Here is a 55,375-nt window from a genome sequence, read left to right on the forward strand (position 1 = left end):
CCGGGCGCGGGGGGGGGGGGGGGGGGGGGGGGGGGGGGGGGGGGGGGGGGGGGCCGCGCGGGGGGGGGGGGGGGGGGGGGGGGGGGGGGGGCCCCCCCCCCCCCCCCCCCCGGGACGGGAAGGGAAGGGGCGGCGGGGGCGAGGAACCCACCCCCCCCCGCCGCCGAGGCCGCCTCAGGCGCCCGGCGTCTCCCCCTGCCGTGCCTGCTGCTCGGCGATCTGCTTGCGGACGTCGTCCATGTCCAGCTCGCGGGCCTGCCCGATGACGTCCGTCAGGGCGGCCTCGGGCAGCGCGCCCGGCTGGGCGAACACGGCGACCTGGTCACGCACGATCATCAGCGTCGGGATCGACTGGATGCCGAAGGCCGCGGCCAGCTCCGGCTGCGCCTCGGTGTCCACCTTGCCGAACACCAGGTCCGGGTTCTCCTCCGCCGCCTTCTCGTACACCGGCGCGAACTGGCGGCACGGACCGCACCAGGCCGCCCAGAAGTCGATCAGTACGAACTCGTTGTCCGTGACCGTCTGGTCGAAGTTCTCCTTGGTGAGCTCCACGGTGCTGCTCATCGCGCGTTCCCTCTTCCTGGGGTCGGGTCGGGCCGTCGGCACAACACGGCCGGCCGGTCACGTATTCCGCGCCCCTACCCATGTGGCCACAGCGCACACCACCCACCAGACTGACGCCATGACGGAAACGCAATCGACGCAACCGGAATCAACCGCCTACGACGTCGTGGTGCTCGGCGCCGGACCCGTGGGCGAGAACGTAGCCGACCGCACCCGCGCCGCCGGGCTCACCACCGCGGTGGTGGAGAGCGAACTGGTCGGTGGCGAGTGCTCCTACTGGGCGTGCATGCCCAGCAAGGCCCTGCTGCGCCCGGTCATCGCCCGGGCCGACGCCCTGCGCCTCCCCGGCCTGAGCCGGTCCGTCCAGGGGCCGCTGGACGCCGACGCCGTACTCGCCCGCCGGAACTCCTTCACCTCCGACTGGAAGGACGACGGCCAGGTCAGGTGGCTGGAGGGTATCGGAGCCGACCTGTACCGCGGCCAGGGACGGCTCACCGGTCCGCGCACCGTCACCGTCACGGACGCCGACGGCGGCAGGCGGGTCCTCACCGCCCGGCACGCCGTCGCCGTCTGCACCGGCAGCCGCGCCCGGCTGCCCGACCTGCCCGGACTCGACGAGGTCCGGCCCTGGACCAGCCGCGAGGCCACCGGCGCGCAGTCCGTGCCCGGCCGGCTGGTCGTGGTCGGCGGCGGGGTCGTCGCCACCGAGATGGCCTGCGCCTGGCAGGCCCTCGGCTCGCGGGTCACCGTCCTCGTCCGCGGCGAGAGCCTGCTGAACCGCATGGAGCCGTTCGCCGGCGAGCTGGTCGCCGAGGCGCTCACCGAGGCCGGCGCCGAGATCCGCACCGGCACCTCCGTGAAGTCGGTGACCAGGGAGAACGGCACGGTCCTGGTCGTCACCGACGACGGTGACCGGATCGAGGCCGACGAGATCCTCTTCGCCACCGGACGCGCCCCGCGCACCGACGACATCGGCCTGGAGACGATCGGCCTGGAGCCCGGCTCCTGGCTCACCGTGGACGACAGCCTCCGCGTCACCGGCCACGACTGGCTGTACGCCGTCGGCGACGTCAACCACCGGGCCCTCCTCACCCACCAGGGCAAGTACCAGGCCCGGATCGCGGGCGCCGCCATCGTCACCCGGGCCGCCGGGGAGCCCGTACGGGCGGAGGACTGGGGCGCGCACGCCGCCACCGCCGACCACGCCGCCGTCCCCCAGGTCGTCTTCACCGACCCGGAGGCGGCCTCCGTCGGCCTCACCCTGGCCGAGGCGCAGCGGGCGGGCCACCGCGTCCGCGCCGTCGACGTCGACCTGTCCTCGGTCGCCGGCGCCGCCCTGTACGGCGACGGCTACAAGGGCCGCGCCCGCATGATCGTCGACCTCGAGGAGGAGATCCTGCGCGGCCTCACCCTCGTCGGCCCCGGCGTCGGCGAACTCGTCCACTCCGCGACCATCGCCGTAGCCGCCCGCGTCCCGATCGCCCGCCTGTGGCACGCGGTCCCGTCCTACCCGACGATCAGCGAGATCTGGCTCCGCCTCCTGGAGGCGTACCGGGACGCCTGAGCCCGGATGAGCCCGTCCGGCGTTTGAGGACGAGGCCCGAAGGGCCGATGGGGGCCTGGGGGCGCAGCCCCCAGGGACGGGAAGGGAAGGGGCGGCGGGGGCGAACCACCCCCGGAACGACGGCCGGCGGCCCGATCCGACGGAGGACGACGGCCAAGACGTCCGACCCCGAGCACCCCGGTCCTCCGGCAGGCGGCCTCCGCCCGCCGGAGGACCGGGCCGGGTCACGGCAGCTCGAAACCCAGCTCCCGGGCCGCCCCCTCCGGCGTCGGCTGCGACCAGCGTTCCAGCGCGGCCCGGTTGGACGACAGCGAGCGCGGCTCGGCCCGGTCCAGGTACAGCGTGCCGTCGAGGTGGTCCGTCTCGTGCTGCACGATCCGCGCGGGCCAGCCGGTGAACACCTCGTCCAGCGCCCGCCCGTGCTCGTCCTGCCCCCGCAGCCGTACCTCGGCGGGCCGCGCCACCACCGCCTGGTACCCCGGCACGCTCAGGCACCCCTCGAAGAACCCGACCCGCCGGGTGCCGACCGGCTCGTACACCGGATTGACCAGCACCCGGAACGGCTGCGGCACCCGCCCGCGCGCGAGGCGCACCTCCTCCGGGACCGGTGCCGGATCCTCGATCACCGCGATCCGCAGCCCCACCCCGACCTGCGGCGCGGCCAGCCCGACCCCCGGCGCCGCGCGCATGGTGACCCGCAGCGCCGCCACGAACCGGGCCAGCAGCTCGGGCCCCAACTGCCCGTCGTACGGCTCGGTACCACCGCGCAGCACCGGGTCACCGGCCGTGACTATGGACAACGGCCCTTTCACGGCGAGCAGTTGCTCGACCCGCTCGGCCAAGGGTGCACGATCGTCCGGAGTTCCCATGCCGCCAGGATCGCACGCCTTCCGCGTGTGGCGCAGGTCACACGCAACTCCCGGGAACCGGAAGCCCCGCCGCCCCGACTACTGCACCACCACCCCGCCCGCCGACACGTCCCCGGGAGAACCCCACCGATGACCACCGCTCCCTCGACCCCCACGGACGAGGCACCGAAACCCCTCGCCCCCGAGCCCGCACCCGCGAAGAGCGCCCGGACCGGTCTGCGCCCCCTCGTCCTGCGCCTGCACTTCTACGCGGGCGTCCTGGTCGCGCCGTTCCTCCTCGTCGCCGCCCTCACCGGCCTGCTGTACGCCGCCTCGTTCCAGGCCGAGAAGATCGTCTACGACCATGAGCTGACCGTCCCCGTCGGCGACCGCAAGCTGCCCGTGTCCGAGCAGGTGGCCGCCGCCCGCGAGGCCCACCCCGAGGGCACGATCTCCGCCGTGCGCCCCTCACCCGAGGCCGACGCCACCACGAGGGTGATGCTGTCCGGCATACCGGGTGTGGACCCCGGCCACACCCTGGCCGTGTTCGTCGACCCGTACACCGCGAAGGTGCGCGGCGCACTGGAACAGTACGGCTCCTCGGGCGCGCTGCCCCTGCGCACCTGGATCGACGAGTTCCACCGCGATCTGCACCTGGGCGAATCGGGCCGTCTCTACAGCGAGTTCGCCGCGAGCTGGCTGTGGGTGATCGCGGGCGGGGGACTGGTGCTGTGGTTCTCCCGGCGCCGCGCCCTGCGCAAGCTGCGCGGCACCAGCGGGCGGCGCCGCACGCTGGCCCTGCACGGCGGGGTGGGCGCGTGGGCCGCGGCCGGCTTCATCTTCCTCTCGGCGACCGGCCTGACCTGGTCCACCTACGCCGGCGCGAACATCGGCGAGTTGCGCACCTCCCTCAGCCAGGAGACCCCCTCGGTGTCGGCCGAGGCGGCCGGCGAACACGCGGGCCACGACGCGGCCGGCGACGCGGCCGGCGGCACGGCGGGCGACGCGGCGCACGGCGTCGGCCTGGACAAGGTCCTCGGGGCGGCACGGGCCGAGGGCCTGGGCGACCCGGTGGAGATCGTGCCGCCCGCCGACGAGAAGTCCGCGTACGTCGTACGGCAGATCCAGCGCAGCTGGCCCGAGAAGCAGGACTCGGTCGCCGTCGACCCCGCCTCCGGCGAGGTCACCGACGTCCTGCGGTTCGACGACTATCCGGTCCTCGCGAAACTCACCCGCTGGGGCATCGACCTGCACACCGGTAGCCTGTTCGGCCTGGTGAACCAGATCGTCCTGATGGCCCTGGCCCTCACCCTGATCCTGCTGATCCTGTGGGGCTACCGCATGTGGTGGCAGCGGGGCCGCGGCTCCGCCTTCGGCCGGCCGATCCCGCGCGGGGCCTGGCAGCAGGTGCCGCCGTACGTACTCGTCCCCCTGCTGGCGGCGATCGCCGTCCTGGGCTACTTCGTCCCGCTCCTCGGCATCCCCCTGGCGGTGTTCCTCGTCGTCGACATCGTGCTCGGGGAGGTGGCCCACCGCCGGGGCCGGCGGACGTACACGAGCGGCACGGCGGCGCGCTGACGCGCGGTGCCCGGCTCCCCGTCGCGGGGAACCAGGCACCGGCCCGCCCTCACTCCTCGTCCCTCACTCCTCGTCGAAGGAGCCGCCCAGCGCGGCGGCGATCCGCAGGTGCGGCCGGGCCTCGTCGTCCCGCCCCTGCCGCTGGAGGGTGCGCCCCAGCATCAGCCGGGCGTAGTGCTCCACCGGGTCACGCTCCACGATGACCCTCAACTCCGCCTCCGCGCGCCGCAGTTGCGCCGAGTGGTAGTAGGCGCGCGCCAGCAGCAGCCGCGGTCCGGTCTGCTCCGGCACCTCCTCGACCAGCCCGCCGAGAACGCGCGCGGCGGCGGCGTAGTCCTTGGCGTCGAAGAACATCCCGGCGCGCTCCCAGCGCTCGGCCGGCGTCCCGTGGTCGTAGTACGTGGTGTCCACTTCTGGCCTCCTTCGAGGCCGACAACGGGCCCGGGGGCCACGGTATTCCGCTGCCCCGCGGTGCCGTCAGAGGACGCTCCCGGCGGGATCGAGGGGCGGGAGCCAGCGTCGGTGGCTGCTCTCGGTGTGCAGGAGAGTGCCCACGCGTACTGTCTCCCGGACCATGTCCGGCCACGTGCTGCTATCGGCGATCGTGAGCAGATACGCCCCCGGAGCGTCGGCGCGCTTGCGGATGCCGGCCCGGATCAGCACGCGCAGGATCTCCTTGGGGCCCTCCCAGCAGCCTTCGAGGAGTTCACGCCACTGCTGGGACGTGGTGCGTTCGGCGAGCCGGGAGAGCGGGCGGTACCAGCGCTGGGCCAAGGACATCACCTTTCCCCTGGACAGCGCGCGCAGCGTGGCGCAGACCGCGCCGACCAGCTCCACGGCGTCCTGGGGCGACACATCGGTGAGCCGTTCGACGAACCGCCCCAGGACCGTCACCTCGTCCACCTCGGTGGCCCTCGCCAAGTGGCTCCGCGCGCTCGCGCACGCCTGAGCGATGTGCCGCGGTGTGTCCAGGGAGTGGTGGCGGCACACCAGGCCCGTCAGACACCGGCGGGCCACCGTCTGGACGTCCTCGTGTCTGCCCGGCCCGGTGCCGCCGTCCGCACGAGCGGGCTGCGCGAAACCACGCAGGGTGTTCTCCAGCCGCCGCCATTCCGCCGTGTCGAGCGAGCCGTTCGGACTGTGCTCGATGACGGTCGAGACCAGGAACAGCGCGGCCTTGACGAGATGCGGATGGCCGCCCAGGGAGAGGATGCCGTCGAGATCCGCCGCGCTCGGAGGGCTCAGAACGCCCCGGACGACAAGTTTGCCGCGCAGATGGAAGGAGCTCTTGGCGTTGGCCGAGCCGTAGTCGCCGGTCCATGTGACGTCGCACAGCCGCTCCAACGTGTCGGAGTGCCGGTGCAACGCGGCGGTCAGCCGCCGGTCGATGTCCGCTCCGGGACTTCGCAGGGCCTCGTTCAGCCAGACCGGGTCCAGACGCGGGTCGATGGTCCCCTGCGCGAGCAACTCGTCGAGCAGTTCGGGATGTTCCGGCACCAGCCGCTGCAGGTTGAGCGTGATCTTCTGGTCCTCCTGCGTCACTCCCTGATTGCGGACGGGACCCTTGACGCGACCCCTGCCCGCCCGGTCGGCGCGCCACAGCCGCAGGGCCTCGACCGCGTGCGGGTGTCCGGCCGCCGCGGCGGCCACCAGCAGGTGGGTCGCGCCCTGCTCGGAGAGCCAGACCCGGCGCAGTCGGTCCTCGGCCTCCGGTCTGCCGCGGTCGTGGTCCCGGTGGGCGGTCTCCCGTGGCCACGCCTCGTCGACCAGCCGGGCCGCGGTGGCCACGTCGAGGCCGCGCCCCCACGTGTGTTCCGCCAGCCGGTGGGCGAAGTCGGCGGGGGCAGGACGATCCAGTGCGCGCAGGCTCCGGGCCAGCCAGGTGCGGACCGCAGCCGTGGCAACGGGTTCCGCACCGGCGGTGCGGCTCGTCGACGTGTCACCGCCGATCGTGTCGGCGGCGCCCCGCGCGGCGGTGAGCAGGGGCAGCAGCAGATGCTCGGTGAGCAGGGGCAGGGCCGCGGGATCCGCGGCGTCCGTCGCCACGGCGAGCAGGCGGCGGACCTCTTCGGACGACGCTCGGACCGCCATCTCGCCCACGGCGCGTACCTGAGGGTACGACATCGGGTCCTCCGGGCGCCGGACGGCCGCTGCCAGTACGGCTTCCAGCGAGGGCCGCTCACCGCGGGTCAGCCACGTGGCCGCCGTCAGCCGGCCCAGCGCCTCCTGGAGCACGACTCCCTCCTTGTTGCGGGGGCGCTCACGGCCCCAGCGATGCCGGACCACCGGCCGGACCGCCGCGTAGGGGCGCTCCGGCCAGTCCTGTTGCCGCGCCGCGAGCCGCAGACAACGGGCCATCGGGATCAGGTCGCTGTGCGGGTCCGTCATCAGCGTGCGCAGCCGGGGCCACACCCAGTCGGGCCGCTTGGGCGCCAGTGCCTCCAGTACGCCCAGGAACTTGAAGATCTCCGACCTCTCCCGGGTCAGCAACCAGGCCCATAGGCACTCCCGGGGAATGCAACGGGTGCCGCGGCAGCGGCCGTTGCCGCGTGCCGCGGACGGGCAGGCCTCGTCGATGACCGAGATCACGCTCTCGGGCAGGCTTTCCGCGAGCCAGATCAGGGCGACGAGCAGGGGCTGTCTCAGTTCCTCGTGCCCGCCGCGCCAGATGCCGAGGAGTTCCTCGACGATCCGGTCGCGGTCCTGGTGGCAGGTCGTGGGCAGTGCTTCCAGATAGACCCTGCCCAGGATCGACGGCAGGGCGGCGACGGCCGGTCCGAAGTGCCGCCGCAGTTCGGCGTCGGGGGAGGGCAGTTGCGCGTAGACGCGCATCAGCATGGCCCGTAGTCCGTGCAGCGTGGGCGGGCCGTCACGGGTCTCGGCGAGCAGCGCCGTCAGCAGTGCCGTTCCCGCCGCGACGGCCCTGCCTCCTGCCCGTCCCGCCTGGACGAGGGCCTGCTCGGCGACCGCCAGCCGGAAATGGTCGTCGGGATACTTTTTCAGCCAGTCGAGCAGCAGACTCAGATGGGACGGTTCCCCGGGCACGGCCGTCCGGCAGAGCCGACGGCCGGCGGCGTACTCGAACAGGGTCTGGTGGAAATAGGAGTACCGTTCCCCGGAGCCCGTGAGCTGGCGCTCGATCACTCCACGGGTCACGAGCACCTGGAAGTCGTCCACCGGACCGGCGTCCCGCTGCCCGGTGCGCAGGGCCGTTCTCACCTCCGCGTGCGTCAGGTCCAGGCGGCCTTCCGTGAGCATCAGCCGGGCCACTCTCTCACCGGCTTCCGAGAGGTCGGCCGGTGCCTCCGTGCCCGGCACCTCCCCGGCCCGCCGGTCCTGGCCGACGCGGTGTTCCCAGTACAGGTCGTACAGGGTGGTGACGTCGATCTCCTTCACCAAGGGCATCTTGGGCGCGAAGGTCTCGAACAGCATGCGCAGGGTGAGCGGGGCCCGGCACACCTCCTGCATCGGCAGGCCCCGCACGGCCGCGTGGGAGACCGTGCGGCAGACATGGTCCACGGAGACCTCGGAGTGGCCCTCGTAGAAGTACCGGGCGTGGGAGCGGATGGCAGCTTCCCGCTCCCGCTCGCTGTACGGGCCGAGCGTCTTCCACTCGAGCGTGAAGTCGTTCACGAACGGCCGCAGGGAGCGTGCTTCCTCCTCGCGGCAGGTCATCACCACGCGTACGGAGTGCTCGGCGGCGACGGTGAGCAGTTCCTGGACCAGGACGAGACCGGAGACGTGGGAGACCAGCAGGTCGGCGGTGTCGAGGAGGAAGACCGCCGGGCCCGGCAGATGACGGCACGCGGCACGCACCGCGTCCAGGGTGAGTCCGGTGCCGGGAGGGGCGCTCCAGAGGTCGCCGGCCCGCAGGAAGTACGGCCGCGGCCCGTGGGGATCCGCGGCGAGCTCGCGGTGGAGCCTCCACAGCAGTGTGGTCTTCCCGGTGCCGGGCCGGCCGGTCACACACACCGAACGGCCCTCGCCCAGCGAACGCAGGAGCGACCACTCCAGTTCCCTGGGGACGGCGAGCGCGGTCAGGTCGAGAAGGCGCGCACCGACGCCGGAGGCACCCTGGTGGCCCGCGGCGGCGACGGCGGTACGGCTGTACGACTGGAGACGGAGCAGTTCGGGGGGCGGGGCCGCGACGGTGGTGTGCCCGGGCGCCGTACGGTCCGTGACGGGAGCGGACCGCGGGGGCCGCCGGTCCAGGGGCCCAGGGGCGGCGGACACGGCTGGCGGGCTGGCCACCGGCGGCGCGGCGACCGGCAGCCCGGTGCGGTCCGGGCCCTCCCCGAACCGCTTCAGCAGTTCGCCGCCGGCGTGCGCCGCCAGCCGGAAGCACCACCACCGGCCGGTGTGCCCCTGGCTCTCGTACGTACTGGACCGCAGCCCCGTGGCGACGAGCGAGAGCAGGAACTGCAAGGACCACACGTCACCCAGGCCACCCGTGGTGGCCTGGGCGCAGGTGTCCCTCACCGCCCGCACCAGACGGCTGGACGCGGGCGGGATCCGGTCCAGCAGGTCCTCGTGCGGGCGCACCAGATAGCGGAGCAGCGCGTCACCGCCCCCGGCCGACTCGGCGGAGATCTCCGGGGCCAGGGCGGACAGGAGCAGCATCGTCACGTCACGGGAGAGCGGCGCGTCGTCCGAGAAGGTGGCCAGATCGATGAGGCGGAAGTCCTCGTACCGGGGCCTGCCCTCCCGGTGCGGCACCATGATGTTGTGCAGGTGGAGGTCGCCGTGCGCCCGTCCACGTACGGTGTAGAGGGCCGGATCGGGCAGTCCGGCACGGCCCGTGGCCATCGCCAGGGGGTTCGGCAGGTCCCGGCCGTCGATCCGGATCCAGGGGGTGTCCGCCTCCAGCCCTCCGATCCGGGAGCCGTACGCGAGTGCCGAGCCGCCTCGGGAGACGAGCGCACCGAGTTCGCCGCCCAAGAAGGCCGAGAGGTTCGTGAGGACGGTTTCCCGCCCTCCTGGGCCGCCGTTCCACTCCGTCAGCAGCCACCTTGTTACGAAGGCGCAGGCGTCCGGGAGTTCACGAGGCCCCAGACGGGCCATCGTGTCCACGTCGTACAGGCTGTCGCCCGCCGGGGACTGGAAGGTCAGCATGCGCCCGTCCCCCACGGGCCACACCCAGAGCAGCGGGGCCACACGGTCCGGTGCTGTCCGCAGGGCCCGGGCGTGGACGTGCCCCTCGTCGTCCTGGCCGGTGGCGGACACCTTGACCACCACGGTGCCCGGACCAGGGGTGACCAGGACCGCGGACAGCAGGGCTCCACTGGCGCTCACCCCGGACGGTCGCCATGGAGGGACGAGCGGCCGGACCGTGCCACCGTGTGCTCCGCTCCGGGCCCACCGGATCAGGGCGTCGGAGGCCGGCACGTCGTCGAACAGGTCTCTCAGGCCGTCCTCGTTCTCCACCAAGCCTTCCCCCCGTCCAGGACCCGACCCGCGCCCGGTACCGGCCGCGGAGGCGCTCGGACGCCGCGGCGACGCGGGTAAGCGCTGACGGTACATCACTTCACCGGACCGGTGTCACCGTGGTTCCGGGGCCGCCCCGGCCGTACCGCTGCACGAAACCGCCGCGGTCAGCCGGGTTGTGGCGTCGTACGCGAGACGACCTCCCGCAGGTCGTGCAACGCGGCCTGGAAGTCGGCCCGGTCCGAGCTCTTGAAGCGGCGGAAGAACCAGCCGGGCACACGGGTGTGCCGCAGCCGGGACTGGAAGATCACGTCCTGGACCTGCCGGGCGAAGGCCGGCAGATCGGCCGGGTCACCGCCCTCGGCGACCCTGGCCTCCAGCAGTTCCAGCACCCGCTCCCGGTCCGCGACCACCTGCCGTTGCGCACGGCACACCTCCACGCTCATCATCACCGCGCCGAGCGAGGGCACGTACCACAGCAGCAGCAGGTCGAGCACGCTCATACGGGCCGAAAGACCGATGACGAACCCCAGGCACAGCCAGACCAGAACGGCCGTCAGCACGGCCTGGGCATAACGCCGTCGCACCCGGGCACCCCACCCGAGATTCTGTTGCTGGCAGGCCAGCACGTCGTAGGGGTGCGGCAGTTCGACGATCTCGTAGTAGTCGCGCAGCTCGGCCTCGTCCCCCCTGAAGCGTCGGCTGAGGCTGCTGATCAGCTGAGGGGCGGGCGGCGAACCCGCCATCACGGTGTTCCACTCCAGACGGAACAGCCTGACGTCGAACGACTCCTGCAGCAGCGCCGCACGTTTGGCCTCGTTGCTTTCCCACGAGGTGAGGCCGACGGAGTGCGCCACGGCCCAGAGCCCGCCCAGCACCGTCACGGCGACGGTGAGCCCGGGGAGGAAAACGGTGACGAGTCCGGCGACGGCCAGCAGCACCGACACGCCCATGCGGGCGTTGGCCAGCCGCTGGGCCCTGCGGTGGGAGACCAGCATGGCCCGCAGCCGGTGCCGGGCCGCCTCGGCGTTCTGCTCCGACAGGATGCGGGAGCCCCCGACCGGATCACTGCCCATGACATCCCCCTCGTCCCAGCGCGTGGCTCACCCTTACTGTGCCTACTGGTCCGCCCGGTGTACACAGGGCCTTCGGCCCTCACCGGGCGGCCACGAACGCCGGGTCCCGGACCGGGCCTGTGCCAGGAGGGGCCCAGGTGCTGCCCCGGGCGGTGCCACAATGGCTCCGATCGGCTCGGGGGAGCCGTGTCCGGTGTGCCGACGCCTTCGCGCGGCGGAGACGATGACCGAGCTTGCCGAGCTGACCGCGTGCCTGGGGGACGAGGCCGCGGCACGGGCCCTGCTTCGGTGGGTCGGCGACCTGGGGTCGGGCGTCATGCCGGTCAGCCCTCGCTGGAAGCCGTCGGGGAAGGGCTACACGGGCGCGGCGCTCGCGGCCGTGACGGTCACCCCGGGGCCGGGAACCGTAGTGGTCAAACTGTGTCCCCCGGTCAGCGCTCGGAACACGCCGCCCACCAGCGCGCACTGCGTGCTTCCCGGGACTTCGCCGGACGTCACCTGACCGAGCAGGCCTATCCGCCGTACCCCGTGGGCGACGGGCGGACGCTGACGTTCCAGAGCCCTGCCGGCGGAAGCCTGCGGGGTGTGGAGACGATGGCACGCCTGGACGGCGAGGAGCTGATGTCCGCCTTCCGCGCCGTGGTCACGGGACTGGTGACCGACTGGAGCCCGGACGGCTGCTGGGCGGCTGCCGGGGACAACGGCGACGTGCTGCTGTGGGAGACGGCGGAGTGGCGGCGGGCCGGCGTGGTCTCGGTGGGCGCCGGTGTCAACGACCTGGCGTTCGCGCCCGGCGGATCACAACTGACCGCCGCGACCACGTCCATGGAACTGCGCGTAGTCCGTCTCGACCCGGCGGGCCGGCCCACGGGGACGGTGGACGAGCGGAACGGCCACGCCGGTTCGGTCGGCGCGGTGTCCTGGTCACCCGACGGCCGGCACCTGGCCACCGCCGGGTACGACGGGCGCGTGCTGCTGTGGAACCCGGTGGCCGGACGGCCCCGCCGCGTACTCCCGGGCGACGGAACGGCCGTGTGGTCCGTGACCATGTCACGGGACGGAAGCCGTCTGATCGCCGTCACGATGGGAGGCTCCGCCTTCCTGTGGGACACCGGAACGGGGACCGAGGTGTGCCGGCTGCGCGTGGACGACCGTCTGCCCTCCTGTTCGTTCCACCTGCACGACGACCGCGTCGTCCTCGGCGGCTCGGCCGGCCTCTACCTGTGCGCGGTCCCCCGGTAGCGGTTCAGGTCGCCAGGCCCTGGCGGTAGGCGTAGACCACCGCCTGGACGCGGTCGCGCAGGCCGAGTTTGGCGAGGATGCGGGAGACGAAGGTCTTCACGGTCTCCTGGCTGATCAGCAGGGCCGCGGCGATCTCGCTGTTGGACAGGCCGTCCGCGATGAGGCGGAGGACCTCCAGTTCGCGGGGGGTCAGTGGGAGGTCCCGCGGCGCCCCGTCCTCGGCGGGGCGGATCCGGGCGGCGTACCGGCCCACGAGTTGGCGGGTCACCTCCGGGTCCAGCAGCGCCGCGCCCATGGCCACGGTCCGGATGCCGTGGAGCAGCCGGTCCGGCGGCGCGTCCTTGAGCAGGAACCCGCTCGCCCCCGCGCGCAGCGCCTCGTAGACGTACTCGTCCAGGTTGAACGTCGTCACCACGAGCACCTTCACCGGATGCGGCACCCCCGCGCCGGCCAGCAGGCGGGTGGCCTCGATGCCGTCGAGCACCGGCATGCGCACGTCCATCACCACGACGTCCGGACGGAGCCGGCCGGCGAGGTCGACGGCGGTCTGCCCGTCGCCGCACTCGCCGGCCACCTCCAGGTCGGGCTGGGCGTCGATGATGGTCGTCAGGCCGGTGCGGATCAGCATCTGGTCGTCGCAGACCAGGACCCGGATCGGTGCGGTCATGCCGTGTTCCCCGTCGGTACCGTGTTCTCCGTCGTCGCCGGGTCCCCCGCCGGCGCCGTGCCCCCCGCCTGCACCGTGCTCCCCGTCGGTATGCGGGCCCGTACGACGAAGCCGCCGCCCGTCTCCGGTCCCGCGCTGAAGTCGCCGCCCAGGACGTCGACCCGCTCCCGCAGGCCCGCCAGGCCCCGGCCGCTCCCGCCGGGGGAGGAGGATACCGGGGTGCCGGAACCGTCCGTGCCGACCTCCACGGTGATCTGCCGTTCGCTGTGCCGTACCACGACCCGGGTGGCGCCGCCGTGGGCGTACTTGAGGGCGTTCGTCAGGGCCTCCTGCACGACCCGGTAGGCGACGAGGTCGGCGCTGCCGGTCGACGGCGCCGGCGTGCCCTCCTCGGTGAACTCCACCGGCTGCCCGGCCCGGCGGGTCTGCTCCACCAGCGTGAGGAGCCGGCCGACGGGCGGTGTCCTGGCCTCGGGGCCGTGGTCGGGGTTGAGCAGGTCGAGCAGGTGCCGCAGGTCGGTGATGGCCCGTCGGCCGGTGTCGCTGACGGCGGTCAGCGTCCGGTCCAGCCGGTCGGGCGCGGCGGTCAGATAGCGGGCCGCCTCGGCCTGTACGACCATCGCCGTCACATGATGGGTCACCACGTCGTGCAACTCGCGGGCGATCCGGGCGCGTTCGGCGGTCCGGGAGTCCTCGGCGACGCGGTGCCGGCGCTCGGCCTCCGCGATCCGGGTGGCGCGCAGCCACGCCCCGATGCCCCAGGCGAGGGCCACCGCCAGGTAGAACGTCACGAACTCGCTCACCGGCTCACCCGGACCCAGCCGGTGGAACGCGACCGTCAGTGCCACGTAGGCGACGGTGCACAGGGCCGCGGTGGTGCGCCGGTACCGCTCCAGGTACGCCCCGGTGCTCAGCAGCGCGACGGGCAGCGCGATGCCCGCGGGGGAGTGGTAGCCGCGGAGCTGGTCGAGGGCGAACCCGGCCATCACCAGAGCGAGGCAGACGGCCGGCCACCGCCGGCGCACCGCGAGCGGAAGGGCCTGGAGGCCCACCGCCACGAAGGCGAGGGAGTCGAAGGGACGCTCCGGCACGCCTCCGAGGAGCGTTCCGTGGTTCTGGAAGTCCGGCCACAGCGACAGGGAGAGGACGAGCAGCCCGAGCAGAAGGTCCCTGACGGTGACGTCCAGCCGGTGCCACGTCTCCCGGAGCCGGTGAGGAGCGATCACCGGGGCAGTCTAGCGGTGGCGTCGACCCGCTCCGCACGCCGGCGGCGGGGCACCAGATTGCCGCGCCGGTGGGCCAGCCACAGGAACCCGATCGTCAGCAGCACGCCGAACAGCACCGAGTACACGCTTCCCTCCGGGCCGAAGTCACCGCCGGTGATCCACTTGTTGCCCGACATCGTGGAGTCCAGCAGCCCCTGCTCGGTGTCGTTGCCCGAGACCACGGTGCTGAAGATGCCGCCCGCGGCGAAGTTCCAGCCGAAGTGCACGCCGATCGGCACCCACAGGTTGCGGGTGGCGACGTACGCGGCGGCGAGCATGCCGCCGGCCTCGATCGCGATGGCGAAGGCGCCCCACGCCGTGGCGTCCGGGTTGGGCAGGTGCGCCAGGCCGAACAGCAGCGCGGTCAGCGTCAGCGCGATCCAGGTGCCCAGGTACTCCTCGACGATCCGGAACAGCACCCCGCGGAAGAGCAGTTCCTCGGTGACGGCGGCGGCGGCCATGAAGCCGAACAGTCCGGCCGTGCCGCTCAGCGAACCCAGGCCGTGCACCTCGTAGTTCCCGGAGGTGAAGAGGTTCGTGATGACCATGCCGAACATCACGACGCCGATCAGCGTTCCCCGGCCGAGCGCCGGCGCGGCGCCGTTCGGGTCCAGCTCCGTGACCGGCCGGCGCTCGGTCCGCCCCACCACCCACCGGTAGACCGGCACCGAGAGCACGGCGGTCAGCGTCCCGAGGACGAGCGTGAGCCACGGGTTGTCCCGCACCGCGCTCACGCTCTGACCGCCTATGGCGGAGATCGCCGCCACGGCCAGGAGCTGCCAGACCACTCTCATCGATGACTCCTTCGTCGGATCCGCGGCCCGGTGCCGCGTGTCGCAATGGACGCTACGGATCCGGCGGCCGGGAATCGTCACCGCACAGTGGACACTTGCCCGTAGCTCGCTCGGGGGACGGACGTGGTCACGGGCCGACTCCGGTGCCCGGCAAAGGTGTTCTGGATCACATGCCGGGGAATGAGTTGCGTGCGTGGGAGGAACCGTATCCACGGGCGACCGCTTGGGGCCCGGATGCGACGATGAGGGGCCATGACTGCTGGGTGGGTTGCTCGCACGGTACGGGCCGCGGTGTTCGCGGGCGTCTGTGTCGTGCTCGCCGCCCTGGGACACGTCATGATGTCCGGCGACCACCTCCCCCTCCGGACGCTGGCGGCAGGCTGGGCCGCCACCGGCGCCGTGGGCTGGGGACTCGCGGGGCGTGAGCGCGGACTGCCGCTGATCACCGCCGTCGCCGTCGTCGCCCAGACGGTTCTGCACACGGCCTTCTCCCTGACGGAGCCCGCCCACGCCGACCCCATGGACGGGATGGACAGGAGCGTGATGCCGCACGGCATGCACTCCACGCCCATGCCCATGCCCATGGGGGCGGGTACGGGCACGGAAGGACACATGGCGCCCTCCGGTGACTCCTCCGCCGGCATGCTCGCCGCCCACCTGCTGGCCGCAATGCTGTGCGGCCTGTGGCTCGGGTACGGCGAGCGGGCCGTCTTCCGGGTGCTCCGGGCCGTCGTCGGCCGGCTGGCCGCCCCGCTGCGACTGCTGTTCCTCACGCCGGTGCCGACGGTCCGCCCGCCGCTCCGCGTCCGCCGGCGCCGCCGCTCGGACCGGGTGCCACGGCTCCTTGCCCTCGTCCACGCGATCACCTTGCGCGGTCCGCCCGCCGGGACCGCTGCCGCCTGACGGCAGCCGGTGACACCCCGGGCCGCCCCTGCGCGCCCCGGGCTCCGGCCGTGTGCCGGTACAGCCCTGTTCCGCGTACCGCCCGCGGCCGTATCCCCGCCGACCGGGTCCGCGCACGCCCGTGGTTCCCGGTTCCCCCGCGAAGGAACTCAGGTGATCACTTCCACCCTGCCCACCCCTGCCGGAAGACCCACCGACGACGCGGCGACCGCCTGGGCGCTGGCCGCGCGCGGCGGTGACTCCGACGCCGTCGACCGCTTCGTCCGCGCCCTGCACCGTGACGTCATCCGCTACGTCGCCCATCTGTGCGCCGACCCGCAGGCGGTGGACGATCTGACCCAGGACACGTTCCTGAGGGCGCTCGGCAGCCTGCACCGGTTCGAGGGCCGTTCCTCGGCACGCACCTGGCTGCTGGCGATCGCCCGCCGCGCCGTCGCCGACAGCCACCGGTACACGGCCGTACGGCCCCGGAAGGCCGAGGTGCCCGACTGGCAGCTGACCGTCGAACGGGCCCAGCCGCGCGGGCTGCCCGGATTCGACGACGGCATCGTGCTGCTCGACCTGCTGGACCGCCTCCCGGAGGAGCGCCGCGAGGCGTTCGTCCTCACCCAACTCCTCGGCCTGCCGTACACCGAGGCGGCGGCCCTCGGCGACTGCCCGGTCGGCACGGTCCGCTCCCGCGTGGCCCGCGCACGGACGACGCTCGCCGCCCTCGTCGTCGAGGCCGAGGAGGCGGGCACGGCCGCACCCGACACGCGATTGGACTGACAGTCCAACATCTGGACGTGTAGTCTGAGGAAGGAGGGTGACGCCGACAGGAGGTGGGCTCATGGCGGCCACGGAAGACCGGGACGCCGAACGGGAGGCGATCCTCGCCGCGCTGGCACCGGTCGTCGACGGGATCGCCGCGACGTTCGGTCCGGTCTGCGAGGTGGTGCTGCACGACTACCGGCGCCCGGAGGAATCGGTGGTCGCCGTGGCCGGCTCCGTGACCGGGCGGACGGTCGGCGGAGCGATGAGCGAGATCGGCATGCGGGTGCTCGCCCGCGGCGACGAGGCCGCCGACGAGCTCAACTACCTCACCCGGACCGCGACCGGCACCCTCGTGAAATCCTCCACCATGGTGCTGCGGGACTCCACGGGAGCGGTGTTCGGCGCCCTGTGCGTCAACGTCGACGTCACCGCCGTGAGCCAGGCGCACACCCTGCTCAGTGCGCTCGCCGGCCTCGCCGGCGGCCCGGCCGAACCGCCGACGACCACCTTCGGCAACGACATCGACTCCGTGGTCGAGGCCATCGTCGACGACCACCGGACGCTGCGGCACCGGGGCTGGGCCCAGCTGGACCGCGAGGAACGGCTGCGGCTGTTCCGGGACCTGGACGCCCGGGGTGTCTTCGCCGTGCGGCGCGCGGTCGAGCAGGTCGCCGGCCGGCTCGGCATCTCCCGCGCCTCCGCGTACAGCTACCTCTCCCAGTCCCGGACGACGACCGACCCGACCCCCGCCGGAGGCACCCCGTGACGACCACCACCCCGCCGGTCACCCTCGACGACGTCCTCTCCGCCGCCGAACGCCTCAAGGGCGTCGCCCACCGCACGCCCGTGCTGCGCTCCCGCACCCTGGACGCGCTCGTCGGCGCCGAGGTCCACCTCAAGTGCGAGAACTTCCAGCGCGTGGGCGCCTTCAAGTTCCGCGGCGCCTACCACGCGGCCTCCCGGCTCACCCCCGACCAGCTCTCCCGGGGTATCGCCGCCTACTCCTCCGGCAACCACGCCCAGGCCGTCGCCCTGGCCGCCCGGGAGCTGGGCACCACCGCCGTCATCGTCATGCCCGAGGACGCCCCGCCGTCGAAGCGGGCGGCCACCGAGGGGTACGGCGCCGAGATCGTCACCTACGACCGCTACAGCGGCGACCGGGTCGCCGTCGCCGAGGCCCTCGCCGCCGAGCGGGGCCTGACCCTCGTCCCGCCCTACGAGCACCCGCACGTCATCGCGGGACAGGGCACGGCCGCCCTCGAACTCGTCGAGGAAGCAGGAGAGTTGGGGGCGCTGCTCGCGCCGGTCGGCGGCGGCGGACTGATCGCCGGAAGCGCCACCGCCGTCAAGGGCCTGCACCCCGCGACCCGGGTGATCGGCGTGGAGCCGGAGGCCGGCGACGACACCAAGAGGTCCCTGGAGGCGGGCCGGCGCGTCAGCATCCCGGTCCCACGCACCATCGCCGACGGTCAGGCCCTGCACACCCCGGGCGAGCTGACGTTCTCCCTCAACCGGCGGCTCCTGGACGGGATCGTGCTGGTCGGCGACGACGAGATCAGGGACGCGATGCGGTTCGCCTTCGAACGCCTGAAGATCGTCCTCGAGCCGAGCGGCGCCACCCCGCTCGCCGCACTGCTCACCGGCCGCGCGGGCCCCCTCCCGCCCCGCGTCGGCCTGATCCTCTCCGGCGGCAACATCGACGCCGAACGCTTCGCCCGGCTCTGCGGTCCGGACGCCTGACGCACCGGCCTCACCCGAATGGCGGCCCCGAGTGGACAGGCGGACGATGGAGTGGTGGGGCCCGGCCCCCGCCGGTGCCGTGCGAGGCGGACGGAGACCGGACCCGGCCGTGCAGGGAGACGGTCGGAAGGGAACAGGGTCATGCTCGAGATCAAGACGCTGGACAAGCCGGACGAGCGGCGCGACTTCCCCAGGGGACACCTGGAAGCCGTCCACATGACAGGGCTGGACTTCGCCGTGGCCACCTTCGAGCCCGGGTGGCGCTGGTCCGAGTCCGTCGGTCCCATCGCCGGGACGGAGAGCTGCCGGATCCACCACAACGGCTATGTCGTCCAGGGCCGCATGCACATCCGCATGGACGACGGCGCGGAGCAGGAGGTCGGCCCTGGGGACGTCTTCGTCTGCCCACCGGGCCACGACGCGTGGGTCGTCGGCGACGACCAGGTCGTGGTGCACGACTTCGCGGGCGGCATGGCCCAGGAGTACGCCAAGGCCGACTAGCCGGCACACCACCCGAGTCGGCGAACCACCCGGGCCGGCCGTTTCCCGCTCCTCCGGCCGCGGGAAACGGCCGAGGGGCGCCCGCCGCGGCGGACGCCCCCGTGCCGACCGGGCAGGACGTCAGGCGGCCTGCGCCACCGCCCGCACCGCCGGAGTGCGCAGCACCCGCCAGGCCGTGCCCAGGCTCGTCCCGAGGGTCACCGCGGCCGCCACCGCCGCCATGGCGAGCCACGTCCCGAGGAACTGGTCCGGCAGCACCCCGTCGGTACGCACGATCGTGAACGGTACGACCCCCGCCAGCGCGGCCGACGTGCCGAGCAGCACCCCCGTGACCGTGAGGATCACCCCCTCGGTACCCACCACACGGAGCACCTGCCCCGGAGTCGCCCCCGCCAGGCGCTGCTGTCCGAACTCACGGGAGCGGTAGGTCGTCGCCGCGTACAGCGAGTTGACCAGCATGACGCAGACGAAGACGGCGATGATGCCGACGACCGTGAGGTTGAGCGTCTCCAGGTTCTTCGCGTCGACCGACTTCACCAGGCCCGAGGCCGCGACGGCGTCGCTCTCCACCGCCTGCATGGTGATCGTCGCCGTGGACACCGCCGTGAACATGATCAGCGACACCAGGATCCCGGCGAGCTCACCGGACCGCTGCCGCAGGTTCCGCACGGCCAGCCACCCGCCGGCCCCGCCGAGCGCCAGCCGGTCGAGCAGGCCCTTCAACAGGCGCGGCGCCAGCAGCGCGAACCCCACCGAGAGCATGATCGCGCCTTGGGCGGGCGGCGCCATCAGCGCCTCGTCCGTCGCGGAGAGGAAGAAGGTGGCGCAGGCCCCCGCGGCGCCGGTGGCCAGCGCGGCGTACGTCAGGAACCGCCGTGCCCCGGCCCGCTCCCTCCTGCTGCGCCGCGTCACCCGCCGCACGGCCAGGAACGCGGCGCCCGCCGCCGCGAGCAGCGTGATGTGCACGCCGCTCATCAGCGCGATCGGCCCGAAGGAGTACTCGACCGACCGCGCGACCTGGCCGCCGTCCTGGAACATGTCCAGCAGCGCCCGCCCGCCGAGCATCGCCGGGCCGATCGCCAGCGCCGCGCCCACCAGGGCCACGGCCGCCGCCTCACCCACGACCATCCGCTTGATCTGCGCCGGGGTCGCCCCCGAGCAGCGCAGCAGTTCCAGCTCGGCCACCCGCTGCCGCACGTTCACCGTCAGCGTCGAGGCGACGGCGAAGAACACCAGCAGCGTGCCGTACCCGCCGACCACCCCCGCCGCCGTGCCCAGGGTGTCGGAGCTCACCGGGTCCACGCCCGGCTGCCCGGCCGTGTCGTGCATCGAGTGGAACATCATGATGATCGCCGCGCCCAGGAAGGCGGACAGCAGCGTCGCGAGGAACCGTCCGGGACGGTGCCGGATCGACCGCATGGCCAGTACGAACACGGCTCACACCCCCGCCGTCGTGTCGTCGCCCAGGTGTGCCAGCCGCTCGGCCACCGCGTCCGCCGTCGGCGCGTCCAGCCGGCCGGCGAGCCGGCCGTCCGCGAGGAACAGCACGCTGTCGGCGTAGGAGGCGGCGACCGGGTCGTGCGTCACCATCACCACGGTCCGCCCGTGCACCCGCACCGCCTGTTGGAGCAGCGCCAGCACCTCCCGCGCGCTGCGCGTGTCCAGGGCGCCGGTCGGCTCGTCCGCGAAGATCACCCGGGGCTCGGTGACCAGCGCCCGCGCGATCGCGACGCGCTGCCGCTGGCCGCCGGAGAGCTGGCCGGGCCGGTGCCCGAGCCGGTCGCCGAGGCCGACGGCGGTGAGGATCTCCCGGGCCCGCCTCCGGTCCACGCGCTGTCCGGCCAGCTTCAGCGGCAGCACCGTGTTCTGCGCGACGGTCAGCGTCTCCAACAGGTTGTACTGCTGGAACACGAACCCGATCCGCCCGCGCCGGAACCTCGTCAGCTCCGCCTCGCCGCCGCCCGTCAGCTCGGTCCCGTCGACCCGCACGATCCCGCTGTCGGGCCGGTCCAGACCCGCCGCGCACTGCAGCAGCGTCGACTTGCCCGAGCCCGACGGCCCCATCACCGCGGTGAACGTCCCCCGCGCAAGGCCCAGCGTCACCCCGTCGAGGGCGGTCACGGCGCTGTCCGCCGTCCCGTAGGACTTGCTGACCTTCACCAGCCGCAGCGCCTCGGGGGCGGGTCCCGTGTCGTGGTCGCGTCGTGACCCGTTGCGAAACATCGTCATCTCCTCCGTCCGGCACGTCCTGTGCCATGCCGACGACGCTACGGAGGAGACGGCCGCACCACATTGGGCGCAGAACCCGTATCGGGGGGTGTAGTCAGGACCACCCCCCGAGGGGGTTTCACCCGACCAGTACGACCTCCAGCGTGCGCGGCCCGTGCACGCCCTCCACCCGGTCGAGCTCGATGTCGCTGGTCGCCGACGGGCCGGAGATCCAGGTGAGCGGCCGGGCCGGGTCGAGACGCCCGAGGGCCTGGGGGACGGAGGAGACGACCTGGTCGGGGACGCGGACCACGCAGATGTGGTGGTCGGGGACCAGGGTGATGCGGCGCCGGCCCTGGTCGGGGGAGCCGTCCAGCACGATCGTGCCGGTCTCCGCGACGGCGACCGCGCAGGCGGTGACCACACTGTCGACCCGGTCCAGTTCGTGCGGGGTGCTCTCCGCCCGGTCCGCCACCCGCGTCACGTCCGTCGCCGCGAGCCAGCCCTCGTCGAGACCGGGCGGAACCAGCACCGACGACGCGCCGCGCGCCGCGAGCAGCCCGGCGACGACACCGGCCAGCCCGGCCGCGTCCGTACGGTGCACGACGGCCCGGTAGTCGGCCAGGTTCTCCGCGAGGAGGTCCACCGTCTCCTCGACGGTGCGCTCACCGTGCTCGCGCAGATAGTCACGGACGACGGCCCGCTCGTACGGGGTGTCGTCCTCCGGTACGTCGGCGAGGGCCCGCCGCACCCGGCCCAGGATCCGTTCCCTGCTGCTCACTTCGCCGCTCCCTTCCCGCCCCGCGTACGCTGCCACCAGTCCCGGAACGGTTCCGCCGGCACCGGCGGCAGGTCCCGGGTCCCGCTCCACGCCCGGCCGGGGCCCGGCAGGGTGCGCGGATGGAGGCGGCGGGTGCGCGAGGCGAGGCGCTGGCCGGTGCGCAGGGCCCCGGGGTGCGCGAACGCCCAGCGGGCGGCGCGCATCGCGGCACGCTCGGCGGCGTGCCCCTTGGCCGGCTTGAGCACCACCTTGTTGCCGCCCCGGATCACCTCCCCGCCCTGCGCCACCCGCTCCCGCAGGTGCACCAGCACCTCGGGGATGTCGATGGCGACCGGGCACACCTCGTAGCAGGCCCCGCACAGCGACGAGGCGTACGGCAGGGAGGCGTCGATCTCGCTCCCCGTTCCCCGGAGTTGAGGGCTGAGGATGGCGCCGATCGGACCCGGGTAGACCGAGCCGTAGGCGTGGCCGCCGGCCCGCTCGTACACCGGGCACACGTTGAGGCAGGCGGAGCAGCGGATGCAGCGCAGCGCCTGCCGGCCCACCTCGTCGGCGAGGGTGTCGGTGCGGCCGTTGTCCAGCAGGACCAGGTGGAAGGCGCGCGGGCCGTCCTCGTCGGTGGTGCCGGTCCACGTCGAGGTGTACGGGTTCATCCGCTCGGCGGTCGAGGAACGCGGCAGGGTCTGCAGGAACACCTCCAGGTCCTGCCAGGTCGGCACGATCTTCTCGATGCCGACGACCGAGATCAGCGTCTCGGGCAGGGTCAGGCACATCCGCCCGTTGCCCTCGGACTCCACCACCACCAGGGTGCCGGTCTCGGCGACCATGAAGTTGGCGCCGGAGATGCCCACCTTGGCGCGCAGGAACTTCTCCCGCAGGTGCAGCCGGGCCGCCTCGGCGAGTTCGGCGGGTGTGTCCGTCAGCCCCTCGGGGGCGGGGCGGCCCCACTCGCTCATCTCGCGGGCGAAGATCTCCCGGATCTCCCCGCGGTTGCGGTGGATCGCCGGCACCAGGATGTGCGAGGGCCGGTCCTTGCCCAACTGCACGATCAGCTCGGCGAGATCGGTCTCGTAGGCGGCGATGCCCTCCGCCTCCAGGGCCTCGTTGAGGCCGATCTCCTGCGTGGCCATCGACTTGACCTTGACGACCTCCGACTCACCGGTCTCCTTGACCAGCCGCGCCACGATCCGGTTGGCCTCGTCGGCGTCGACGGCCCAGTGCACGGTGCCGCCCGCCGCCGTCACCGACTCCTCCAACCGCTCGAGGTAGTGGTCGAGGTGACGGAGTGTGTGGTCCTTGATCCGTTTGCCGGCCTCCCGCAGCTCGGCCCAGTCGGAGACCTCCGCGACGGCGTTGGCCCGCTTGGCGCGGATGGTGTGCGTGGCGTGCCGCAGATTGCCGCGCAGCGTCGCGTTGCCGACCGCCTCGTGGGCGGCCTCGGGAAACGCCGGCATGCCGAGATACGTCCCGCTCATACGGCCGGTTCCTCCTCCGTGCTCGCCAGGATCTCCGCGATGTGCACCGGCCGCATGCCGGTCCGCAGCCTGGTCATCGTTCCGCCGATGTGCATCAGGCAGGAGTTGTCCGCCGCGCACAGCACCTCGGCGCCCGTCGACTCGGCGTTGCGCACCTTGTCGGTGCCCATCGCCGCCGAGACGTCGGAGTTCTTCAGCGCGAAGGTGCCGCCGAAGCCGCAGCACTCCTCGGCGCCCGGCAGCTCGGCCAACTCCAGCCCCTTCACCGCCCGCAGCAGCCGCAGGGGCCGCTCGCCGAGACCGAGACCGCGCAGCCCGTGACAGGTGGGGTGGTAGGTCACCTTGTGCGGGTAGTACGCCCCGACGTCGGTCACCCCCAGCACGTCCACCAGGAACTCCGTCAGCTCGTACGTCTTCGGCACCACCGGCGCCAGCGTCGCCGCGAGGGTGTCCCCGCGTCCCTCCGCCCGGGCCCGCTCACCCATCCGCGGATACAGCTCCCGCACCATCGCCCCGCACGACCCGGACGGCGTCACGATCGCCTCGTAGTCCTTGAAGACGTCGGAGAAGTGCCGGGCGAGCGGCTCGGCCTCGTGCCGGTAGCCCGTGTTGTAGTGCGCCTGGCCGCAACAGGTCTGCGCCATCGGGAAGTCGACGTCGACGCCCAGCCTGGTCAGGAGTTTCACCACGGCGCGCCCGGTGTCCGGATAGAGCGTGTCGTTGACACAGGTCAGGAACAGTGCGACACGCATCGCGGCTCCTAGTGAATCGATCATCGGGTGAATGCAGGGTAGTGGGGGAGCGGAGGGACGGGGGAGACCGCGTCAGCCCCGGGCGAGCCGGGCCTGCGCCTCCTGCCACCGCCGCGTACCGCCCCGCGGCTCGTACCGCGTCAGCGGCTGCGTACGGGTGAGCAGCCGCCGCATCCCGGCCAGGTCGCCGACCAGTCCGTGGGCGCGGGCCTGCACCAGTACGTTGCCCAGGGCCGCCGCCTCCGCCGGCCCGGACACCACCGGCAGCCCGCAGGCGTCGGCGGTGAGCTGGCACAGCAGGGCGTTGCGGGTGCCGCCGCCCACGATGTGCACGACGTCGGCGAACCGCCCGGAGAGCCGCTGTGCGTCCTCGACGGCCTTGCGGTGGGCCAGGGCCAGCGAGTCGAGGATGCACCGGGTGGTCTCGGCGGGCGTGGCCGGCACGGGCTGGCCCGACTCCCGGCAGGCCTCGGCGATCCGCTCCGGCATCCGCCCCGGCGCGAGGAACGCCGCGTCCCCGGCGTCCACCACCGACCGCAGCGCCGGCACCTTGGCCGCGTCGAGCAGCAGCGCGCCCAGATCCGGCTGCCCCCAGGCCCGCAGGCACTCCTGGAGCAGCCACAGGCCCATGATGTTGCGCAGGTAGCGGACCGTGCCGTCCAGCCCCAGCTCGTTGGTGAAGTTGGCGGCCCGGCTCTCCTCGGTGAGTACCGGCGCGTCCAGCTCCAGGCCGGCCAGCGACCAGGTGCCGGTGCAGATGTACGCGAACCGCTCTCCGTCCGCCGGGACGGCGGCCACCGCGGACGCGGTGTCGTGCGAGCCGACCGCCGTCACCGGGACCGGCCCGGTCAGCCCGGTCTCCTCCAGCACCTCGGGCCGCAGCACCCCGGCCGCGTCCCCGGGCCGGCGCAGCGGCGCGAACAGCGAGAGGTCGATGCCGAGGCGCTCCGCGACCCCGTGCGCCCAGTCGCGGGTGCGCGGGTCGATCAGCTGGGTGGTCGAGGCGTTGGTCAGCTCCGTGCCCTGCTCGCCGGTCAGCCAGTACGTCAGCAGATCCGGAATCAGCAACAGCCTTTTAGCCGCGGCCAGTTGGGCCGAGTCACGGGCCGCCGTCAGCTGGTACAGCGTGTTGAACGGCGCGTACTGCAGACCGGTCGCCGCGTACAGCTCCCCGGCGGGCACGGTCGCCCACACCTTCTCCGCGATTCCGTCGGTGCGGCCGTCGCGGTAGTGCACCGGGTTGCCGAGCAGCGCCCCGTCCGCGTCCAGCAGCCCGTAGTCCACGGCCCAGCTGTCGATGCCGACGGAGTCCACCCGGCCTGCCGCCCTCAGCCCGTCCAGCACCCCGGAGTACAGCGCCAGGACGTCCCAGCGCAGCCCTTCGGGCACGCGCACCGGCCGGTTGGGGAAGCGGTTGACCTCGGTCAGCTCCAGGCTGTCGGGGCCGACGCGGCCGACCATGACGCGTCCGCTGGACGCGCCGAGGTCGACCGCGGCGTAGGACTTCACGGTGCTCATCGCAGGAACGCGGCGGCGACGCCGGCGTCGACCGGGACGTGCAGTCCGGTGGTGTGGGTGAGGTCGCCGCCGGTCAGCGCGAACACGGCGTTCGCCACGTGCTCGGGCAGCACCTCGCGCTTCAGCAGCGTCCGCTGGGCGTAGAACTCGCCCAGCTTCTCCTCCGGCACCCCGTACACGGCGGCGCGCTTGGCGCCCCAGCCGCCCGCGAAGATCCCGGAGCCGCGCACCACACCGTCCGGGTTGACGCCGTTGACGCGGATGCCGTGCTCACCCAGCTCGGCGGCGAGCAGCCGCACCTGGTGCGCCTGGTCGGCCTTGGTGGCCGAGTAGGCGATGTTGTTCGGGCCGGCGAACACCGCGTTCTTCGACGCGATGTAGACGATGTCGCCGCCCAGCTCCTGCGCGGTCATCACCCGGGCCGCCTCGCGCGAGACGAGGAAGGAACCGCGGGCCATGATGTCGTGCTGGAGGTCCCAGTCCTTCGCGGTCGTCTCCAGCAGCGGCTTGGAGATCGAGATCCCGGCGTTGTTCACCACCAGGTCGACCCCGCCGAAGGCGAGCACGGCGGCCTTGAAGGCGTCCGCGATCTGCTCCTCGGACGTCACGTCGACGGTCACGGCGACGGCCTTGTCGGACCCGCCCAGCTCCTCGGCGACCTGCTCGGCGTTCTCCCCGTTCAGGTCGGCCACGACGACGCACGCGCCCTCGGCGACCAGCCGCTGGGCGATCGCCTTGCCGATCCCGCTGCCCGCACCCGTCACCAGTGCCACCCGGGTGGCGAGCGGCTTGGGCTTCGGCATCCGCTGGAGCTTGGCCTCCTCCAGCGCCCAGTACTCGATGCGGAACTTCTCCGACTCCTCGATCGGCGCGTACGTGGAGACCGCCTCGGCCCCGCGCATCACGTTGATCGCGTTGAGGTAGAACTCGCCGGCCACGCGCGCGGTCTGCTTGTCCTTGCCGAAGCTGAACATGCCCACGCCCGGCACCAGCACGATCGCCGGGTCGGCGCCGCGCATCGCGGGGGAGTCGTGCCGCGCGTGCCGCGCGTAGTAGGCGGCGTACTCCTCGCGGTAGGCGGCGTGGAGTTCCTTCAGCCGGGCGACCGCCTCGTCGAGCGGGGCGGACGGCGGCAGGTCCAGGACGAGCGGGCGGACCTTGGTGCGCAGGAAGTGGTCCGGGCAGGAGGTGCCCAGCGCGGCCAGCCGCGGGTGCTCGGCGCGGGCCAGGAAGTCCAGTACGGCGTCGGAGTCGTCGAAGTGCCCGACCTGCGGCCGGTCCTGCGAGGCGACGGCGCGGACGTACGGCGCCAGCGCGGCGGCCCGCTCCCGCCGCTCCTCCTCGGACAGCGCCTCGTACCCCTCGATCACGGGGCCGAACGGCTCCGGCCGGCCGCGCTCGGCGAGGAACTCCTCGGCGGTGCGGATGATGTGCAGCGAGTTGCGCTCGCACTCCTCGGAGGTGTCGCCCCACGCGGTGATGCCGTGCCCGCCGAGCACACAGCCGATGGCCTGCGGGTTGGCCTCCTTCACGGCGGCGATGTCCAGCCCGAGCTGGAAACCGGGCCGCCGCCACGGCACCCACACCACGGTGTCGCCGAAGCACTCGGCGGTCAGCTTCTCCCCGTCGGCCGCGCAGGCCAGCGCGATCCCGGAGTCGGGGTGGAGGTGGTCCACGTGCGCGGCGTCGACGAGCCCGTGCATCGCGGTGTCGATCGACGGGGCCGCACCGCCCTTGCCGTGCAGGCAGTAGTCGAACGCGGCGACCATCTCGTCCTCGCGCTCGACACCCGGGTACACACCGGTCAGCGCCCGCAGCCGGTCCAGCCGCAGCGCGGCCAGCCCCGCCTCGGCCAGCGTCCCGAGGTCGCCCCCGGACCCCTTGACCCACATCAGCTCGACGTCGCCCCCGGTGACGGGGTCGGTCTCGGTGCCCTTGGCGGAGGTGTTGCCGCCGGCGTAGTTGGTGTTGCGGGGATCGGCCCCGAGCCGGTGCGATCGAGCGAGCAGAGCGGCAGCTTCGGGATGGGGTGCCATGAACGTCCAGTCCTTACGTGAAAGAGGGTGAGTGCACATACCTAGGGGCGCGGGGCTGTTCACATGTGCGGCTACCGCCGCGTGGGCGCGGCCGGCCGGCCGTCCGCGACGAACAGCACGGGGCGGACGCTCACGCCCCCCACCCGGCCTGCTCCCCACCGACCCGCTCGGCGACGATCTTCTCCGCCCACCCGGACCGCCGATAGGCGACCAGGGGTTCGGGGTCCAGCCCCATCTCCTCCCGCACCTCACGCAGCAGCGGACGCACGTCCGTGTTGTACGCGTCCATCAGCACGGCGTTGGCCTCGAGCACGTCCCCGGAGGCCTGGGCCTCGCTCAGCGCCGCCCGGTCGACCAGCAGTGCCTTCGCCGTCGCCTCCTGGACGTTCATGACGGAACGGATGATCGCCGGGATCTTCGCCTCGATGTTGTGGCACTGGTCGAGCATGAACGCCACCTCGGGAGCGAACCCGCCCCCGCGGATCACCTCGTACATGATCCGGAACAGCTGGAACGGGTCGGCGGCGCCGACCATCAGGTCGTCGTCGGCGTAGAACCGCGAGTTGAAGTCGAACCCGCCGAGCTTCCCCTCCCGCAGCAGCGTCGCCACGATGAACTCGATGTTGGTGCCCGGAGCGTGGTGACCGGTGTCGACCACGACCTGCGCCTTCTCGCCCAGCTTCAGGCAGTGCGCGTAGGCGGTGCCCCAGTCCGGCACGTCCGTCGTGTAGAACGCCGGCTCGAAGAACTTGTACTCCAGCAGCATCCGCTGGTCGTCCCCGAGCCGCTCGTACACCTCGGCGAGCCCTTCGGCGAGCCGGTCCTGGCGGGCGCGGATGTCGTCCTGCCCGGGGTAGTTCGTCCCGTCGGCGAACCACAGCTTCAGGTCCTTGGAGCCGGTCGCGTCCATGATGTCGACGCACTCCAGCAGGTGGTCGACGGCCTTCCGGCGCACCGCCGCGTCCGGGTGGCAGATGCTGCCGAGCTTGTAGTCGTCGTCCTGGAAGGTGTTGGAGTTGATCGCGCCGAGCCGCACCCCGCGGTCCTCGGCGTGCTTGGCCAGTGCCGCGTAGTCCTCGACCTTGTCCCACGGGATGTGCAGCGCCACGGTCGGCGCGACACCGGTGAACGCGTGCACCTGGGCGGCGTCGTCGAGCTTCTCCTGCGGGGTGCGGGGGACGCCCTGTTGCGCGAACACCTTGAACCGGGTCCCCGAGTTCCCGTACGCCCAGGACGGCGTCTCCACGGCCTGTGTCTTGAGAGCGGCTTTCACCGCGGCGAGCTCGGTCACGTCAGGGCTCCTGTGACATCGGGTCGTAACGACCACTGAGTGAAACGATTCAGAACGGGAAGCTATGGGTCTCCCGAAGGGGTGTCAACCCCTCCGGCGCAGACGGTCCTCCGTGACCAGGCCGAGACCTGAAGGTGTCGAAAGTTTTTCGGCTGGGACCCATTGACGTGACATGCGTCGCGCGCCTAACGTCCCGGCAACCCAGTTGAAACCTTTCACGACGCCGTGGGGCCTCCCGTCGGCGTCGTCGAGGAGCCCTCATGACCCACCCGTCCGACACGGGTCCGGCCCCGGTTCTCGCGCTGAAGGGCATCTCCAAGTCCTTCGGCGCGGTCCGTGCACTGCGGGACGTCTCCCTGGAGCTGTTCCCCGGGGAGGTGCACGCCCTCGCCGGCGAGAACGGAGCCGGCAAGTCGACCCTCATCAAGACGCTCGCCGGAGTGCACCGTCCGGACACCGGCCAGGTGCTGCTCGACGGCGCGCCGGTCGTCTTCCACGGCCCCGGTGACGCCCGCGACGCCGGCATCGCCGTGATCTACCAGGAGCCCACGCTCTTCCCCGACCTGTCGATCGCCGAGAACATCTTCATGGGCCGGCAGCCCCGGAAGGCGCTCGGCCGGATCGACCACCGCGCCACCCACGACGCGACCGCCGCCCTGATGCGGCGGCTCGGCGTCGACCTCGACCCGGACCGTCCGGCCCGCGGCCTGTCCATCGCCGACCAGCAGATCGTCGAGATCGCCAAGGCGCTCTCCTTCGACGCCCGCGTCCTGATCATGGACGAGCCCACCGCCGCCCTCACCGGCAGCGAGGTCGCCCGCCTCTTCGGCGTCGTGCGCACCCTGCGCGAGCAGGGCGCCGCGGTGCTGTTCATCTCCCACCGCCTGGAGGAGATCTTCGAGATCTGCCAGCGGGTCACCACGCTCCGCGACGGCGCCTGGATCTCCAGCGAGCCGCTGGAGGGCATGACCGAGGACGACCTGGTCCGCCGCATGGTCGGCCGCGACCTCGAGGAGCTCTACCCCAAGCAGGACGTGACACCGGGCGAGATCGCCCTGAGCGTGCGCCGGCTGACCCGCGAGGGCGTCTTCACCGACGTCTCCTTCGACGTGCGGCGCGGCGAGATCGTCGGCCTGGCCGGACTCGTCGGCGCCGGACGCACCGAGGTGGCCCGCGCCGTCTTCGGCGTCGACCGCTGGGACGCCGGCGAGGTCGAGGTCGACGGACGCAAACTGACCAACGGCGCCCCGTCCACGGCCATGGCCGCGGGCCTCGCCCTGGTCCCCGAGGACCGGCGCGCCCAGGGCCTGGTGATGGACATGTCCATCGAGCGCAACATCGGCCTCACCGGACTCCGTACGACCGTGAAGGCCGGCCTGATGGACCGCGGCGCCGAACGCAGCCGCTCCCTCGACTGGGCCGTCAAGCTCCAGGTCAAGTACGCCCGGATCGCCGACACGGTGAACACCCTGTCCGGCGGCAACCAGCAGAAGGTCGTCCTCGCCAAGTGGCTCGCCACCGGCCCGAAGGTGCTGATCGTCGACGAGCCCACGCGCGGCATCGACGTCGGCACCAAGGCCGAGGTGCACCGGCTGCTCTCCCAGCTCGCCGCCGACGGCGTCGCCGTCCTGATGATCTCCTCCGACCTGCCCGAGATCCTCGGCATGGCCGACCGCGTGCTGGTGATGCACGAGGGCCGGCTCACCGCCGAGATCCCCCGCACCGACGCCACCGAGGAAACCGTGATGGCCGCAGCCACGGGGAGGGCCGCCGCATGACGGTCGCCGCTCCCGGAGAAGCCCCCGTCGCCGAGGCACCGAAGGCCGGCGCCACCCGGCTGGTGGACCGCGTCTTCAAGATGCGCGAACTCGCCATCCTCGTCGTCTTCCTGGTGATGATCGCCGTCACCCAGGCCGGCAACAGCGAGTTCCTGTCCGAACAGGGCATCAAGGACCTGCTGCTGAACGCGACCATCCTGGTCCTGGTCGCCACCGGCCAGTCCCTGGTCGTCATCACCCGCAACGTCGACCTGTCCGTCGGCTCCACCCTCGGCATCAGCGCCTTCGCCGCCGGCACCTACCTCCAGGGCGGCGGGAACCCGGTCGTCGCCATCGCCCTCGCCGTGCTGCTCGGCATCGGCTTCGGACTGCTCAACGGCCTGCTCGTCAGCCTCGGCCAGGTGCCCGCCCTCGTGGTCACCCTCGGCACGCTCTACATCATCCGCGGCATCGACTCCATCTGGGTCGGCTCCCGCCAGATCACCGCCGCCGACCTGCCCGGCGGGTTCGTCGACTTCGGCTCCGGCGGCATCTCGGCCGTGCCCTACCTGGCGCTCATCGCGCTCGCGGTGCTCGTGGCGACGGCGTACTACCTCAAGCACTTCGGCAGCGGACGCGAGCTGTACGCGCTCGGCTCCAACCCCGAGGCCGCCCGGCTCGCCGGCATCCCCGTACGCAAGCGGATCCTCGCCGCGTACACCTTCTGCGGCGCCCTCGCCGGCCTCGCCGGCGCCCTGTACCTGGCCCGGTTCGGCAACGTCGACTCCAGTACCGGCAACGGCTACGAACTCACCGTCGTCAGCGCGGTCGTGGTCGGCGGCGTGGTCTTCACCGGCGGCTCCGGCAGCGTCTACGGCGCGGCCCTCGGCGCGCTGCTGCTGACCTCCATCAACAGCGTGCTGCCCGCCCTCGGCGTCAGCTCCGTGTGGGTGCTCGCCATCAACGGCATCCTGCTCATCCTCGCCATCGCGGTCGACCGGATCGTCGCGCTGCGCGTGGCCTTGGCCCTGAAGAAGAGGAACGCCCGCCATGCCTGAGTCCCTCACGCGCGCGGTCCGCTGGGACACGGTCGTCGGCGCCCTGCTCGTCGTCGTCCTGCTGCTGTCCTTCACCACCGTCGACGGCTTCGGCAACGCGCTCAACCTGTCGTTCCTCATCGGCAACACCCTGCCGATCGCGCTGATCGCCCTGCCCATGACCCTGCTCGTGGTCTCCGGCGAGATCGACCTGTCCGTGGCCTCCACGGCCGGCCTGTCCGGCGCGGTGATGGGCGCCTTGTGGAACCAGGGCATGACCATCGAGACGATCATCCCGATCTGCCTCGTCATCGGCGTCGTCTGCGGCCTGGTCAACGGCCTGCTGGTGACCCGCCTCGGACTGCCGTCCCTCGCCGTCACCATCGGCACACTGGCCGCCTACCGGGGCATCGCGCAGATCGTGCTCGGCTCCGACGCGGTGACCGACTTCCCCACCGCGTACCTGGACTTCGCCGCCGGACGCATCGGCGACACGTTCATCCCGTACGCCCTCCTGCCCTTCCTGGTGCTGCTCGCCATCGCCGTCGTCACCCTGCACGCCACCCCGTTCGGCCGGTCGCTGTTCGCGGTCGGCGCGAGCGAGGAGGCGGCCCGGTTCGCCGGCATCCGCGTCAAGCGGCAGAAGCTGATCCTGTTCACCCTGACCGGTCTGATGGCCTCCCTCACCGGCGTCTTCTGGGCACTGCACTACGCCAGCGCCCGCTACGACAACGCCACCGGCCTCGAACTCTCCGTCGTGGCGGCCGTGCTGCTCGGCGGCATCGACTTCGACGGCGGCAAGGGGACGCTCGGCGGCGCGATCGCCGGTGTGTTCCTGCTCGGCGCGCTGCAGAACGTGATGAGCCTCCAGGACGTCTCCGCGCAGTCGCAGATCGTCGTCACCGGTGTGCTCCTGGTGCTGTCCGTGCTCGGACCGCGCATCGCCCGGCAGGTCGCCGTCGCGAGGGCCGGACGCCGGGCTACCGCGTCACCACCGGTCTCCAAGGCCCCCACCGCCACCCCCTGATTCCTTCTCGTCCTCTAAGGAACCCACCATGCGCAAGGCATCCATCCGCCGTACCTGCGCGGCCCTCGCCGCCGTCACCTCGCTCGCCCTGGCCGCCACCGCCTGCGGCGGCACCACCAAGGAGGACGTCAAGAACGAGGGCGGCGGCGCGGCGGCCTCGGCCGGCAAGGCCGACCCGAACGCGGCCACCAAGAAGGGCCTGACCGTCGGCTTCCTGCCCAAGCAGGTCAACAACCCCTACTTCACCACCGCCGACAAGGGTGGCGAGAAGGCCGTCGAGGAGCTGGGCTCCACCTACAAGGAGGTCGGCCCCTCCAGCGCCACCGACACCGCCGGCCAGGTCTCCTACGTCAACACCCTGACCCAGCAGCAGGTCGACGCCATGGCCGTCTCCGCGCAGGACCCCGGCGCCCTGTGCACCGCGCTCAAGCAGGCCATGAAGAACGGCATCAAGGTCGTCACCTACGACTCCGACACCACCCCCGACTGCCGCAACGCCTTCGTCTCGCAGGCCAGCGGCGAGGACCTGGGCCGCACCGAGGTGCAGCTGCTCGCCGAGCAGATCGACTACAAGGGCGAGATCGCGATCCTGTCCGCCGCGCAGACCGCGACCAACCAGAACGCCTGGATCGAGTTCATGAAGGACGAGCTCAAGGACCCCAAGTACAAGGACATCAAGCTGGTCAAGGTCGCTTACGGCAACGACGACGCCCAGCAGTCCTTCCAGCAGACCCAGGGCCTGCTCCAGGAGTACCCGGACCTGAAGGGGATCATCTCCCCGACCACCGTCGGCATCAAGGCCGCCGCCCAGTACCTGTCCGGCTCCAAGTACAAGGGCAAGGTCAAGCTGACCGGCCTCGGCACCCCCAACGACATGCGCAAGTACGTCAAGAACGGCACCGTCGAGGCGTTCGAGCTCTGGGACCCGGCCAAGCTCGGCGAGCTGGCCGCCCGCACCGCCGTCGCCCTGTCCTCCGGCCAGATCACCGGCAAGGAGGGCGAGACCTTCACGGCCGGCGCGATGGGCGAGTACACCATCGGCAAGGACGGCGTGATCAACCTCGGCAAGCCCACCGTGTTCAACGCCGAGAACATCGACCAGTTCGACTTCTGATCCCCACTTCCCCCTGAAGGAGCGGTACTTCATGCGACGCGTCTGTTTCCTGCTCAAGGTCCGACAGGACCGGATCGCCGAGTACCGCGAACGCCATGCCGCCGTGTGGCCCGAGATGTGCGAGGCGCTCTCGGCCACCGGCTGGCACAACTACTCCCTCTTCCTGCGCGACGACGGCCTCCTCGTCGGCTACCTGGAGACCGAGGACTTCGAGGCGGCCAAGGCGGGCATGGAGGCCACCGAGGTCAACGCCCGCTGGCAGGCCGAGATGTCCCCCTTCTTCGAGTCCCTCGACGGCTCCCGGCCGGACGAGGCGATGACACCGCTGACCGAGGTCTTCCACCTCGCCTGACGACGAAAGCCCGCGATGGGACGACGTACCCTCCCGGCCGGCGCGCTCCTCGGCACCGCGGCGGCCCCCGCCCCGGCCGCCGTGCCCGGGCCGTCGGTCACCCGCACCGGCGGCACCACGCCCGGCAGCCGGCGGTACACGGCCCGGCACACCGCCGGCCGGGGTGACGCCGTCGCCCGCCGGGTGGCCGCCGACACGCGCGTCGCCCGGGACGGGGTGCCGTCGGCCGTGTACCGGGAGAAGTCCACCGGTACGACACCCTCGCCCCCACACGTAGTCGGCCTCAGGCTGCCCGCCTGACCGTGACCGCTCAGGGGCGGCGCTGCCGGTAGTGTGATGGCCCGCCGCGTCGCCCCGCTCTTTCTGGAGGTCCCTGCCCGATGGCCCAGTCGGTGGGTATCAAGGACGTCGCCCGCGTCGCCGGAGTGTCCGTCGGCACGGTCTCCAACGTGATCAACCGCCCGGACACGGTCGCCGCCGAGACCCGGGCCCGGGTGCTGTCCGCCATAGACCGGCTCGGCTACGTGCGCAGCGAGTCCGCCCGCCAGTTGCGCGCCGGCCGCAGCCGCATCATGGGCCTGCTCGTCCTCGACATGGGCAACCCGTTCTTCGTCGACGTCGCCCGCGGCGCCGAACGCGCCGCCCGCGAGGCCGGACTCGGCGTGATGGTCTGCAACAGCGCCCAGAACCCGGGCGAGGAGGCCGAGTACCTCTCCCTCTTCGCCGAACAGCGGGTGCGGGGCGTGCTGCTCACCCCGGCGGACGCCACCGGCCGCAACATCGAGGCGTTCCGCCGGCACGGCATCCCCTTCGTCCTGGTCGACCGGGTCGCCGAGGGCACCACCGAGTGCTCGGTCTCCGTGGACGACGTGGCGGGCGGCGCGCTGGCCGTGCGGCACCTCGTCGACGCCGGGCACCGCTCCATCGCGTACGTCTGCGGCCCGCCCGGACTGAACCAGGTCCGGGACCGCCGCACCGGCGCCCTGAACGCCCTCGCCGAGGCCGGACTGGGCCCCGACCACCTGCGCGAACTGCCCACCGAGCGGCTCGACGTCGCCGCCGGCCGTGACGCGGGCGCCCGCCTGCTCGGACTCGCCGACCGGCCCACCGCCGTCTTCTGCGCCAACGACCTGCTCGCCCTCGGTGTGCTCCAGGCGATGTACGCGGCCGGCGTCGGCGTCCCCGACGACCTCGCGATCGTCGGCTACGACGACATCGAGTTCGCCGCCGCGGCCGCCGTACCGCTGACCTCGGTGCGGCAGCCCGCGGTCACCATGGGGGCCCTGGCGGCCGAGCTGCTGCTGGAGGAGACCGAGGGCGGGAGCACCGCCGAGCCGCACGAGCACCGCCGGGTCGTGCTCCGTCCGGAACTGGTGGTCCGGCGCTCCAGCCTGGCGGCCCGCTGACGGCCGTTCAGCAAGATTTTCATGATCCCGGGCTCGTTGGCCGGACGAACATGTGTTGAACTGGGTCACGATCCGACAATCCGTTCGTCCCGGGAGCCCCGTTGTCCGTCAGCTACCGCCAGCCCGGAGTGGTCCTCACCGACCGCCGGTTCACCGTGCCCCTCGATCACGACGCCCCCTCGGGGGAGACGATCGAGCTGTACGCGCGTGAGGTCGTCGCCAGTGACAAGGCCGGCCGGGACCTGCCCTGGCTGCTCTACCTCCAGGGCGGCCCCGGCTTCGGGGCGAACCGTTTCGTCGGGAAGGAGGCCTGGCTCGGCCGGGCCCTGGAGGACCACCGGGTCCTCCTCCTCGACCAGCGCGGCACCGGCGCCTCCACCCCCGTCAACCGGCAGACGCTCCCGCTGCGCGGCGGCCCCGCCGCACAGGCCGACCACCTCGCCCTCTTCCGCGGCGACTCGATCGTCCGGGACTGCGAGGCCATCCGCCCCCAGGTGACCGGCGGCGCCCCCTGGACCGTGCTCGGCCAGAGCTTCGGCGGCTTCTGCACCGTCACCTACCTGTCCATCGCGCCCGAGGGCCTGGACACCGCCCTGATCACCGGCGGCCTGCCCTCCCTCGACGCCCACGCCGACGACGTCTACCGGGCCGCCTACCCGCGCGTCGAACGCAAGGTCGCCGCGCACTACGCCCGCTACCCGCAGGACGTCGAACGCGCCCGCCGCATCGCCGACCACCTCCTCACCCACGAGGTCGTCCTCCCGAACGGCTACCGGTTCACCGTCGAGGCCTTCCAGTCCTTCGGCCGGATGCTCGGCGGCGGCGAGGGCAGCCACCGGCTGCACTTCCTCCTGGAGGACGCCTTCGTCCGCACCCCTGGCGGCCACGAACTCTCCGACGCCTTCCAGGAGCAGGCACAGGGCCTGCTGTCGTACGCCGGACACCCGCTGTACGCACTCGTCCACGAGGCGATCTACGGCCAGGACGCCCGGCCCACCGCCTGGTCCGCCGAACGCGTGCGGGCCGAGTTCCCGCGGTTCGACGCGGCCAAGACGCTCGCCGGCGACGAGCCGCTGCTGTTCACCGGCGAGACCATCCACCCCTGGATGTTCGACTGCGACCCCGCGCTGCGCCCGCTGCGCGAGACCGCCGACCTGCTCGCCGCGTGCACCGACTGGACACCCCTGTACGACCCGGCGCGCCTGGCCGCCAACGAGGTCCCGGTCGCGGCGGCCGTCTACCACGACGACATGTACGTCGACACCGCCCACTCCCTGGAGACGGCCCGCGCCATCCGCGGCCTGCGCACCTGGGTCACCGACGAGTTCGAGCACGACGGCGTCCGGGCCGGCGGTCCCCGCGTCCTGGACCGGCTGCTCGCCCTGGCGCACGACGAGGCGTGAGTCCGGGGCCGGGCGCGGGCCCGGCGGGATGTCGGTGCGGCGGGTTAGTCTGCGGGCATGACCGAGCCGACGACCAGTCAACTCCCACCCATGCCCGACGATTGGCGGCGCGCCCTGGCCGTGGTGGCCCACCCGGACGACCTCGAGTACGGCTGCGCGGCGGCGATCGCGTCCTGGACCGACGCCGGCCGCGAGGTCTCCTACGTGCTGGCGACCCGCGGCGAGGCGGGCATCGACACCCTGGAGCCGGCGGAGTGCGGCCCGCTCAGGGAGCGTGAACAGCGGGCGAGCGCGGCCGTGGTCGGCGTGTCGGAGGTCGACTTCCTCGACCACGCGGACGGGGTCGTCGAGTACGGCCCCGCGCTGCGCCGGGACATCGCCGCCGCGATCCGCCGGTACCGGCCCGAGCTGGTGATCACCCTGAACCACCGGGACACCTGGGGCGGCACCTACTGGAACACCCCGGACCACGTGGCCGTCGGGCGGGCCGTGCTCGACGCGGCCGGTGACGCCGGCAACCGGTGGATCTTCCCGGAGCTGACCGAGCGGGGCCTCGAACCCTGGAACGGGGTCCGCTGGGTGGCGGTCGCCGGTTCCGGCAGCCCCACGCACGCGGTGGACGCGACGGACGGACTGGAGCGGGCGATCGCGTCGCTGCTCGAACACCGGACCTACATCGAGGCGCTGACCGACGAGGACCCGGAGGCGTACGCTCGCGGCCTGCTGACCGGTTTCGCCGAGGAGGCGGGGAAGCGGTTCGGGAACCGGCCCGCGGTCACCTTCGAGGTGTTCCCCCGGTGAGCTCCGTGGACGTGGCCGGGGACCTGCTGGCGGAGCGCTTCGAGGAGCACCGCGGGCACCTCGAGGCGGTCGCCTACCGCATGCTCGGCTCGCTGACCGAGGCGGAGGACGCCGTCCAGGAGGCCTGGCTGAGACTGGGCCGCACCGGCGCCGACGGCATCGGCAACCTCGGCGGCTGGCTGACCACCGTGACCGGCCGGATCTGCCTGGACCTGCTGCGCTCGCGCACCGCGCGCCGCGAGCAGCCGATGGACGACACGTTCGTCCCGGACCCGGTGGTCAGACCCCTCTCCCAGGTGGACCCGGAGCAGGAGGCGCTGCGCGCCGACTCGGTGGGCGTGGCGATGCTGGTGGTCCTGGAGACGCTGGAGCCCGACGAGCGGCTGGCGTTCGTCCTGCACGACATGTTCGCCGTGCCGTTCGACGAGATCGCCCCGGTGGTGGAGCGCAGCCCGGCCGCGACCCGGCAGCTCGCCAGCCGGGCCCGCCGCCGGGTACGGGACACGACCCCTCCGTCCGACCCCGACCTCGGCCGGCAGAAGCAGGTCCTCGAGGCGTTCATGGCCGCCGCGCGCGGCGGTGACTTCGAGGCGCTGGTCGCCGTCCTCCACCCGGACGTGGTGCTACGGGCGGACGCGGGCGCCCTGGTCCGCGGCGCGGCCGGGTCCAAGGTCCTCCGGGGCGCGAAGACGGTGGCCGAGTCGGCGATCACGTTCGCCCGCTTCACCGCGGACGGCCGGATGGCCCTGGTCAACGACTCCCTGGGCCTGCTTGGCGTGGCCGACGGCCGCATCCGGTCGGTGATGTCCGTCACCATCACCGACAACCGGATCACAGGCATGTACATCCTGGCCGACCCGGACCGCATCGCTCACGTGCGGTAGTCCCGGCCCGTTCGTGCCGCAGGGCGGTACGAACGGGCCGGGGGCACCTCTCCGGGGAGAGACCCGGCGGGCGCCGGGCCGCGTGCCCCGCCCCCGTCCGGCCCCGGCGTGCCCGGAAAGGTCTCGTGGAGATCACGCGACCCGGTTGGCACGCGCCCCGACCTTCGATAGGTTAGGCAAGGCTTACCTAAGAGGAGGTTCGGGGATGGGTGACGACACGCACGGCTGGACGGCCGCGCCCGGTGCGGCACAACGGGCCCGCTCGGTGCTCGCCGCCGCGTGGTCCTGCACGGTGACCGCGGAGGGCACCCGGGAGGAACTCGTCGGCGCGCACGGCGTGACCGACGACGGACGGGTGCTGCTGCACGTGCCCGAGGACAGCGCCCTGCTCGCCGCCGCGCTCTGCGCGCCCCGCGGCGAGCCGTCCGCCGTGCTGGAGTTCGCCGACGTGGCACCCGTCCCCGTACGCAACCGGATCCGCGCCCGGCTGTGGCTGGCCGGCTGGTTCGCCGTGCGGGACGGGCACCTCGTCTTCCAGCCCACGCGCGTGGTGCTGCGGCAGCCGTCCGGCGCCCTGGTCGTCGACGTCGAGGAGTTCGCCGCCGCCGAGCCCGACCGGCTCGCCACCGCCGAGGCCCGGCTGCTGACCCACCTCGCCGACTGCCACGCCGACGCCGTCGAACGGCTGACCCGGCTGGTCGACCACGGCAGCCTGCACGGTGCGGTCCGCGTCCAGCCGCTCGCCGTCGACCGGCACGGACTGACCCTGCGCATCGAACGCCTCCGCACGGACGGCGACGTGCGCCTGCCGTTCCACGCGCCCGCCGACGACGTCTCCCAGCTCACCGAGCGCATGCACGTGCTGCTCGCCCAGGCGAGCGCCGCCTCCTGCCCTCGTGCGCTGCAGCGACAGCGCACGGACGGCGACGGGTGACGATGACGCGGAGGCCCCGGCGGCACGGGCGGCCCCGGCCGGGTACGTCACGTGGAACGGCGGGAGGCGCCCCCTCGCTTGCGGCGCAGCCGCTCCCGCATCCGGGTGAGCCGCGGCAGCCGCTCGCGCTGCTCCCGCGAGTGCCGGTCCAGCTCCTCGAGCAGCCGGCGCGTGCGGTGCTCGGTGTCCATCTCGTCGAGGATGCGGTTGACCTCGGTCAGCACGGCGCCCAGCAACTGCCACTGGCGGGCGTCGCGCCGGGCCTGCTCGAAGAGCAGCCGGGCCAGCCTGTCGCGGGTGGCGGCCGCCTGCCGCAGCTGGGAGGCGAGCCGTTCCTCCGCCGACTCGGCGTTCGCGCTCACGCTCGTGGTCACCAGCACCGCGAAGCTGACCACGGCGTCCGCGATCTCGGACAGTAGCTCCTCGAAGGCGGCGCCCGTCTCCGGATCGAACAGCCGCTCAGGGTCGCGCTCCTTGGCCAGGTCGGTCAGCGTGCGCGCCAGCACCCGCAGCACCACCGTGCAGATCTCCAGCGTGTCGAGGCCGGTGCGCAGCACCACCCGGTGCAGCAGACCCTCGCGCACCCGGGGATTGAGCCGCAGGCTGTCCTCCGCCTGCCGGAGGTCCGCGTCGACCTCGGTGATGTCGTGGTCCAGGCGGCGGGCCTCGTGCAGCCGGGCCGCCGCGCGGTGCGGGGGCGTCAGGCCCGACGCCTCCTCGCCGATCCGCAGCATCAGCTGCCGCACCCGGCGCGCCAGCTCCTCGATCGACTCGCCGGCCTCCTCCACCCACACGGGCGGGGCGAGCAGGAGGTTGAACCCCATCCCGACGATCGCCCCGATCAGCGTCTCCACGATCCGGGCCCAGGCGGTGTCCCCGTGCGTGGTCACCCCGAGCACCAGCATCGCGCTGATCGCCACCTCGGGCACGAACTCGTCCACCCGCACCAGATGGCCGACGATCAGCGACGCCAGGATGAGCAGACCCAGGCTCCACCAGGTCAGACCCACCAGCAGGCTGAAGAGGATCGCCACGACGACGCCGGTCACCACGGAGTTCACCCGGCGCACCCCGGTGGTGAGCGTGGAGTACAGGGTGACCTGGACGACGAGCAGCGCGGTCAGGGGCGCGGTGAGCGGGGCGGCCTCCGGACTCAGCCGCAGCGCGATGACGTAGGCGACGGTCGCCGCTGCGGCCGACCTCACCATCTGCACGGTCACCGGGTCCCGGTGCCGCTTGACGAACTCGAGGGCCGGCGCTGTCATCTCACGTACCACTTGCATCCTGGGACGGTTCCCCTTCCCCGGACGCGACGAACGTGCTCACCTGCGACAGCAGTCACCCGGAGGACAGCCGGGCCGGACCTACAGCTTGTCGAGGAAGGCGAACAGGTTGCCCGTGGTACGGGCGATCTGCTCCTCCAGGGTGAGGCTCTCCTCGAAGCGGGCACCGGTCTCCGGGACCTTCAGACCGCGCAGGTAGAGGGAACAGGCGAGGTCGGTGCACATGTAGGCACCGACCGAGTTGCCCTCCCGGCCGGCCGGGCCCGCCTTGCGCGCGGTCATCAGGGAGACGCCGCCGCGCGGATGGGTCGTCAGGCACAGGGAGCACATGCTGCGGTGCAGGAAGCCGCGCTGGGCGGGCTGGAAGCGCATGGCCACCCCGACGAGACGGTCCTCCCGCTCGGTGACGAGATAGCTGCGGTCGGGCGCGCCGGGATCGCGCCAGCCCAGGAAGTCGAGGTCGTCCCAGGGGCGCTCGCCCAGGTCGCGCGGTACGGCCAGCCGCTTGGCCTCACCCTTCGAGCAGTTGATGAACGAAGTGCGGATGTCCTGCTCGGTGAGTGCTCTCATGGGGTCGTCTCCTGGCGTGCTCTTTCGAAACCTAGGGGGTCTAGGTTTCTGGTTCAGGGTAGGTATCCGGCCTCCGGGGGAGCCAGCGGTTTTCCGGGGCCGCGCCCGCGTGGGGTCCGTACGCTGTACCCCGGCCGACGAGGGGAAGGGGAGGGACAGTGGGGGATTCCTGGGAGCGGGCCCGCCGGGTGCTCACGGAGGCGGGACTGCCGCCCGACGCGCTCGCCGGGGTGCGCCCGCTGAGCGGAGGCACCTACAACACGGTCGAGGAGCTCCTCCTCACCGACGGCGGCCGCTACGTGCTCAAGGTCCCGCCCGCGCCCGCCACCCCCGGCCTCCGGTACGAGCGGCGCCTGCTCGTCTCCGAGGCGGACTTCTGCGCCGGGGCCGCCGAGGCCGGTGTCCCCGCCCCACGCGCCGTGTCCGTCGGCGGCGACGCCTCCGTACCGTATCTGCTGATGACCGCCTGCCCGGGGGAGCCCTGGACGCGGGCGGAGCCGGCCGGCGAGGAGCGGGAGGGGCTGCGCGCGGAGCTCGGCCGCCAGGTGGCCCGGCTGCACCGGGTGACCGGACCGGGGTTCGGCTACCCGTCCGGCGCCCTCGGCCCGCTCGCCCCCGACTGGCGGACCGCGTTCACCGCGATGACCGACGCCGTGCTCGCCGACGCCCGTGACTACGGCGCCCGGCTGCCGCGCCCCGTCGACGAGGTGGCCGCCGTGATCCGCACCGCCGCCGGGACGCTCGACGAGGTCACGGTGCCGGCCCTCGTCCATTTCGACCTGTGGCCGGGCAACATCCTGGTGGAGCGCACGCCGACGGGGGAGGCGCGGATCGGCGGGATCGTCGACGGGGAGCGCATGTTCTGGGGCGACCCGCTCGCCGATTTCGTCTCCCTCGCCCTGCTCGGCGACATCAGGACGGACGAGGCGTTCCTCGCCGGATACGGACGGGCCGGGGGCCGGGCCGTCCTCGACGGGGCGGCCCGTGTCCGGCTCGCCCTCTACCGCGCCTACCTCTACCTGATCATGCTCACCGAGACGGTTCCGCGGGCGAGCGGGGACGAGTACGAACGATGGCTTCAAGCCACCGTCGCCCCGGAACTGGAGGCCGCGTTGGACGACATCGGCGAAACCTGTTAGTTCACATCATGAAATAAGGGTGCCGAAAAGTCGCGCCAGGCCGGTTCCCGGCGGTATGTTGCAGGTCGGGCAGGGTCTCGGAAGGAGCCAGGGAGCCACATGGCGGGGCGGAGCGGGCGCACGGTGCGCGATCTCAGGCGGGCCAACCGCACGGCCGTGCTGCAGCGGCTGTACTTCGACGGCCCGCTGAGCCGCTTCGAGCTCGGCCCCGCGACCGGGCTCAGCTCCGGATCGGTGAGCAACGTCGTCGCGGACCTGGTCGCCGACGGCCTCGTGGAGGAGGCCGGCAGCGTCGACTCCGACGGCGGCCGTCCGCGCACCCTGCTGCGGGTGGCACCGGCCAGCGGCCACATGATCGGCGTCGACGTGGGCGAGACCCGGGTCCGCGTCGAACTGTTCGACCTCACCCTCACCGAGCTCGCCCGCGCGCAGCGCCCGCTGGAGCAGCAGCGCTACGAGGTCGAGGTCATCGTCGACCACATCCGCTCCGGCATCGCCGAGGTGCTGGCCGGCGCCGGCCTCGCCCCCGAGCGGCTGCTCGGTGTCGGCATCGGCGTCCCCGGCATCGTCGAGCACACCCCCGACCATGGCGCCGTCGTGCACGGCCAGACCATCGGCTGGGACGCCGTCCCCCTGGAGTCCCTGCTACGCGCAGGGTCCCCGCTGCCCGAGACGGTGCCGTACTTCATCGACAACGGCGCCAAGACCCTCGGCCAGGCCGAGATGTGGTTCGGCGCCGGACGCGGCGCCCGCAACGCCCTCGTCGTCCTCTTCGGCTCCGGCGTCGGCGCCTGCCTGGTCACGCCCGAGGTGGAACACGGCCGGGCGGTCGAATGGGGGCACCTGACCGTACGGGTCAGGGGACGCCGCTGCCGCTGCGGCGCGCTCGGCTGCCTGGAGGCGTACGCGGGCGCCGAGTCGCTGCTCGCCCGGTGGCGCGAGGAGGGCGGCCGGGTGCCCGGGGGCACGGACGAGGAGACGGCGCTGACGGCGATGCTCGCCGCCGCCTACCCGGCCGACGACAGCGCCCCCGACCCCGTCGCGCTCGCGGTACTGGAGGAGACCGCCGAGTACCTGGGCGCGGGCCTGTCCGACCTGATCAACCTCTTCCAGCCCGAGCGCATCCTCATGGGCGGCTGGGCCGGCCTCCAGCTCGGCTCCCGCTTCCTGCCGTCCGTCCACCGGCACGCCCTGTCGTACGCGCTGCGCCACCCGGCCGAGAAGGTGACGATCGAACTGGGCCGCCTCGGCCCCGACGCGGTCACCGTCGGCGCCGCGATCCTGCCGCTCGCCGACTTCTTCGCCCGCGGCGGCCGCCGCCCCGACCCTGACCCGCAGGCCCCGCCCCCCGCCTGGCACACGGCCCTGAGGGAACGCGCCCCGCGCTAGCCGCACGGCCTCGCGAGGCCGGCGGGCGGCCGGCCTTCGGCGCGGTGCGCACCGCGGCGTCCGCCCGCGTGAGCCGGCTACGCCGAGGACTCGTCCGGCACCGGCTGTTCCGGGTTGCCGGACGCCGAGTGCGGGGCGCCCTGCCGACCGGTGCCGGCCTCGTCCGTGTCCGGGACGTCGGACTCGGGCTCCCGCTGTCCGTCGGCCTTCTTCCCGCTCTCCCGCTCCGCCGCGGCGGGTGAGACCTCCCAGGGGTCCTCACCGGGGCCGGCCTGCTGGTCGGGCAGGTCGCGGGGGACACCGGCGCCGTTCTCACCGGGTCCTTCGAGGCGGTGGTCGGTCACGGCGCTCTCCCTTCGTTCGTACGCGACCCCCGCGAGTACCTCCGCGCGGACCGGTGAAACCTCGTGCTCAGCCGACCTTGCGGCCCCGCATCGGTGCCGTGTCCTCCCCGGCGCCCTGCTCCATGCCCAGCAGGAACTCCTCCACCACCTGCGTCGCCGTGCGCTCCGGCCGCCAGCCGAGCTCCACGCGCGCACGCGTGCAGTCCATCAGCGGCAGCCTCAGCACCGCGTCGAACAGATGCGGCGAGGCGGGCAGCAGACGCAGCCCCCAGGCGGCGGCGACCGCCGAGCGGGCGGCGGTACGCGGCAGCCGCACCCGGCGCGTCCCGAGCATCTCCCCGAGCAGCTCCGCGTCGACCGCCGGCTCCGCGGCGAGGTTGAAGGCCCCCCGCGCCCCGGCGGACAGCACGGCCAGACGGTAGGCGTGGGCCGCGTCGTCGGTGTGCAGCGCCTGCACTCGCAGCCCCGGGATGTCCGGGAGGACGGGCAGCAGATCGGGCCGTGCGAGCTGACCCGGCAGGAAACGGCCGCCGAAGATACGGCGCTGCTCGCTCCCCGACTCCCGCTTGAAGAGGAACGCGGGCCGCATCCGCACCACCCGCGTTCCCGGATGATCACGCTCGAACGTGTCCAGGGCCCGCTCCAGGTACGCCTTCTCCCGGCAGTACGCGGCGTCCGGCCAGCCGTGCGTCGGCCACGACTCGTCCACCGCGTGGTCCTTCGGCCCCGGTGAGTACGCCCCGACCGACGAGGCGTGCACCAGCGCCGGCACCCCCGCCTCGGCCACCGCGTCGAACACCCGCATGCTGCCGAGCACATTGGTGCGCCAGGTGGTCGCCGGATCGTGCGTCGGCTGGAACGCCCACGCCAGGTGGATCACCGCGTCCGCTCCGGTGAACTCCCCGACGAGATCGGACCGGTCCGAGGCCAGGTCCACCGCCGACCACTCGGTCTTCGGGGGCGACAGGTCGGGGATCCGCCGTGCCAGGCCCCGCACGGAGCCGACCTCCGGCTCCCGCGCGAGGACCCGCACCACGCTGGTCCCGACGTTGCCGGTGGCACCCGTGACGACGACCCTCATGCCCGCTGTGCTGCTCACCTTCCCGCTCCTCTCGGCCGGTTGCTCCGCGGGCCGGCCGAGTACCCCTCGGCCGAAGGCGTGCACGCCCGTCGGACGGGCCGGGAGTTCCCCGGACCGGGTCCTGAGCGATCGCCGGTGACCGGCGCGGGGCGTCCGGTCGGGCCGGTGCCCCCGAGGACGTCGACCGTGGTGCCGCGGGCGCCCGGTCCCGGGCCGGCCCGGTGGCCGCGCGCCGCCGTCGGCGCCCACGTCCGGCACGCCACGCAGGGGAGCGCTCCCGGAGCCGGGCGCCGTCCGGGGCGGGGCAGAAGGAAGCCCCGACCGCGACGGGGGAATCACGGCCGGGGCGGCTCGGTGGTGGGCGCGGACGGCGGTCGCCTCTCGGCGAAGGGCTCCACAGGGCTTCAGCCGGACGATCGTCCCTGTGGGCGGATGGTGAGGCCCGGGGACACTGTCCCGTCCGCACCCACGATCGGTTCAACGGAGAACCACCTCCGGGTGTTCCGCGTCTGGCCGCTTGCCGGCGTGACGTGTGTCACCGGCCTCGGGAACCGCCGTCGAGCTCGGCCCAGAGGTTCTCGGCCTGGAGCACCAGCGTGCCCAGGACGGCCGTCCGCGCGGCACCCCGTCCGGCCTGTTCGCACAGCCCGTCCTGGAGCCTTCCGTGCAGGTCCCGCATCACCGCCTCGGTCCGCTCGTCCAGGAGGGCGTCCGTACGCGGGCCACCGTCCAGCAGCCGGTCGGCCTCCGCGTGGCAGGCGTCGCCGATCAGCTCCAGCAGCTCCGCGTAGCAGCTCAGCACCGCGGCGTCCGGAGCGGCGGGCGTACGGTCCTCGTCGGCGGCCACCGCGAGCGTGCGGGTCAGCGCCGTGACGTGTCCGGTGACGCGGCTGAACCGCTCGTCCTCGTCCTCCGGCGGCAGCGCCGCCGTCGGCGCCCGGTGCAGGGCGCGCAGCACGCCCGAGGTCAGCCGCAGGCTCTCCCTGCTCCAGCCGCGGGCCGAGCGCAGCGCCTCCACACGGTCCTGCAGCCGCGCCGCGGCACCGAGCCGGCCCGCGGCGGTCTGCGCGTCCCACTCGCCCCCGCGCAGGTCCCCGGCGACCGCGTGCAGCACGTCCCCCGCCTCGCGGGCGAGCGCCGCCAGGTTCTCCCGGACGTCCCGCAGATGGACCGGCGGCAGGACCAGGGCGTTGACGGCGACGCCGATGACCGCGCCGAGCGCCGCCTGCCCCAGCCGGTGCCCGACGGCGACCGCGCTCACCGTTCCCGTGGCGATCGTGAAGACGGCCGTGGTGGCGGCGTAGACGCCCTGGTCGCCGAAGCGCGGCCAGTTCGACAGCAGCATCAGCACCGGCACGGACAGCGCCAGGGCACCCGTGGTGTCACCGGTGACCGCCTGCGCCCCCGACGCCACGAGGGCCCCCACGCAGATCGCCGTGAACTGCCGCGCCGCCTGCACCAGCGAGCTGTAGACGGTGGCCTGCACCAGGACCAGCGCCACCCAGGGCGCCATCAGGGCCATCGGGTCACCGAGCCACACCTGCGCCAGCAGCCAGGCCAGCAGCGCCGCCCCGGCGGCCTTCAGCGACTGGACGAGCAGGTCCCGCTCCCGCCCGGGCCCCCGCCACGCGGCCCGCGCCGCCCGGCCGACGGACCGCACGTCCCACCGCACGGCGTCCCGCACCCGCGCCACCGGAGCCGTCCGCCCCACGGCGTCACCCCGCCCGCTCTCTTCCCGCACACACGTCATGCCCCGTGGGTATCCCGGTTCCGGGGGACCTCATGCCAGGGGACTGTCCGACAGCGACGCCAGCAGATGGGCCGGGTCGTCGTAGACCGCGTCCGCGCCGGCCTCCTCCAGGTCGGCGCGCGGAATGCCGCCGCACAGCACGCCCACGCAGCGCACACCGGCACGGCTGCCCGCCCGCATGTCCCACACCGTGTCACCGACGAACACCGCCCGCTCCGCGGGCACCCCGGCCAGCTCCAGGGCGTGCTCGACGGGCTCCGGCGCGGGCTTGCCCTCCGCCACGTCGTCGGCGCTCGCCGTCGCGCCGATCGCCTCGTCCGCGTCGATCGCCCGGCGCAGCGCGCTCAGCTCGGCACCGCCCGCCGAGGTGGCGAGCACCACCGTCCAGCCGTCCCGGTGCAGCCGCTCCAGCAGCCGGCCGGCGTCCGGCAGCGCGGGCAGCCGGTCGAAGTACTGCCCGTACAGCGCCTTGTGCGCCGCGCTCAGCTCGTCGTCGCGGCCGGTGTCCCGGTCCTCGCCCAGCAGATGGGCGACCAGATCGGAGGAGGGCAGCCCCACGGCCCGGTGGACGGCGTGCATCGGCACCCGGTGGCCCGCCTGCCGGAAGGCCTCCCACCAGGCCGTCACATGCAGGTGGTTGGTGTCGACCAGAGTGCCGTCGACGTCGAACACGGCAGCCCGTTCCATATGTGCTCCTTCCTCGGGAGCGGTACGGGTACCACCCCGGCCGTCCGCCACTCCGGAGGGCGCCTTCCGCTCCAGGGCCACGTCGGCGGCTCGCCCACGGGCCGGGTGGTGACCGCCCGGCCCGACGGCACCTGGTGCTCCGGCGCGGTGCCCGAGGGCGTCGGAGCGCGGGTCACGCACCGCGGCCGCCGTCCGGCGGGCCGTCCTCGCTCCGGAGTTCCCCAGGACGCGTACGGCCGTACGGCGGACACCGGGGTTGGCCCCGCGCCTGCCGGGGTACTGCGATGCTCCGCACCCGCCGTCGACGACCAGGAGGCCCGCATGTCCGTCCCCGCCACCCCGAGCGGCAAGGTCGCGGTGATCACCGGCGCGGACTCCGGCATCGGCCGGGCCACCGCCGTACGCCTGGCCGCCGCGGGCATGGACGTGGGCATCACCTGGCACGGTGACCGCGAGGGCGCCGAGGAGACGGCGCGGGAGTGCCGGGCGCACGGGCGGCGGGCCGAGGTGGCGCACCTGGACCTCACGCGGCTGCCCGCCGCCGCGGACACCGTCGACGAGCTGTGCGACCGGCTGGGCCGTGTCGACGTGCTGGTCAACAACGCCGGCACGGGCACCATGACGCCCTTCCTCGACCTGGAGCTCCCGACGGTGCGCGAGGTCCTCGACGTGGACCTGATCGGCCCGTTCCTGTGCGGGCAGAAGGCGGCGCGGCACATGATCCGGCAGGGCGACGGGGGCCGCATCGTCAACGTGACGTCCGTGCACGAGCACCAGCCCCGCGTGGGCGCCGCGCCGTACTGCGCCGCCAAGGGCGGCCTCGGGCTGCTCACCCAGGTGATGGCGCTGGAGCTCGCCGAGCACGGCATCACCGTCAACGCGGTCGCCCCCGGCGAGATCGCCACGCCCATGACCGGCCAGGAGGACACCGACCCGCACACCGAGAGCCGCCCCGGCGTTCCTCTCGGGCGGCCCGGCGACGCCCGTGAGGTCGCCGCGGTCATCGCCTTCCTCGCCGGGCCCGACGCCTCCTACGTCACCGGTGCCTCCTGGAGCGTGGACGGCGGGATGCTCCGGATGGGCCCGCAGGCGGGGTCGCACCTGACGGGCGACGACTGGCGTCGGCCCTGACCGCGGGCACGCCCGCACGCCGCGTTCGCCCCGTTCGCGCTCTACCCTCGATGCATGACCGAAAGCGCGAGCCCGTACATGTCGCATCCGCGGATCATGGTGCTCGGGGTACAGCCCGGGACTCCGCCGTTCCGGATCGTGGAGATCGACGGACAGGTGGTCGGCGAGGCGAAGACCGTCACCGACGTGCTGCACGCCGCCGCCGCGTTCGGGATCACGGTCCACGACCTGGACGACCCGGACGTGGTCCGCTGGGTGGGCGGCGACAAGTTCACCTGGACCCTGCGCGGGGCCCCACGCGCGCACGAGCGGCCCTGACCCCCCGAAGGGACGTCCCTCGGGGATCAGGCCTTCGGGCGGCGCGCGTGCACGGCCCGGCTCAGGCGGCGGCCCACGAGCAGGTATCCGAGCAGCGCCCCGCCGGTGTTCAGGATGACGTCGTCGACGTCGAAGGCGCGTCCGGTCACCAGGGCGCCCTGCGCGAACTCCACCAGCAGCATCACGACGGCCGTCAGCACCAGCACCCGCAGGAACCCGCGCGTGCGCGGTGCGACGACCGGCGTGAGCACGCCGAAGGGCACGCCGAGCAGCACGTTGCCGCCGATCTGACGCACGGCGTCACGCAGCGCGGGCTGGTCCAGATAGGCCCGCAGCGAGCGGCCCGGACGCAGATTGGTGTGGGTCAGCGCCTCCGAGGCGGGGGAGGGGTGCAGGGTGAGCCGGGCCAGGACCGCGGCGAAGGCGACCATGAACACGAAGGCGCACAGCATCGCCAGCAACCGCGGGAACAGCGGCAGCGGGCGCCGCCCCGGACTGTCCTCCGCGGTGCCGCGCCCGGACGGTCGCGGACGCCGGTGGAGCAGGGAACGCGGACGTGGGACGGCGCGGGCCATTCGGTCCTCCAGTGGTCAACTTCCTTGCGTGGTACGCCGGTTACCCCCGGTTGTACGGGTCAGTCGCCGTAGTCGACCCGCACCTTCTCGAACCCCAGGGAGCGCAGCAGCCCTTCGAGCATCTCCGTGGTGTTGGCCTCGGCCCGGGCGATGAGCCCGCTCTCCTCCGCCGCGTCGCCGATGTGCCGCACGGCGAGCTTCTGGACGGCCTGTTCACTGCCCGGGTTGTCCGAGAAGAGGTCGCCGAGCCGGTCGAACAGCCCGCGCTGCTTGGACACGGCGTAGGAGCGCTCGGGGTCCAGGGCCGGCCGGTCCAGGCGGGCGTGGGGCAGCCGCAGCGTGGCGGACGTACGGTCGTCGTCGACCCGTACGTCGTCCTCGTCCAGTTCCCCGAGGTCGACGTAGGCGTCGACGGTGCCCGCGCCCACGTACAGGGTGCGGCTGCCGCGGAGGGCGTCCGGCAGGAACTTCGCGTCCTTCTCCAGGTCCACCACCACCTGGAAGTTGCCCGAGGCGGCGTCGTAGCGACTGATGTCCTGGACGGACTCCAGGAGCGCGGGGCCGGAGTGGTCCTCGGTCTCCGTGCCGAACAGGTCCTTCAGGCCCGGCAGCACGCTCAGCCGGAGCCCGGCGAACAGCACCGCGAGCAGCAGCACCACCGCGCCGAGCGCCTTCACCCATCCGGGCACGCGCGCGATCCGTTCCTTGACGGGAGTCGTCCGAGTCGTCATGGCGACGGCCCTCCTTCCTCCCTGACCGAATGCCCCTCAGCTCCCGGTGCAGACGGGGGAGTCGGGGGACGGAGCACCGCACCGGGGGCACGCGGGGGCGCACGGCGGGCGTTCGGGCCGCGAACCCGGTGGTCAGGCCGGTCCCGAGGGGGCCTCGGGCCGTTCCAGGGCCGCGTCCAGGGTCGGCCACGGCGGCAGCAGACGGGACGTGCCGGTGATCCGCAGCATGCGCAGGGTCAGCGGGTGGGCGCACACCAGGCGCAGCCGGCCGAGGCCGCCCGTGGTCCGCTGCCGGGCCCGGTACAGCAGACGCAGCCCGGAGAGGTCGAAGAACTCGACGTGGGTGAGGTCGATCACGATCCGGGCGTCCGGTTCGGCGGTCGCCATGTCCAGGTGCGGGGCGATCTCCTCGGCCGCGGCGATGTCGATCTCACCGCGGAACTCCAGCACCGTGTGTCCTCGGTCGTGGCGGACGCGCAGGTGCCGGGTCAGCGGTGCAGGTTCGTACCGCACCACGTCATCGCCTCCAGCTTGCTCCGTGCAACGGGGGGTGGACCGGTCCCAACACCGGCCCGCTCCTTGCAAGTTACCTTCGGTCGAGTGCATTTGAGCATGTTCGATTGACATATGTCTTCGAATTGCGACCGAGTTCTTTCGAACCGGCCGATCGGTCCGGGAAGCCCTCGTCGGAGCGTGACGGACCCCTCACTTCGGGCAGCGGCCGGACTTGATCCACAGGGCCGCCGACCCGATAAGCTCCTTGTCAGCGCCGCGAGTTGACCGACATCGCGACGGGTCGCTTCGTGGTGCGTACACATGAGGGCGGTCCCCGTCGCACCCCCCATTGCACACCCCTCATGTTGCTTCGAAGGATGCAGATGGAACTCGCCACTCCGCCACCGGCGGCGCGGGCCCCTGTCGCCTGGCACGGCTGGTGGCTGATGCCGCTCGGCCTCGGCGGCGGGACGGTCGCCGCCGCGTCGATGAGCTCGGACCGGATCACCACGGCCGTCCTCGGCGCCGCCGCGACGGCCGCCTGCTCCGTGTGCGTACGGCTCGTGCTCCGGTACCGGACCCGGCTGCTGCGCGCGGAGGACGCCCACCGCGCCGCACAGGCCGAGCACACCCGGCGGTGGCAGCAGCACATGGCGGACCAGGAGCAAAGGCTCACCGCCGAACGCGCCACCCGGGAACAGGAGTTGGAGGAGCGGCTGGCCGAACAGGCCAGGACCTACGAGGCACGGCTCGCCGAGGAGGCCGAGGCCCGGCGGGAGCAGCTGGCCCACCAGCTGTCCGCGGTCGCCCGCCTCGCCGACGAGCGGCTCCCGGAGGCGATCGGACGGTTGCGCGCCGGTGACGCCATCGACGACCTGCTGCCGGGCGTCGACCGGTCCACGAAGACCGACGCCGCCCTCCAGACCGAACTCCGCAAGCTGTTGCGCACCGCGCTGATCGGCCTGGAGGAGGAGTTCGACCGCTCCACCTCCGCCGAACAGGCCGTCATCAGCATCGGCAACCGCATCCACGTACTGACCAGCAAGCTCCGCGGCCGGCTCCACGAGATGCAGGGCGAACACGGCAGGCTGCCCGCCGTAGCCCGGGGGCTGATGGAACTCGACCAGGAGATCGGCCCCGCCGACTGCCTGGCCGCCAGCATCGGCGTCCTCGGCGGTTCCGACCGGCCCGGCAGGCAGTGGCAGGAGCCGCAGCGGCTGCTGAGCGTGGTACGCGGCGGCATCGGCCGGATCAAGGACTTCCACCGCGTCCAGCTGAGCCGGCTCCCCGAACTCGGCGTGGACGGCGGACTGGTGGACCACCTCACGCTGATCTTCGCCCACCTGCTCGACAACGCGGCCCGCTACTCGCCGCCCTCGGAACCCGTGGTGGTCTCCGGCCGTGAGGTCCCCAACGGTGTCGGCATCGAGATCCAGGACTCCGGCAAGGGCCTGAGCGAGGAGAAGAAGCGCGCGGCCGAACACGCCCTCGCGGGCACCGCGCCCGGGGCGGGCATCGGCGGCATCACCGAGGACGCCAACATCGGCCTGCGGGTCGTCGGCATCCTCGCCCGCCGCTACGGCATCCGCGTCACCTTCGCGGACTCCCCCTGGCTCGGCACCTCCGTGGTGGTCGTCGTACCGCACAAGTACTTCAGTCCGCTGCCCGCGGCCACCGCGGCGGAGCCCCCCGCCGAGCCCGGCCCGGCGGCGTCGGCCACCCCCGTCGGACCGGCCCCGGACGAGTCCGCCGACACCACCCCCGGCGGACTGCCCCGCCGCCGCTCCAGGCGGACCGGCGCGGACGCCCCGAAGCCCGTCGCGCCGGCCGCGCCGACGACGGGCGCCGCCGTGGCCGCCGTACCGCCGGACGCCTCCTTCACCGGCCTCGCCGCCTTCGCCACCGCCGGACGCGCCGGCGACCCGGCGCCCCGGCCGTCCGGCGACCGTGACACCCCCACCGGACGTGAGTCCACCGAGCACCGCACCGAAGAGAGCGACCAGACCACATGACGCAGCAGGGAACCGACGTGAGCTGGGCGCTCCGCGACCTCGTCGAGAGCATCCAGGAGATCCGCTTCGCCCTCGTGGCCTCCAGCGACGGCAAGGCCATCACCTCCTACGGGGCGGACGACCCCGACGACGTCGACCGCTTCGCGGCGGTGGTGGCCGGCCTGCAGGCCCTGGCCCAGCCGGTCGCCGAGCAGTTCCCCGCCTACGCGGGACACCTGCGGCTGGCGATGATCGAGGTCGACGGCGGCCACCTCTTCGTGGTCCGCGCCGGCGTGGAGACCTACCTCGGCGTCCTCGCCCGGGAGGGCCTGGACCAGGGCCTGCTCGGACACCAGATGAGGGACCTCGCCCGCAGAATGGGCGAACTCCTCGGGACCACTCCGCGCCTGGAGGAGCACTCTGGATGAGTGCTCCCCGCCGGCCGGCGGACCCGTCCGGTCTCGAGCGCTACTACGTCCTCACCGGAGGGCGCAGCGGACCGGGCGACTCGGCGGCCGGCCTCGACGTGGCGACCCTCGTCGTCTCCCGCCCGGGCCCCGTCCCGGGCCTGCAGCACGAGCACGAGGAGATCGTCCGGCGCTGCCGTGAGCCGCTCTCGGTCGCCGAACTCGGCGCCCACCTCGGGCTGCCGTTCAACATTCTCGCGGTGCTGCTGTCGGACCTGCTGGACGCGGGCCGGGTCGAAGCCCGTGACCCCGTCCCGGCACACGTCGCCGGGCACGGGCCCGACCTCGCGCTCCTTGAGGAGGTACTCAGTGGACTTGAAAGGCTTTGACCGGCCCGGCCGGCACGGCGGCGGGGACATCCGCTCGGTGAAGGTGATGATCGCCGGCGGCTTCGGCACCGGGAAGACCACCATGGTCCGCTCGGTCAGCGACATCAGGCCGCTCACCACCGAGGAGACGCTCACCCAGGCCAGCGTCGGCGTCGACGACCTCGTCGGGGTCGCCGACAAGTCGCAGACCACCGTCAGCCTGGACTTCGGCAAGATCGGCCTCAACGACAGCCTGGTGCTGTACCTGTTCGGCACGCCCGGGCAGGAGCGGTTCTGGTTCCTGTGGAACGGGCTGTTCAAGGGGGCGCTCGGCGCGGTCGTCCTGGTGGACACCCGGCGGCTGGCCTCCAGCTTCCGGGCGATCGAGGAGATGGAGCGGCAGAAGGTGCCGTTCGTCATCGCCCTCAACGTCTTCCCCGACTCCAAGGACTTCCCGGTCGAGGAGATACGGGACGCCCTGGACATCCCCGCGCACATCCCGGTGGTGTCCTTCGACGCCCGTGACCGTGCCTCCAGCCGTGACGTGCTGGTCGCCCTGATCCGGCACCTGAAGGAACGCTCGGCCACCGCCGGGGAGTCCCGATGAACGACCCGGACACCCCCCGCGGCTGCCCCGTCGCCCACCACGGCGCCGAACTCACCCGGCTGTACGGGCCGGAGGCGGCCACCGACCCGGTCGGCGTCTACGAACGGCTGCGCGAGGAGCACGGCCCGGTGGCGCCCGTGCTCCTGGAGGGCGAGGTACCGGCCTGGCTGGTGCTCGGCTACCGGGACGCCCGCCGGGTGCTGGACAACCCGCGCCAGTTCACCCGGGACGCCCGCATCTGGCGGGACCGGATCGACGGCCGCGTCGACGAGAACTCACCACTGGTCCCGATGCTCGGCTGGCGTCCCGACTGCGTCTCCCAGGACGGCGAACCGCACCGCAGGCTCCGCGCGGCCGTCACCGACGCCCTCCAGGCGGCGGCCGGCCGCGGCATCCGCCGGCACGTCACGCACTACGCCAACAAGCAGATCGACGCGTTCGCGGACACCGGACGCGCCGACCTGGTGCACGACTACGCCGATTACCTGCCGATGCTGGTGCTCAGCCGCCTGCTGGGGCTGCCCGAGGCGGAGGGGCGCGACCTGGTCGAGTCCTGCGCGCAGGTCCTGGGGGGCGGCGAGGACGCCGTCACCCACGACGCGCGCATCCAGGAGATCCTCGGTGAACTCGTCGCGCGCAAGCGCTCCGAGCCCGGCAGCGATCTCGCCACCGCCCTGCTGGAGCACCACGCGGGACTCGACGAGGACGAGGTCGTCAGCCATCTGCGGCTGGTGCTGATCGCCGCGCACACCACCACCAGCAATCTGCTGGCCCGGGTGCTGCAATTGGTCCTCAGCGACACCTCACGGCTCTC

Annotated in this window: 53 protein-coding genes (1 of these 53 cut by a window edge); 28 read left to right on the forward strand and 25 right to left on the reverse strand. The window is 73.1% G+C overall.

All coding sequences use genetic code 11. The features are described from left to right. Positions 1-174 precede the first annotated feature (174 nt). Entirely contained in the window at positions 175-564 is a 390-nt protein-coding gene (gene trxA / locus ACH5AO_RS17315) for a thioredoxin (protein WP_398925400.1), read from the reverse strand. A 118-nt stretch (positions 565-682) separates the two neighbouring features. On the opposite strand from trxA, the gene ACH5AO_RS17320 reads away from it, so the two are divergent. After that, positions 683-2,128 carry a dihydrolipoyl dehydrogenase family protein gene (locus ACH5AO_RS17320; protein ID WP_398925402.1) on the forward strand — a complete coding sequence of 482 codons (1,446 nt, stop codon included), beginning with the start codon at positions 683-685 and terminating at the stop codon, positions 2,126-2,128. 224 nt (positions 2,129-2,352) lie between these two features. Here the strand turns inward: ACH5AO_RS17320 and ACH5AO_RS17325 are convergent, their stop codons facing one another. Continuing rightward, positions 2,353-2,997 carry a peptide deformylase gene (locus ACH5AO_RS17325; protein WP_398925404.1) on the reverse strand — a complete coding sequence of 215 codons (645 nt, stop codon included), beginning with the start codon at positions 2,995-2,997 and terminating at the stop codon, positions 2,353-2,355. Positions 2,998-3,126: 129 nt separating this feature from the next. On the opposite strand from ACH5AO_RS17325, the gene ACH5AO_RS17330 reads away from it, so the two are divergent. Continuing rightward, positions 3,127-4,554: a PepSY-associated TM helix domain-containing protein gene (locus ACH5AO_RS17330; protein ID WP_398925406.1), complete on the forward strand. Its 1,428-nt coding sequence runs from the start codon at positions 3,127-3,129 to the stop codon at positions 4,552-4,554. Between the two features lie 63 nt (positions 4,555-4,617). Here the strand turns inward: ACH5AO_RS17330 and ACH5AO_RS17335 are convergent, their stop codons facing one another. The 3 genes from ACH5AO_RS17335 to ACH5AO_RS17345 all read right to left on the reverse strand — a co-directional run bounded on the left by ACH5AO_RS17335 (position 4,618) and on the right by ACH5AO_RS17345 (position 11,054). Continuing rightward, complete coding sequence (locus ACH5AO_RS17335; RefSeq protein WP_398925408.1) at positions 4,618-4,965, reverse strand: tetratricopeptide repeat protein; 348 nt, start codon at positions 4,963-4,965, stop codon at positions 4,618-4,620. Positions 4,966-5,031: 66 nt separating this feature from the next. Further along, the gene (locus ACH5AO_RS17340; protein WP_398925410.1) at positions 5,032-9,978 is read right to left on the reverse strand and encodes a hypothetical protein; all 4,947 of its coding nucleotides are present in this window, start codon (positions 9,976-9,978) and stop codon (positions 5,032-5,034) included. A gap of 167 nt (positions 9,979-10,145) precedes the next feature. Next, positions 10,146-11,054: an S-4TM family putative pore-forming effector gene (locus tag ACH5AO_RS17345; RefSeq protein ID WP_398925412.1), complete on the reverse strand. Its 909-nt coding sequence runs from the start codon at positions 11,052-11,054 to the stop codon at positions 10,146-10,148. A gap of 420 nt (positions 11,055-11,474) precedes the next feature. On the opposite strand from ACH5AO_RS17345, the gene ACH5AO_RS17350 reads away from it, so the two are divergent. Further along, complete coding sequence (locus tag ACH5AO_RS17350; protein ID WP_398925414.1) at positions 11,475-12,296, forward strand: WD40 repeat domain-containing protein; 822 nt, start codon at positions 11,475-11,477, stop codon at positions 12,294-12,296. Between the two features lie 4 nt (positions 12,297-12,300). Here the strand turns inward: ACH5AO_RS17350 and ACH5AO_RS17355 are convergent, their stop codons facing one another. From ACH5AO_RS17355 to ACH5AO_RS17365, 3 genes are read right to left on the reverse strand one after another with little or no spacing between them, the layout of a single operon-like run. Further along, positions 12,301-12,963: a response regulator gene (locus tag ACH5AO_RS17355; RefSeq protein ID WP_398925416.1), complete on the reverse strand. Its 663-nt coding sequence runs from the start codon at positions 12,961-12,963 to the stop codon at positions 12,301-12,303. Beyond that, positions 12,960-14,189 (reverse strand): sensor histidine kinase, encoded by a 1,230-nt coding sequence (locus ACH5AO_RS17360; RefSeq protein ID WP_398925418.1) that lies wholly within the window; start codon positions 14,187-14,189, stop codon positions 12,960-12,962. The genes ACH5AO_RS17355 and ACH5AO_RS17360 overlap by 4 nt, the downstream gene beginning before the upstream one ends. Continuing rightward, positions 14,186-15,022 (reverse strand): lysostaphin resistance A-like protein, encoded by an 837-nt coding sequence (locus ACH5AO_RS17365; RefSeq protein ID WP_398925420.1) that lies wholly within the window; start codon positions 15,020-15,022, stop codon positions 14,186-14,188. The genes ACH5AO_RS17360 and ACH5AO_RS17365 overlap by 4 nt, the downstream gene beginning before the upstream one ends. Positions 15,023-15,274: 252 nt before the next feature. Here ACH5AO_RS17365 and ACH5AO_RS17370 point away from each other — a divergent pair, with 252 nt between their 5' ends. The 5 genes from ACH5AO_RS17370 to ACH5AO_RS17390 all read left to right on the forward strand — a co-directional run bounded on the left by ACH5AO_RS17370 (position 15,275) and on the right by ACH5AO_RS17390 (position 18,919). Next, positions 15,275-15,925 carry a hypothetical protein gene (locus ACH5AO_RS17370; protein ID WP_398925422.1) on the forward strand — a complete coding sequence of 217 codons (651 nt, stop codon included), beginning with the start codon at positions 15,275-15,277 and terminating at the stop codon, positions 15,923-15,925. Positions 15,926-16,078: 153 nt separating this feature from the next. Then, entirely contained in the window at positions 16,079-16,693 is a 615-nt protein-coding gene (locus tag ACH5AO_RS17375; protein ID WP_398925424.1) for a sigma-70 family RNA polymerase sigma factor, read from the forward strand. A gap of 61 nt (positions 16,694-16,754) precedes the next feature. Beyond that, positions 16,755-17,444: a transcriptional regulator gene (locus ACH5AO_RS17380; protein ID WP_398925426.1), complete on the forward strand. Its 690-nt coding sequence runs from the start codon at positions 16,755-16,757 to the stop codon at positions 17,442-17,444. Further along, positions 17,441-18,418 (forward strand): pyridoxal-phosphate dependent enzyme, encoded by a 978-nt coding sequence (locus ACH5AO_RS17385; protein WP_398925428.1) that lies wholly within the window; start codon positions 17,441-17,443, stop codon positions 18,416-18,418. The genes ACH5AO_RS17380 and ACH5AO_RS17385 overlap by 4 nt, the downstream gene beginning before the upstream one ends. 141 nt (positions 18,419-18,559) lie before the next feature. After that, positions 18,560-18,919, forward strand: a complete 360-nt coding sequence (locus ACH5AO_RS17390) for a cupin domain-containing protein (RefSeq protein WP_030863923.1) — start codon at positions 18,560-18,562, stop codon at positions 18,917-18,919. A 120-nt stretch (positions 18,920-19,039) separates the two neighbouring features. Here the strand turns inward: ACH5AO_RS17390 and ACH5AO_RS17395 are convergent, their stop codons facing one another. The 8 genes from ACH5AO_RS17395 to rhaI form a co-directional block, all read right to left on the reverse strand. After that, entirely contained in the window at positions 19,040-20,353 is a 1,314-nt protein-coding gene (locus ACH5AO_RS17395; RefSeq protein ID WP_398925430.1) for an FtsX-like permease family protein, read from the reverse strand. Between the two features lie 3 nt (positions 20,354-20,356). Beyond that, positions 20,357-21,142: an ABC transporter ATP-binding protein gene (locus ACH5AO_RS17400; RefSeq protein WP_398925432.1), complete on the reverse strand. Its 786-nt coding sequence runs from the start codon at positions 21,140-21,142 to the stop codon at positions 20,357-20,359. Between the two features lie 124 nt (positions 21,143-21,266). Further along, a complete protein-coding gene (locus tag ACH5AO_RS17405; RefSeq protein ID WP_398925434.1) occupies positions 21,267-21,908 on the reverse strand; it encodes a lactate utilization protein C in 642 nt (213 codons plus the stop codon). After that, on the reverse strand, positions 21,905-23,383 hold the full coding sequence (locus tag ACH5AO_RS17410) for a LutB/LldF family L-lactate oxidation iron-sulfur protein (RefSeq protein WP_398925436.1): 1,479 nt from the start codon (positions 23,381-23,383) through the stop codon (positions 21,905-21,907). The genes ACH5AO_RS17405 and ACH5AO_RS17410 overlap by 4 nt, the downstream gene beginning before the upstream one ends. Next, on the reverse strand, positions 23,380-24,135 hold the full coding sequence (locus tag ACH5AO_RS17415; protein WP_030863912.1) for a (Fe-S)-binding protein: 756 nt from the start codon (positions 24,133-24,135) through the stop codon (positions 23,380-23,382). The genes ACH5AO_RS17410 and ACH5AO_RS17415 overlap by 4 nt, the downstream gene beginning before the upstream one ends. 72 nt (positions 24,136-24,207) lie before the next feature. Continuing rightward, positions 24,208-25,653, reverse strand: a complete 1,446-nt coding sequence (locus tag ACH5AO_RS17420; protein ID WP_398925439.1) for a rhamnulokinase family protein — start codon at positions 25,651-25,653, stop codon at positions 24,208-24,210. Beyond that, positions 25,650-27,689 (reverse strand): bifunctional aldolase/short-chain dehydrogenase, encoded by a 2,040-nt coding sequence (locus tag ACH5AO_RS17425; protein ID WP_398925441.1) that lies wholly within the window; start codon positions 27,687-27,689, stop codon positions 25,650-25,652. Before ACH5AO_RS17425 ends, ACH5AO_RS17420 begins: the two co-directional genes overlap by 4 nt. Positions 27,690-27,819: 130 nt before the next feature. Continuing rightward, positions 27,820-28,980: an L-rhamnose isomerase gene (rhaI, locus tag ACH5AO_RS17430; RefSeq protein ID WP_398925443.1), complete on the reverse strand. Its 1,161-nt coding sequence runs from the start codon at positions 28,978-28,980 to the stop codon at positions 27,820-27,822. Positions 28,981-29,240: 260 nt separating this feature from the next. Between rhaI and ACH5AO_RS17435 the strand changes: the two genes are divergently transcribed. From ACH5AO_RS17435 to ACH5AO_RS17485, 11 genes are all read left to right on the forward strand, one after another. Further along, positions 29,241-30,758 (forward strand): sugar ABC transporter ATP-binding protein, encoded by a 1,518-nt coding sequence (locus tag ACH5AO_RS17435; protein WP_398925446.1) that lies wholly within the window; start codon positions 29,241-29,243, stop codon positions 30,756-30,758. Then, positions 30,755-31,795, forward strand: coding sequence for an ABC transporter permease (locus tag ACH5AO_RS17440; protein ID WP_398925448.1), 1,041 nt, complete (start codon positions 30,755-30,757; stop codon positions 31,793-31,795). Before ACH5AO_RS17435 ends, ACH5AO_RS17440 begins: the two co-directional genes overlap by 4 nt. Beyond that, positions 31,788-32,801: an ABC transporter permease gene (locus ACH5AO_RS17445; protein WP_398925451.1), complete on the forward strand. Its 1,014-nt coding sequence runs from the start codon at positions 31,788-31,790 to the stop codon at positions 32,799-32,801. Before ACH5AO_RS17440 ends, ACH5AO_RS17445 begins: the two co-directional genes overlap by 8 nt. Before the next feature lie 28 nt (positions 32,802-32,829). Next, entirely contained in the window at positions 32,830-33,915 is a 1,086-nt protein-coding gene (rhaS, locus tag ACH5AO_RS17450) for a rhamnose ABC transporter substrate-binding protein (protein ID WP_398925453.1), read from the forward strand. Positions 33,916-33,946: 31 nt separating this feature from the next. Further along, the gene (locus tag ACH5AO_RS17455; protein WP_030863889.1) at positions 33,947-34,267 is read left to right on the forward strand and encodes an L-rhamnose mutarotase; all 321 of its coding nucleotides are present in this window, start codon (positions 33,947-33,949) and stop codon (positions 34,265-34,267) included. 15 nt (positions 34,268-34,282) lie between these two features. Beyond that, on the forward strand, positions 34,283-34,567 hold the full coding sequence (locus ACH5AO_RS17460) for a hypothetical protein (RefSeq protein WP_398925455.1): 285 nt from the start codon (positions 34,283-34,285) through the stop codon (positions 34,565-34,567). A gap of 80 nt (positions 34,568-34,647) precedes the next feature. After that, the gene (locus tag ACH5AO_RS17465) at positions 34,648-35,673 is read left to right on the forward strand and encodes a LacI family DNA-binding transcriptional regulator (RefSeq protein ID WP_398925457.1); all 1,026 of its coding nucleotides are present in this window, start codon (positions 34,648-34,650) and stop codon (positions 35,671-35,673) included. Positions 35,674-35,774: 101 nt separating this feature from the next. After that, on the forward strand, positions 35,775-37,076 hold the full coding sequence (locus ACH5AO_RS17470) for an alpha/beta fold hydrolase (RefSeq protein ID WP_398925459.1): 1,302 nt from the start codon (positions 35,775-35,777) through the stop codon (positions 37,074-37,076). A 57-nt stretch (positions 37,077-37,133) separates the two neighbouring features. Then, positions 37,134-37,877, forward strand: coding sequence for a PIG-L deacetylase family protein (locus ACH5AO_RS17475; protein WP_398925461.1), 744 nt, complete (start codon positions 37,134-37,136; stop codon positions 37,875-37,877). Further along, complete coding sequence (gene sigJ, locus ACH5AO_RS17480) at positions 37,874-38,761, forward strand: RNA polymerase sigma factor SigJ (RefSeq protein ID WP_398925463.1); 888 nt, start codon at positions 37,874-37,876, stop codon at positions 38,759-38,761. Before ACH5AO_RS17475 ends, sigJ begins: the two co-directional genes overlap by 4 nt. Before the next feature lie 205 nt (positions 38,762-38,966). Beyond that, entirely contained in the window at positions 38,967-39,695 is a 729-nt protein-coding gene (locus ACH5AO_RS17485) for a DUF2470 domain-containing protein (protein ID WP_398925465.1), read from the forward strand. 47 nt (positions 39,696-39,742) lie between these two features. On the opposite strand, the gene ACH5AO_RS17490 is transcribed toward ACH5AO_RS17485, so the two are convergent. Both ACH5AO_RS17490 and ACH5AO_RS17495 read right to left on the reverse strand, forming a co-directional pair. Further along, positions 39,743-40,978 (reverse strand): aromatic acid exporter family protein, encoded by a 1,236-nt coding sequence (locus ACH5AO_RS17490; protein WP_398925467.1) that lies wholly within the window; start codon positions 40,976-40,978, stop codon positions 39,743-39,745. 81 nt (positions 40,979-41,059) lie between these two features. Then, positions 41,060-41,548, reverse strand: a complete 489-nt coding sequence (locus tag ACH5AO_RS17495; protein ID WP_398925469.1) for an FBP domain-containing protein — start codon at positions 41,546-41,548, stop codon at positions 41,060-41,062. A 158-nt stretch (positions 41,549-41,706) separates the two neighbouring features. Between ACH5AO_RS17495 and ACH5AO_RS17500 the strand changes: the two genes are divergently transcribed. Further along, the gene (locus ACH5AO_RS17500) at positions 41,707-42,687 is read left to right on the forward strand and encodes a phosphotransferase family protein (RefSeq protein WP_398925472.1); all 981 of its coding nucleotides are present in this window, start codon (positions 41,707-41,709) and stop codon (positions 42,685-42,687) included. A gap of 99 nt (positions 42,688-42,786) precedes the next feature. Beyond that, the gene (locus ACH5AO_RS17505) at positions 42,787-44,076 is read left to right on the forward strand and encodes an ROK family protein (protein WP_398925475.1); all 1,290 of its coding nucleotides are present in this window, start codon (positions 42,787-42,789) and stop codon (positions 44,074-44,076) included. A 77-nt stretch (positions 44,077-44,153) separates the two neighbouring features. Here the strand turns inward: ACH5AO_RS17505 and ACH5AO_RS17510 are convergent, their stop codons facing one another. The 4 genes from ACH5AO_RS17510 to ACH5AO_RS17525 form a co-directional block, all read right to left on the reverse strand. Beyond that, positions 44,154-44,420, reverse strand: a complete 267-nt coding sequence (locus ACH5AO_RS17510; protein WP_398925477.1) for a hypothetical protein — start codon at positions 44,418-44,420, stop codon at positions 44,154-44,156. Positions 44,421-44,487: 67 nt separating this feature from the next. Beyond that, positions 44,488-45,519 carry an SDR family oxidoreductase gene (locus ACH5AO_RS17515; protein WP_398925479.1) on the reverse strand — a complete coding sequence of 344 codons (1,032 nt, stop codon included), beginning with the start codon at positions 45,517-45,519 and terminating at the stop codon, positions 44,488-44,490. Between the two features lie 517 nt (positions 45,520-46,036). After that, positions 46,037-47,251, reverse strand: a complete 1,215-nt coding sequence (locus tag ACH5AO_RS17520) for an aromatic acid exporter family protein (RefSeq protein WP_398925481.1) — start codon at positions 47,249-47,251, stop codon at positions 46,037-46,039. Positions 47,252-47,281: 30 nt separating this feature from the next. Further along, on the reverse strand, positions 47,282-47,938 hold the full coding sequence (locus tag ACH5AO_RS17525; protein ID WP_398925482.1) for an HAD family hydrolase: 657 nt from the start codon (positions 47,936-47,938) through the stop codon (positions 47,282-47,284). A 321-nt stretch (positions 47,939-48,259) separates the two neighbouring features. Here ACH5AO_RS17525 and ACH5AO_RS17530 point away from each other — a divergent pair, with 321 nt between their 5' ends. Both ACH5AO_RS17530 and ACH5AO_RS17535 read left to right on the forward strand, forming a co-directional pair. Then, positions 48,260-49,069, forward strand: coding sequence for an SDR family oxidoreductase (locus ACH5AO_RS17530; protein WP_398925484.1), 810 nt, complete (start codon positions 48,260-48,262; stop codon positions 49,067-49,069). Positions 49,070-49,123: 54 nt separating this feature from the next. Then, positions 49,124-49,387 carry a hypothetical protein gene (locus tag ACH5AO_RS17535; RefSeq protein ID WP_217134303.1) on the forward strand — a complete coding sequence of 88 codons (264 nt, stop codon included), beginning with the start codon at positions 49,124-49,126 and terminating at the stop codon, positions 49,385-49,387. A gap of 26 nt (positions 49,388-49,413) precedes the next feature. On the opposite strand, the gene ACH5AO_RS17540 is transcribed toward ACH5AO_RS17535, so the two are convergent. From ACH5AO_RS17540 to ACH5AO_RS17550, 3 genes are all read right to left on the reverse strand, one after another. Continuing rightward, positions 49,414-49,962 (reverse strand): VanZ family protein, encoded by a 549-nt coding sequence (locus ACH5AO_RS17540; protein ID WP_398925486.1) that lies wholly within the window; start codon positions 49,960-49,962, stop codon positions 49,414-49,416. Between the two features lie 59 nt (positions 49,963-50,021). After that, positions 50,022-50,693, reverse strand: coding sequence for a DUF4230 domain-containing protein (locus tag ACH5AO_RS17545; RefSeq protein WP_398925488.1), 672 nt, complete (start codon positions 50,691-50,693; stop codon positions 50,022-50,024). 132 nt (positions 50,694-50,825) lie between these two features. Next, positions 50,826-51,206: an anti-sigma factor antagonist gene (locus ACH5AO_RS17550; protein WP_398925490.1), complete on the reverse strand. Its 381-nt coding sequence runs from the start codon at positions 51,204-51,206 to the stop codon at positions 50,826-50,828. 365 nt (positions 51,207-51,571) lie between these two features. Between ACH5AO_RS17550 and ACH5AO_RS17555 the strand changes: the two genes are divergently transcribed. The 5 genes in view from ACH5AO_RS17555 to ACH5AO_RS17575 are tightly spaced (each overlapping or abutting the next) and all read left to right on the forward strand, a layout consistent with a single transcriptional unit that may run on beyond the window. Further along, on the forward strand, positions 51,572-53,200 hold the full coding sequence (locus ACH5AO_RS17555; protein WP_398925492.1) for an ATP-binding protein: 1,629 nt from the start codon (positions 51,572-51,574) through the stop codon (positions 53,198-53,200). Beyond that, positions 53,197-53,607, forward strand: coding sequence for a roadblock/LC7 domain-containing protein (locus tag ACH5AO_RS17560; protein WP_398925494.1), 411 nt, complete (start codon positions 53,197-53,199; stop codon positions 53,605-53,607). The genes ACH5AO_RS17555 and ACH5AO_RS17560 overlap by 4 nt, the downstream gene beginning before the upstream one ends. Further along, positions 53,604-53,975 (forward strand): DUF742 domain-containing protein, encoded by a 372-nt coding sequence (locus tag ACH5AO_RS17565; RefSeq protein ID WP_398925496.1) that lies wholly within the window; start codon positions 53,604-53,606, stop codon positions 53,973-53,975. The genes ACH5AO_RS17560 and ACH5AO_RS17565 overlap by 4 nt, the downstream gene beginning before the upstream one ends. Beyond that, the gene (locus tag ACH5AO_RS17570) at positions 53,956-54,561 is read left to right on the forward strand and encodes a GTP-binding protein (RefSeq protein ID WP_398925498.1); all 606 of its coding nucleotides are present in this window, start codon (positions 53,956-53,958) and stop codon (positions 54,559-54,561) included. The genes ACH5AO_RS17565 and ACH5AO_RS17570 overlap by 20 nt, the downstream gene beginning before the upstream one ends. Further along, positions 54,558-55,375: the 5' portion of a cytochrome P450 gene (locus ACH5AO_RS17575; protein WP_398925500.1), read on the forward strand. Its footprint extends 418 nt past the window's final position; 818 of the gene's 1,236 nt are visible here — the first part of the coding sequence; its start codon is at positions 54,558-54,560; its stop codon lies off the right edge, out of view. Before ACH5AO_RS17570 ends, ACH5AO_RS17575 begins: the two co-directional genes overlap by 4 nt.

The sequence above is a fragment of the Streptomyces sp. NPDC018964 genome (assembly GCF_044390325.1).
Taxonomy (GTDB): domain Bacteria; phylum Actinomycetota; class Actinomycetes; order Streptomycetales; family Streptomycetaceae; genus Streptomyces.

What these genes read in the sequence shown, in the direction of transcription:
- ACH5AO_RS17380 (WP_398925426.1), top strand. Translation starts at nt 16,755, where the DNA reads ATGGCGGCCACGGAAGACCGGGACGCCGAACGGGAGGCGATCCTCGCC.
- ACH5AO_RS17460 (WP_398925455.1), top strand. Translation starts at nt 34,283, where the DNA reads ATGGGACGACGTACCCTCCCGGCCGGCGCGCTCCTCGGCACCGCGGCG.
- ACH5AO_RS17420 (WP_398925439.1), bottom strand. Translation starts at nt 25,653, where the DNA reads ATGAGCACCGTGAAGTCCTACGCCGCGGTCGACCTCGGCGCGTCCAGC.
- ACH5AO_RS17520 (WP_398925481.1), bottom strand. Translation starts at nt 47,251, where the DNA reads ATGACGTGTGTGCGGGAAGAGAGCGGGCGGGGTGACGCCGTGGGGCGG.
- ACH5AO_RS17455 (WP_030863889.1), top strand. Translation starts at nt 33,947, where the DNA reads ATGCGACGCGTCTGTTTCCTGCTCAAGGTCCGACAGGACCGGATCGCC.
- ACH5AO_RS17555 (WP_398925492.1), top strand. Translation starts at nt 51,572, where the DNA reads ATGGAACTCGCCACTCCGCCACCGGCGGCGCGGGCCCCTGTCGCCTGG.
- ACH5AO_RS17490 (WP_398925467.1), bottom strand. Translation starts at nt 40,978, where the DNA reads ATGCAAGTGGTACGTGAGATGACAGCGCCGGCCCTCGAGTTCGTCAAG.
- ACH5AO_RS17530 (WP_398925484.1), top strand. Translation starts at nt 48,260, where the DNA reads ATGTCCGTCCCCGCCACCCCGAGCGGCAAGGTCGCGGTGATCACCGGC.
- ACH5AO_RS17425 (WP_398925441.1), bottom strand. Translation starts at nt 27,689, where the DNA reads ATGGCACCCCATCCCGAAGCTGCCGCTCTGCTCGCTCGATCGCACCGG.
- ACH5AO_RS17565 (WP_398925496.1), top strand. Translation starts at nt 53,604, where the DNA reads ATGAGTGCTCCCCGCCGGCCGGCGGACCCGTCCGGTCTCGAGCGCTAC.
- ACH5AO_RS17320 (WP_398925402.1), top strand. Translation starts at nt 683, where the DNA reads ATGACGGAAACGCAATCGACGCAACCGGAATCAACCGCCTACGACGTC.
- ACH5AO_RS17445 (WP_398925451.1), top strand. Translation starts at nt 31,788, where the DNA reads ATGCCTGAGTCCCTCACGCGCGCGGTCCGCTGGGACACGGTCGTCGGC.
- ACH5AO_RS17525 (WP_398925482.1), bottom strand. Translation starts at nt 47,938, where the DNA reads ATGGAACGGGCTGCCGTGTTCGACGTCGACGGCACTCTGGTCGACACC.
- trxA (WP_398925400.1), bottom strand. Translation starts at nt 564, where the DNA reads ATGAGCAGCACCGTGGAGCTCACCAAGGAGAACTTCGACCAGACGGTC.
- ACH5AO_RS17535 (WP_217134303.1), top strand. Translation starts at nt 49,124, where the DNA reads ATGACCGAAAGCGCGAGCCCGTACATGTCGCATCCGCGGATCATGGTG.
- ACH5AO_RS17330 (WP_398925406.1), top strand. Translation starts at nt 3,127, where the DNA reads ATGACCACCGCTCCCTCGACCCCCACGGACGAGGCACCGAAACCCCTC.
- ACH5AO_RS17410 (WP_398925436.1), bottom strand. Translation starts at nt 23,383, where the DNA reads ATGAGCGGGACGTATCTCGGCATGCCGGCGTTTCCCGAGGCCGCCCAC.
- ACH5AO_RS17400 (WP_398925432.1), bottom strand. Translation starts at nt 21,142, where the DNA reads ATGTTTCGCAACGGGTCACGACGCGACCACGACACGGGACCCGCCCCC.
- ACH5AO_RS17365 (WP_398925420.1), bottom strand. Translation starts at nt 15,022, where the DNA reads ATGAGAGTGGTCTGGCAGCTCCTGGCCGTGGCGGCGATCTCCGCCATA.
- ACH5AO_RS17415 (WP_030863912.1), bottom strand. Translation starts at nt 24,135, where the DNA reads ATGCGTGTCGCACTGTTCCTGACCTGTGTCAACGACACGCTCTATCCG.
- ACH5AO_RS17505 (WP_398925475.1), top strand. Translation starts at nt 42,787, where the DNA reads ATGGCGGGGCGGAGCGGGCGCACGGTGCGCGATCTCAGGCGGGCCAAC.
- ACH5AO_RS17345 (WP_398925412.1), bottom strand. Translation starts at nt 11,054, where the DNA reads ATGGGCAGTGATCCGGTCGGGGGCTCCCGCATCCTGTCGGAGCAGAAC.
- ACH5AO_RS17560 (WP_398925494.1), top strand. Translation starts at nt 53,197, where the DNA reads ATGACGCAGCAGGGAACCGACGTGAGCTGGGCGCTCCGCGACCTCGTC.
- ACH5AO_RS17325 (WP_398925404.1), bottom strand. Translation starts at nt 2,997, where the DNA reads ATGGGAACTCCGGACGATCGTGCACCCTTGGCCGAGCGGGTCGAGCAA.
- ACH5AO_RS17485 (WP_398925465.1), top strand. Translation starts at nt 38,967, where the DNA reads ATGGGTGACGACACGCACGGCTGGACGGCCGCGCCCGGTGCGGCACAA.
- ACH5AO_RS17540 (WP_398925486.1), bottom strand. Translation starts at nt 49,962, where the DNA reads ATGGCCCGCGCCGTCCCACGTCCGCGTTCCCTGCTCCACCGGCGTCCG.
- ACH5AO_RS17435 (WP_398925446.1), top strand. Translation starts at nt 29,241, where the DNA reads ATGACCCACCCGTCCGACACGGGTCCGGCCCCGGTTCTCGCGCTGAAG.
- ACH5AO_RS17390 (WP_030863923.1), top strand. Translation starts at nt 18,560, where the DNA reads ATGCTCGAGATCAAGACGCTGGACAAGCCGGACGAGCGGCGCGACTTC.
- ACH5AO_RS17440 (WP_398925448.1), top strand. Translation starts at nt 30,755, where the DNA reads ATGACGGTCGCCGCTCCCGGAGAAGCCCCCGTCGCCGAGGCACCGAAG.
- ACH5AO_RS17465 (WP_398925457.1), top strand. Translation starts at nt 34,648, where the DNA reads ATGGCCCAGTCGGTGGGTATCAAGGACGTCGCCCGCGTCGCCGGAGTG.
- ACH5AO_RS17355 (WP_398925416.1), bottom strand. Translation starts at nt 12,963, where the DNA reads ATGACCGCACCGATCCGGGTCCTGGTCTGCGACGACCAGATGCTGATC.
- ACH5AO_RS17475 (WP_398925461.1), top strand. Translation starts at nt 37,134, where the DNA reads ATGACCGAGCCGACGACCAGTCAACTCCCACCCATGCCCGACGATTGG.
- ACH5AO_RS17495 (WP_398925469.1), bottom strand. Translation starts at nt 41,548, where the DNA reads ATGAGAGCACTCACCGAGCAGGACATCCGCACTTCGTTCATCAACTGC.
- ACH5AO_RS17545 (WP_398925488.1), bottom strand. Translation starts at nt 50,693, where the DNA reads ATGACGACTCGGACGACTCCCGTCAAGGAACGGATCGCGCGCGTGCCC.
- rhaS (WP_398925453.1), top strand. Translation starts at nt 32,830, where the DNA reads ATGCGCAAGGCATCCATCCGCCGTACCTGCGCGGCCCTCGCCGCCGTC.
- ACH5AO_RS17370 (WP_398925422.1), top strand. Translation starts at nt 15,275, where the DNA reads ATGACTGCTGGGTGGGTTGCTCGCACGGTACGGGCCGCGGTGTTCGCG.